A 56,585-nucleotide genomic window follows, 5' to 3' on the forward strand; every position below is an offset into this window, starting at 1 on the left:
TTTGACCGCCGGAGACCTCGATCCGCTGCGCATTGACCCAGCGGTTGTTCGCCGACAACAGGCTGGCGATCATCGGCCCGATATCGTCCGGCAGCCCCACTCGCCCCAGGGCCGTCATCTCGGCGAACACCTTGTTGAGGTCCGGCATGTCGCGCACCGCACCGCCCAGGAAGTCGGTCTCGATCGCGCCGGGTGCCACGGTATTGACCGCGATCCCGCGCGCGCCCAGCTCCTTGGCCAGGTAGACGCTCAGCACCTCGACCGCCCCCTTCACCGCCGAGTAGGCCGCGAACCCCGGGTAGGAAACCCGGGTGAGCCCCGAGGACAGGTTGACGATACGCCCGCCGTTCGCGATCAGCGGCAGCACGGCCTGGGTGAGGAAGAACACGCCCTTGAAGTGGACGCTCACTAGGGCATCGAACTGGGCTTCGGTGGTCTCTTCGATCAAGGCCATGTCACCGTGACCCGCGTTGTTCACCAGGTGGTCGAAGGTGTCGCGCTGCCAGGTCGAGCGCAAGGCCGCCCCCAGGCGTTCGACGAAATCCGCAAACCGCGAAACGCTGCCCACATCGAGCTGCAGGGCCACCGCCTTGCGCCCGATGCGTTCGATCTCGGCAACAACGGCCTGGGCCTCGTCGCTGCGGCTGTGATAGGTGACTACCACGTCGCCACCCTGGCGCGCGATACTCAAGGCAGTGTTGCGGCCAAGCCCACGGCTGGCACCGGTCACAAGCGAGATGGTGGTCATGTTGAAGCTCCTGTCAGAGGGGTAAGAACGAGCCACGATTGTTGCGGCCGAGGGCGTTGCCGTCGTTACCGGAACCTCGACGTTCTTTGCCTATTCCTGCCAGACCCACTTTCAGCCGGGATCCCACCATGAGCGACACCCTTCTCGATGCCGTGAGCCGTTATGCCACCGCCCACGCCGACCCGAACGGCTACGCGCACACGCCCATCGACGGCTTGACGATCATCCGCGCCACCGAGCCCAGCGGCCTGGTTCATGCCATCTCGCGCCCGATGGTTTGCCTGGTCCTGCAGGGCCGCAAGCAGGTCACCATGGGTGCCCGGACCTTCACCTTCGGCGCGGGCGACTCGTTGCTGATCAGCGCGGACGTCCCGACCGTCAGCCAGATCATCAGCGCGACGCCCGAAACGCCCTACTACTCGCTGGTGCTGGAGCTCGAAACCGCGGTGATCGCGGAGCTGAGCGTGCAGATGAAAACCGAGGCGGACAACCAGGCCGAGCCCGTTCGCGTCGAACCGACCGACAGCGATGTCGAACAGGCGGCCCTGCGCCTGGTCGGCCTGCTCGACCGCCCGGAATCGCTGCCGGTGATGCACCCGCTGCTGGTGCGCGAGCTGCACTACTGGCTGCTCAACGGCCGGCTCGGCACAGCCATACGCCGCCTGGGCTGGCCAGAAGGCCATGCGCAGCGGATCGCCCGCTCGGTCGACGTCCTGAGAAACGAATTCGCCCGGCCGCTGCGGGTGGAACAACTGGCCGCCATCGCCGGGATGAGCGCCTCGTCGTTCCATCGGCATTTTCGCGCGGTGACCTCGCTGTCGCCGCTGCAATTCCAGAAACAGCTACGCCTGATCGAAGCCCGGCGCCTGCTGTGGTCGGAGGGCGCCTCTGCGAGCAGCGCAGCGTTCAGTGTCGGCTACGAGAGTGTGCCGCAGTTCACCCGTGAGTACGGCCGGATGTTCGGCCGGCCGCCGGCCCGCGATACCGAGGCCGCCCGCAGCGAGGGATGTGGATAAGCGCGCATCCGCAGCCCCATGCATCCAGCGAATGCACGACACCCGCACGCCACGAAAAACCGGGTGTCGCTAGAATGGCGCCTGACTGACAAGGATTTCGACACCACATGGATCGGTACGGCAGTGCGATGAGCTTCGCGATCAGCCTCTTTATTCCCTTGCTGCTCTGCTTCTGGGTCATCCTGATGGTGGGCATCGGCCACTGGGTGTACAAGGGCGCGCGCAACCTCGGGCGTGCGCACAGCCTGGTAGACGCGCAAATCGTCGACCGACGCCTGATCCGCGCCCGCATTCACTACAGCCGTACCAGCCGGATTGGCACCTGCCCGGTCTATCGCCTGCGCTATGAGTTCGACGCCGTCCCTTACGAGATCGAATACCTGGTCAGCAACAAGCACCAGGTAATGCTCGATGAAGACGCAGGAACCTTCAAACTCTATGTCCCCCACGACCAGCCGGCCGACGCTCGCGTGGAGTACACCCCGCTGCAACCACTGTATGGGCTGATCATGGTGGCCGCCATGGCCTATGGCAGTTGGCACATCGCACCGCTCGCCCTGTTCGGGGCATAGCGATGGAGATTCTGTTCGGCACCCTGCTGTTGCTCTTCAGCGCCGTGACCTGGCTGCTACTGATAGCCCTGGCCTGCGCCGGCTATTACTTCGCGGGAAAGCACATCCTGAAGGGCACGCGCCGCGCCTTCCTGCGGACAGGCACCGCCCAGGTGACGGGGTACGAGATGTTCACGCCAGATCTGGCAGACGGTCATGGCGAGGATGAGCGCCCCCTGTTTCGCCTGCAGCTCGCCTGCGAACGAGACGGTCAGCTCTGCTCACTGACAGTGGGCCCGGTAAGCTGCCAGGAACTGTTCACAGCCCTTGACCAGCCCCTGCATCGCGCGTCCTGCTGGATGACCGAGGACGACTGGCGTGACCTGCTGGAAGGTCGAGAACTCAAGGTGGCGTGCGACTTCCGCCGCAACGAAGCGTTTCTGCTGAACCAGAAGCAACTGGCCAGGGAAACGCTGATCGGCGCCCTCATCGCCCTGACCGTCCTTGCCCTCGCCGCCGTGGCCCAGGCATGAAAAAACCGGCCTAGGCCGGTTTTTTCATGCAACGCAGCGGGATCATTCCCACTCGATGGTCGCTGGCGGCTTGCTCGACACGTCGTAAGTGACGCGGGAGATGCCGTCGATTTCGTTGATGATGCGGCCGCTGACGACTTCCAGCAGTTCGTAGGGCAGGTGCGCCCAGCGAGCGGTCATGAAGTCCACGGTTTCCACGGCGCGCAGGGCGACGACCCAGGCGTAGCGACGGCCGTCGCCGACCACACCGACCGACTTCACCGGCTGGAACACCACGAACGCCTGGCTGGTCTTGTGGTACCAGTCGGCCTTGCGCAGTTCTTCGATGAAGATGTGGTCGGCGCGACGCAGCAGGTCGGCGTACTCCTTCTTCACTTCACCGAGGATGCGCACGCCCAGGCCCGGGCCCGGGAACGGGTGGCGGTAGACCATGTCGTACGGCAGGCCCAGCTCCAGGCCGATCTTGCGGACTTCGTCCTTGAACAGCTCACGCAGCGGCTCGACCAGCTTGAGGTTCATTTCCTCCGGCAGGCCACCGACGTTGTGGTGGGACTTGATCACGTGGGCCTTGCCGCTCTTGGCGCCGGCCGACTCGATGACGTCCGGGTAGATGGTGCCCTGGGCGAGGAACTGGATGTTTTCCAGCTTGCTGGCCTCGGCATCGAATACGTCAATGAAGGTGCGGCCGATGATCTTGCGCTTCTTCTCCGGGTCGGCTTCGCCGGCCAGGTTGGAGAGGAACTGCTCTTCGGCGTTGGCGCGGATCACCTTGACGCCCATGTTCTCGGCGAACATGGCCATCACTTGCTCGCCTTCGTGCAGGCGCAGCAGGCCGTTGTCGACGAACACGCAGGTCAGCTGATCACCGATGGCGCGGTGCAGGAGCGCGGCGACCACGGAGCTGTCGACACCGCCGGACAGGCCGAGCAGCACATTGGCCGAACCAACCTGGGCGCGTACCTGGGCGATGGCGTCTTCGACGATGTTGGCCGGGGTCCACAGCGCCTCGCAGCCAGCGACTTCCAGCACGAAGCGCGAGAGGATGCGACCGCCCTGCTTGGTGTGGGTCACCTCCGGGTGGAACTGCACGCCAAAGTAGTGGCGGGTCTCGTCGCACATGGCGGCGATCGGGCAGCTCGGGGTGCTGGCCAGGATATGGAAGCCTTCCGGCAGGCGGGTGACCTTGTCGCCGTGGCTCATCCACACGTCGAGGCCGAGCACGCCGTCCGGGTCCACGTGGTCCTCGATACCTTCGAGCAGTTGGCTCTTGCCGACCACGTCGACACGGGCGTAGCCGAATTCACGCAGGTCGGAGCCTTCCACCTTGCCGCCCAGTTGCTCGGCCATGGTCTGCATGCCGTAGCAGATGCCCAGCACCGGAACGTTCAGGTCGAACACGGCCTGAGGTGCACGCGGGCTGTTCGCCTCGTGCACGGACTCCGGGCCACCCGCCAGGATGATGCCGCGCGGGGCGAAGGCGAGGATGTCCTCATCGCTCATGTCCCAGGGATGCAGTTCGCAATAGACACCGATTTCGCGCACGCGGCGGGCAATCAGCTGGGTGTACTGGGAACCGAAGTCCAGGATCAGGATGCGGTGGGCGTGAATATCAGGATGGGCCATGGCCGTCTCTCGTAGCGGAACTCACAAATGACTCGGGGCCGCCCTGTGGGTAACAGCGACAGCCCCGCGCTTTCCTATCTCTTCAAAACCGATTTGCCGCGTCGCGAGCGCAGCGCGTCAAACCGTTTTCAACCAACGCGGTAGTTGGGTGCCTCTTTGGTGATCTGCACGTCGTGGACATGGGACTCGGCCATGCCGGCGCCGGTGATGCGCACGAACTCGGGCTTGGTGCGCATTTCCTCGATGGTGGCGCAGCCGGTGTAGCCCATGGAGGCACGCAGGCCGCCCATCAGCTGGTGCACGATGGCCGCCATGGCACCCTTGTACGGCACACGGCCTTCGATGCCTTCCGGCACCAGCTTCTCGGCACCGGCGGAGGAGTCCTGGAAGTAACGGTCGCTCGAGCCCTGGGCTTGCGCCATGGCACCCAGCGAACCCATGCCACGGTAGGCCTTGTAGGAACGGCCCTGGAACAGCTCGACTTCGCCCGGCGCTTCTTCGGTACCGGCCAGCATGGAACCGATCATGACGCAGGAGGCGCCGGCCACGATGGCCTTGGACAGGTCACCGGAGAAGCGGATACCACCGTCGGCGATCAGCGGGATACCGGTACCGGCCAGCGCAGCCGCAACGTTGGCCACGGCGGAGATTTGCGGCACACCGACACCGGCGACGATACGCGTGGTGCAGATGGAGCCCGGGCCGATGCCGACCTTGACTGCATCGGCGCCCGCTTCGGCCAGCGCGCGAGCGGCGTCACCGGTGGCGATGTTGCCGCCGATCACCTGGATGTCCGGGAAGTTCTGTTTGACCCAGCGCACGCGGTCGATCACGCCCTTGGAGTGACCGTGGGCAGTGTCGACGATGATCACGTCGACGCCGGCGTTGGCCAGTGCCGCGACGCGGTCACCGGTATCGGCGCCGGTACCCACTGCTGCACCAACACGCAGACGACCCTGGTCGTCCTTGCTGGCCAGCGGGTAGGCCTTGGCTTTTTCGATGTCCTTGACGGTCATCATGCCCTTGAGGTGGAACGCCTCGTCGACGATCAGCACCTTCTCGATGCGGTGCTTGTGCAGCAGCTCGCGCACGACTTCCTTGGTGGCGCCTTCCTTGACGGTGACCAGACGCTCTTTCGGGGTCATCACGTCGCGGACCTTGGCGTCCAGGCGGTTCTCGAAACGTACGTCGCGGGAGGTGACGATGCCGACCAGGTCGCCATCGGACAACACCGGTACGCCGGAGATGTTGTTCATGCGGGTCAGGTCGAACAGGTCACGCACCGTCGCATCGGCTTCGATGGTGATCGGGTCCTTGACCACGCCGGCCTCGAACTTCTTGACCTTGCGCACTTCGGCAGCCTGCTGCTCGATGGTCATGTTCTTGTGGATGATGCCGATGCCACCTTCCTGCGCCATGGCGATGGCCAGACGCGCCTCGGTAACGGTGTCCATGGCGGCGGAGAGCAACGGAATGTTCAGCTCGATGCCACGGGTCAGGCGAGTCTTGAGGCTGACATCCTTCGGCAGGACTTCGGAAAAACCAGGAATAAGTAGAACGTCGTCGAAGGTAAGGGCTTCTTGACTGATACGCAGCATGGCGGGGGCTCCCAGACGGGAAAATTGGAAGCGCGCCATTATACCCAGCGAACCCCTGCCACTCAATGCAAAGAATGCTCCGGATCGAATGAAATCCGCAGAGCTATCCGATGCCTCGCAGCCCCTATACAATAATAATTCTCAACTACAGCCGCACTAGAGTCGTAAATGCCAACCCCTTGCTCCTTTTCCGGCCTGTTCCGCTGGAACGCTGTCGCGCGCGCCGTCGCCCACGCCACTGTCTTCACCCTTGCCCTGCCCGCTATCACCCATGCCGCCAACGAGGCAGAGCGCAACGAACTCGAGCTCCCAGGCCAGGAAATCACCGCCGAGCGCGAGAGCCCGGACAGCTACCGCGCCAGCACCGCCAGTACTGCGAGCAAAAGTGCGGTTCCCGTGATGCAGGAAGCCCAGGCGGTACAAGTGGTGACCGGCCAGGTCATCGACGACTACCAGGTGCAATCGCTGGACGACGCCATGAAGTTCGTCAGCGGCATGACCCAGAGCAACACCCTGGGCGGCACCCAGGACGGCTTCGTCAAACGCGGGTTCGGTACCAACGCCGACGGTTCGATCCTGCGCGACGGCATCCGCTCGAGCCTGTCACGCAACTTCAGCGCCACCACCGACCGGGTGGAAGTGCTCAAGGGACCGGCATCCCTGCTCTACGGTGCGCTGGAACCCGGCGGCCTGATCAACGTGATCAGCAAACAGCCACAGTACCAATGGCACCGCCAGATCAGCGGCGAGACCAGCAGCGAGGGCGGCGGCAGCGCGATGCTCGATGTCACCGGTCCGCTGGCAGACAGCGGCCTGGCCTTCCGTTTCATCGCCGAGCGCCAGCACGAAGATTACTGGCGCAACTTCGGCCACGAAAGCCACACCCTGGTGGCGCCGTCCTTGAGCTGGATCGGCGACGACCTGCGCGTCACCCTGGCCTACGAGCGCAAGGAATATTCCACCCCGGTGGATCGCGGCACGGTGATCATCAACGGCAAGCCGGCGAAGACCGCCTACAACGCTCGCCTCAATGAAGACTGGGCGAAAGCCGAAGGCACCGATGAACTATTCACCGCCACGGCCGAATACCAGCTCAACCCGGATTGGCTGACCCGCGTGACCTACGGCTGGAACAACGAGCGCTATGACTACGCCGAAGCCCGCCCCAATACGCTCAACGCCACCACTGGCGCGCTCAGCCGCCGCTCTGACGGCAGCGAACACGACAACCAGACCCAGTACCTGGCCTGGGACTGGATCGGCAACGCCAGCCTGTTCGGCCAGCGCCACGACCTGTTGATCGGTGCCGATACCGAGCGGGTCGACAATTTCCGTGGCGACACTTGGCGCGGCCCGGCCGTGGGCGGCTTCAACATCTACCGCCCGGTTTACGGCAACCTCGCCGAGCCCTCGGTACTGAATGCCGCACAAAGCGACCGCAGCGACGAACTGCATTCGCGCTCGCTGTACCTGAAAGACAACTGGCACCTCGATGACCAGTGGATCGTGGTCGCCGGCGGCCGCTACCAGCGCTTCGAGCAGTTGGTCGAACAGGGCCGTGGGGCGGCCCATACCCGCCCCACCGACCGCCACGACACCACCTTCCTGCCGTTCGGCGGCCTGGTGTACCAGCTCAACCAGCAGGTGTCGCTGTACGGCAACTACAGCCGCTCGTTCGTGCCCAACGCCTCCGACGCCAACAGCGGCCAGGCCTTCGCCCCGGAGGAAGGCCGCAGCTACGAGCTGGGCGTCAAACTGGACCTGGGCAGCGCGCTGATGGCCAGCCTGGCCGTCTACGACATCGAGAAGAAAAACGTGGTCGTCACCAACAACGGCGTGTCGGAAGCCGCCGGCAAGGTGGGCTCGCAAGGCGTCGAACTGGATATCACCGGGCGCCTTGCCGAACGCTGGGATGTGCTGGCCACCTATGCCTACACCGACACGGAAATCCTCGATGACCCCGCCAACCGCGGCAACGAACTGGTCAACGCCGCACGCAACGTCGCCAGCCTGTACCTGACCCACCACCTCGCGCTGCCGAGCGCGGCCGGGCAATGGCGGATCGGCGGCGGCGCGCGCTACGTCGGCGAACGCGCGGGCGACAACGCCAACAGCTTCTGGCTGGACAGCTACACCGTCGCCGACGCGTTCATCAGTTGGGAAAGCGACCTGCTCGGCGACAAGACCCGCCTGCAGTTGAACGCCCGCAACCTGTTCGACGAGCAATACCATCCGTCCAGTGGTGGCAATTTACGCGTCGCGGTGGGGGAACCTCGTGAACTGCGACTGTCCGCCAGTGTCGACTTTTAAGAGACCGTTCGCGTTCTTGCACTGGGTCGCCTGACTCGCAGCACGAGGTCATGGCACAGCTCATCGCGAACTGTCTTGGTGTTTTCAGGCTCAAGGATGAGCCCCCTTTTCACGCTACCCGGCTGTGCACCTGAGACAGCGGGAAGCCCAGACGCTCGGCGAATTCGTCGAGAAAGCCCTGGCGAAAGCGCGCCTCGTTCCAGTTGTTGAAAATGAAGCCGAGGTTGGAAAACCCGCAGGGCTGCAGGAACAGGAAGCCGTTGATGTCATCTTCATGCCCGCACTCGGGGCAGGTGAAGTTGTCCGTTACACCCGGCCACCATTCATCCAGGCTTTCGAACAGCGGTTCGCCGATCTCCCGGCGGCACTGCGGGCAACCCGCTTCCTCGAGAAAGCCGTCGGTCGGCGTGTAGATGCAGCGGCGGGTGATGATTTCCAGGCCGTTGACCGGCTGGCCGTACGGCAGGTGCTGCGGGTGCTCGACCACCCGTTTCGCACCCGCGCCGATCGCATAGGCCATGCCCCGGGCACCGACGCCACAGGTGGTGGGCAGGGCTTCGACGATCTCGCGCTTGGCCAGCCAGCGCAGGATCGCCTGGGCCTTGGCCTCATGGGCCGGGAAGGTGGAAATCTGTGGAACCAGGATGCATTGGGTGTTCATGACAACTCAGGACGGGCAGGCAATGCCGGCAGCTTATGGATTGGGCCTGGCAAATCAAGTCGCGCCTGGCCCATCCATCCGGAAAATCCCTGTGCCCTTGCTCAGCGTGCGCCCGGCGAGGCCTCGCAGTCAGCGCATTCCGCTGCCTCGCGGCGGCGCAACCAGCGTACCCGCAGTTCGTCATAGGCCCAGTTGAAGCCCATGGTGTACGGCAGGAAGAACAGGATCAGGCCGATATCGAGAAACAGCGCCTCCAGCAGGCTGATCGACAACCACCAGGCCGCCAGCGGCACCAGCACGACGATCAGGCCGATCTCGAACAGCACGGCATGGCACACCCGTGCCCACAGGCCACGCTGGAAGCCCAGGCGCCGCTGGGCGTTGTCGAACAGCAGGTTGAACAACATGTTCCACAGCATGGCCACCAGGCCGAACATCAGGGTCAGCGCACCCAGTTGCACCAGCGGCTTGTTCATCAGCAACGCCAGGGTCGGTGCGCAGATCACCACGGCGATGGTTTCGAACGCGAGCGCATGACCGACCCGTTCGCGCCAGGAGCGTTGCAGTTGGTTGATGGTCTGGCTCATGGAAAATGACCTCATTGATCGAATGCCTTGGATGGGCGCTATATTCATCGGTAATCTAGCCACCAACAAACCAGCTGCCATCGGCCAAACCGATATGAACATTTCCCCGGAAGCCCTTCAGGCGTTCGCCCAGGCCGCCAGCTGCGGTTCCCTCAGCGCCGCCGCCCGGCGTCTCGGCAAGAGCCAGTCGACGGTCAGCGAAGCCGTGGCGCGCCTTGAGCTCGACCTCGGCGTGGAGCTGTTCCAGCGCGGCCCCCGGCGGTTGGAGCTGACCGAAGCGGGCAGCAGCCTGCTGGCCCACGCCGAAGAGGTGCTAATGGCGAGCGACCGCCTGGTGCGCCACGCCACCCAATTGGCCGGCGGCCAGGAAGCGAAGCTGACCCTGGCGTTGTCCGACGCCTACCAGCCCAAGCAGTACCAGGCACGGCTGGCGGAGCTGGACCAGCGCTACCCCGACCTGGAATTCGAATGCCTGATCGCCGAGCACGCCGATGTGCTCGACCTGGTGAGCCAGAATCGCGCCCACCTCGGCCTGCTGGCCGCGCAACCCGACTACCCGCCGGACATCGCCCATGCCAGCGTGGCCGGCAGCGCCGAGTTCGGCCTGTTCGTCGCCTGCGACCATCCGCTGACTGCCTTGCCCCAGGTCACGCCCGAAGACCTCGCGCGCTGGCGGGTGCTGCGCCTGAGCAGCGTCGCCGCCAGTGAAACACCGTCCGACGACCTGCCGGGCAGCGGCGGCCGCTGCTGGTCCGCCCCCGACTATCTGCTGTTACTGGAGATGGCTGCCCTGGGCTTCGGCTGGAGCGCCCTCCCCCGCGAATTGGTGGCCGGGCACGGCGGCGGCAAGCTGCGCGAACTGCCGATCAACGGCTGGCCCAAGCGAGTGCCGGTGGATGTGGTCTGGTCACGCCAGCACGCCCTCGGGCCGGTGGCCGCCTGGTTGCTGGGCCGCCTGCTCGACCGGCACTGACGGCCCAAGGCGGTTCACGCCGCCCCCACGCTCGGCTTATGATGGCGCCCATGATCAAAGACCCCTTCCAACGCCTGAACCTGGACCGCGAAGTACTCAGCGTCAGCCAGCTCAACAGCCGTGCCCGCCTGTTGCTGGAGGACGTGTTCTCCGGCATCTGGGTCGAGGGGGAAATCTCCAACCTGGCCCGCCCCGCTTCCGGCCATATTTATTTCACCCTCAAGGACAGCCAGGCCCAGGTGCGCTGCGCACTGTTTCGGCAGAACGCCGCACGGGTTCGCCAGGCGCTGCGCGACGGCCTGGCGGTCAAGGTGCGCGGCAAGGTGTCCCTGTTCGAAGGCCGGGGCGACTACCAGCTGATTCTCGACAGCGTCGAACCGGCCGGCGACGGCGCCCTGCGCCTGGCATTCGAGGCCCTCAAGGAAAAGCTCGGCAACGAAGGCCTGTTCGCCACCGAGCGCAAGGTCGCCTTGCCCGCTCACCCTCGACGCATCGGCATCGTCAGCTCGCCCACCGGAGCGGTGATTCGCGACATCATCAGCGTCTTCCGTCGTCGCGCCCCGCAGGTGGCCCTGACCCTGATCCCCACCGCTGTGCAAGGCCGCGATGCAACCGGGCAGATCGTCCGCGCCCTGCAATTGGCCGATCGCCAGGGCTTCGATGCCTTGATCCTGGCCCGCGGTGGCGGCTCGCTGGAGGACCTGTGGTGCTTCAACGAAGAAATGGTCGCCCGCGCCATCGCCGCCTGCGAAACCCCGATCGTCAGCGCCGTGGGGCACGAAACCGATGTATCGATCAGCGACTTCGTGGCCGACGTGCGGGCCCCGACCCCATCTGCCGCCGCCGAGCTGCTGGCCCCCGACAGCAGCGACCTGGTGCACCGCCTGACCAGCCTGCAACGCCGCCTACAACTGACCATCAAGGGCCGCCTGGCCCGCGAGCAGATGCGGGTGGAGGGCCTGAGCCGACGGATTCGCCATCCGGCGGAACGGCTGCGCCAGCACGCCCAGCGCCTGGATGACCTCGACCTGCGCCTGCAACGCGCGCTCGACCGCCACCTGAACGCGCGCCAGGAGCGACTCGCCCGCCTGCAGACGCGCCTGGCGGCCCAGCATCCTGGCCGCAGCCTGGCGCTGTTGCGCCAACGCCTCGACAGCCTGGCCGTGCGCCTGCCACGTGCAATGAACGAGTGCCTGAAGGACCGCCGCCTGCGCCTCCACAGTCAGGTACAGACCCTGAATGCCGTCAGCCCCCTGGCCACCCTCGGCCGGGGCTACAGCATCCTCCTCGACGAGCGCGGACGCGCCATCCGCGATGCCGCCCAGACCCGCCCCGGCCAGCGCCTGAAGGCGCGCCTGGCGGAGGGCGAGTTGGAGGTTCGGGTCGAAGACAACCACCTCCAGCCGGTGACCTTGTCCCTGCTGGATTGACGATCAACCGGGTGGATCGCCGGCGCGGCCACCCACCACAGAGATTATCCATGCGTCGTTTGCTGTTGCTGCTCACCCTCACGCTTGCCCTGCCCGTACAGGCCGAAGGCTTCATCAGCCGCCTGTTGAACAAGCCGGTGCCCGGTGGCGTCGCCGTGGTGGGCCTGGGCACGGGCGACGCCGCTCCCAAGGTAACCTTCAAGGACCGGCCGGTGCTGGTGATTCGCGAGGACGGCCAGCGCTGGATCGCCATCGTCGGCCTGCCACTGACCACCAAGCCCGGCACCGAGACGATCACGGTGAATGCCCGGCAAACCCTGAGCTTCGAGGTCGGCCACAAGACCTACGTGGAACAGCGCATCACCATCAAGAACCAGCAGCAGGTCAACCCCAACGCGGCCAACCTCAAGCGCATCGAGCGGGAGCTCGCCGAACAGACCCGCGCCTACCGCCAGTTCAGCGCCCGCCAGCCCAGCAACCTGCTGTTCGACAAACCGGTCAACGGCCCGCTCTCCAGCCCCTTCGGGCTGCGCCGCTTCTTCAATGGCGAAGAGCGCAACCCGCACTCGGGCCTGGACTTCGCGGCCAACCGCGGCACACCGATCAAGGCGCCCGCGGCCGGCACGGTGATCCTGGTGGGCGACTACTTCTTCAATGGCAAGACGGTGTTCGTCGACCACGGCCAGGGCCTGATCAGCATGTTCTGCCACCTGTCGGAAATCGGTGTGAAGGTCGGCGACGAATTGCCGCGCGGCGGCGTGCTCGGCAAAGTCGGCGCCACCGGCCGCGCGACCGGGCCTCACCTGCACTGGAACGTCAGTCTCAACGACGCACGGGTCGATCCGGCGATCTTCATCGGTGCCTTCAAGCCCTGACGGGCGCAATTGCTTCGCAAGCAGACGCAGCACTAGAATGCGACCCATTATCGAAAAGGCCGCAGTCAGAGCCCCATGCCCAGCGACAACAGCGCCCTGAACAAGGGTATCGACCAGCTGTACCAGGATCATCACGCCTGGCTCAGTAACTGGCTCAATCGCCGCGTCGGCTGTCGAGACCATGCGGCAGACCTTGCCCAGGATGTCTTCATGCGCCTGCTGAAGAGCCGTGAATCCACGATGCTCTCGCAACCGCGCGCCTACCTCAGCAGCATTGCCCGGGGGCTGATGATCGACCAGTACCGGCGCAAGGCACTGGAGCAGGCCTACCTGGAAAGCATCGCGCACCTGGAGCACAACCTGGTGCCCTCCCAGGAAGAGCGCCTGGTGCTGCTCGAAGCCCTGGAACGCCTCGATCAGTTGCTCGACCGCCTGCCTGCACGGGTCCGCCAGGCATTTCTCTACGCCCAGCTCGACGGCCTGACCTGCCCGCAGATCGCGGAAAAACTCGGTGTATCCCGCGCCACTGTCGAACGCGACCTGGCCAAGGCCCTGCACGCCTGCTACCGGCAACGCTATGCCGACGCCTGACGCCCGAGCGGTGGAACAGGCTATCGACTGGCTGGTGCGCCTGCGCTTCAACCACAGCGATGACGCCACACGCCAGGCCTTCGAGCAGTGGCTCGAGATGCGCCCGGAAAACGCACAGGCCTGGTTGCGCGTCACCTCCCTGGGCGACGAGTTCTCCCATTTGCCCCCCGGCCTGGCACAGTCGACGCTCAGCGGAGCCCGGCAACGCATCAGTCGGCGCCAGAGCCTCAAGCTGATGGGCACCTTTCTGGCAGTCGGCAGCCTCGCCTGGGTCGGCCGCGACCAGATGCCAGCCACCGGCCTGCTCGCCGACTACCGCTCCGGCACCGGGGAGCGCCGCGATGTCCGTCTGGAAGACGGCACCCAGGTGCGCCTCAACAGCAACAGTGCGTTCGATGCGAGCTTCGACGCCGACCGCCGGGTGATCGAACTGCAGCGGGGCGACCTGCTGATCGAGCCTGGCAACGATGCAGGGTTCGAAACACCTCGCCCGCTCTGGGTGCGCACGCGCAACGGCGACCTGCTCGCCCACAGCAAGCGCTTCATGGTCCGCGAGGAAGACGGCAAGACCCTGCTGGCCGTCGACCAGGGCTACCTGACGGTGCTGGGCTCCAATCCGCCCCTCGGCATCCAGGGCGGTCAGCAGGCGCAATTGCTCGCGGGCACCCTGCAACCCGACACCCCGACCGGGCTCGACCCCTGGGGCTGGACCGACGGTGTGATCAGCGCCCGGGACATGCGCCTGGATGCCTTCCTCGCCGAACTGGCCCGCCATCGCCCCGGCCTGCTGGTCTGCCGGGACGACGTCATGGACCTGCGCGTGTCCGGCACCTACCAGTTGGCCGATACCGATCAGGTGCTGAGCCTGCTGTCGCTCACCTTGCCCGTGCGCCTGGAATACCGCAGCCGGTATTGGGTGACGGTGAGCGCCAAGGCCTGACCTGCCGGGCCGTATCGGCCCCTACGCGTGCCTCCTGTTTGTCACACGCGCAGCCATAGGGCCGTCATGGGCCATGGATTGCGCAGGCATCTTCATTAAAAGAGAAAATAATTGAGGGGATTTCTCATTCGTATTCGACCTGTAGGGAAAGGCCGGCGAACAGGCCCACGCCCACATTCCCCATCGGAGCATTTACAGGTAATGAGAATTCACCAGAACGCTGCAAGAACCCCCTTGAGTCGCGCCATTCGCGGTGCCCTGCTGGGGTTGAGTGTGGCGGGCAGCCTATTGCCGAGTATCGTCCTGGCCCAGGAAACCAGCACTGTCAGCCAGACCCGCGACTGGAACATCCCGGCAGGCCCGCTGAGCAGCGCACTGGATAGCTTCGCCCGGCAGGCGGGGATCAGCCTGTCGTACGCCTCCACCGACACCGCGAACAAAGCCTCGCCAGGCGTCCAGGGCAATTTCGACACCTATCAGGCCTTGAGCCGCCTGCTGCAAGGCAGTGGCCTGCAAGCCATGCAACAGACCGCCAACAGCTACCTGCTGACGCCCCAGGTCACGACCAATGGCGCACTGGAGCTGGGCGCGACCAGCGTGACCGCCCAGGGCCTGGGTGGCGTGACCGAAGGCAGCCGCTCCTATACCACCGGCGCGGTGAGCATCGGCAAGACGCCGCAATCGCTGCGCCGCACCCCACAGTCGGTGACCGTGCTCACCGAGCAGCGCATGAAGGACCAGAACCTCACCAACCTGAAGCAGATGCTGCAACAGACCCCGGGCGTGGTGGTGGATCAGACCGACAGCGAGCGGGTTACCTACTACTCGCGCGGTTACCAGATCGACGCCCTGCAGTTCGACGGCTCGACCATCAACGTCGACTGGCGCAGCGGCAATTTCATCCAGCCCGACGTCGCCACCCTCGACCATGTGGAAGTGCTGCGCGGTGCCAGCGGCATGCTGCGCGGCTCCGGCAACCCATCCGGCACGGTGAACATGGTGCGCAAGCGCCCGACCCGCGACTTCCACGGCTCGGCCAGCTACACCCTGGGCTCGTGGGACGCCAACCGCTACGTGGCCGACCTCTCCGGCCCGCTGGTGGAAGGTGGCGCCATTCGCGGCCGGATCATCGCCGTGCACGATGACAAGGACTTCTTCCAGGACGCCCGCATGGAGCGCAAGAACGTGCTCTACACCGTGCTGTCCGCTGATCTGAGCGACAGCACTACGCTGACCGGTGGGCTGGAGTACAGCGAGGTAGACGCCACGGGTGCCTGGGGTAACCTGCCAGCCGACTTCGATGGCTCGCCGCTACCCTTTTCCCGAGACACTTTTCTGGGCCCCAACTGGGCACGCTGGGACCGCACCAACACCCATGCTTTCGCCGAACTGGATCATGTCTTCGACAATGGCTGGAACCTCAAGCTGAGCGCCAACCGTAGTCGCCTCGCCTACAAGGATCATGGGTTTCAGCAGACCTCCCTGGCGAGACCAGTCGCGCCCTACTCCAGCCCTTATTTGTGGGATGTCAGTTACAACTACAGTGACGGCGGCGGCAGAACCAACTACAGCAACGTCGGTGCGGTATTGGATGGCGCTTTCAACCTGCTGGGTCGCGAACATCACCTTACCATGGGCGCAGAATGGAATGAGGCAGATGCGATTGGCATCGAGTCGGTATGGGGTTACTCGGCATATGCCGTGGATATCCGCAACTGGAACCCATCTAACGTCAGCAAGACGCCGATAACCCTGGCAGCCAACCCCCAAGCTCATACAATCACCACCCAAAAGGCCGCCTTCGCCACCTGGAATATCTCCCTCGCTGACCCGCTAACCGCCATTCTTGGTGCACGTTTGAACTGGTATGACTTTGACAACCAAGTCAGTGCCATCGGCGACTACAAGGTGACACGCGAGGTGGTGCCGTACGCAGCTCTGATCTACGACCTCACCGAAGAAATCAGCGCCTACACCAGCTACACCGAGATATTCGCTCCGCAAACCAGCTACGACAGCTCCGGCTCGCTGCTCGATCCGATGACCGGCGAAGTCTATGAACTTGGCCTCAAGGGCGAGTTCTACGAGGGGCGTCTGAATAGCTCCATCGCGCTGTTCCGCACCAATCTGGTCGGCAAAGGCCTGCAGGACGCCAGCGCGATCAAAGAGCGCTGCCTGCCCAACAACGCGCTGGGCTCCTGCATGACGGCGTCGGGAAAAAGCCGCAGCGAAGGCGTGGAACTGGAAATTTCCGGCGAAGTGCTGCCGGGCTGGCAGGTGGGCGGGGGGTATACCTACACCACCACTGAATATCTGAAAGATACCGCGGCCCTCCAGGGCAACGTCCTGCGTACTACCGATCCTAAGCACCTGCTGCGTCTGTTCACTACCTACCGTCTGCCTGGCGCCTACTCGGCGTGGACCGTAGGCGGAGGCGTGCAGGCCCAAAGCGATATCTACGCCACCGGCACCTACGGCGGCCGCAGCACAAGAGCTGAACAAGGTGGATACGCGGTCTACAACGCCATGCTCGGCTACCGGTTTGATGAGCACTACTCGCTGCAGCTCAACGCCAATAACCTGTTCGACAAGTACTACTACGAGAAAATTGGCGCTACCGGTGTGAACTACTACTACGGCGAGCCCCGCAACTTCGCCCTGACCCTGCGCGGCGAGTTCTGATCGCCATGCCCTGAATCCCCGTGCGCTGCACGGGGATTTCCCCTTTGCCTCAAGTGCCCGACCGGGGCACCTTTTCCAGCCGGTGGATCGTCTCTATCAGGCAGTACTCCGGAAAACCACTGCCGTCCGTGGACACGACCCGGTCCAGGCGCGTCAGCACCCCCACCGTCGTGCTGAATCCTAGGGTATTGCTGAAGCTCAGGTTGCGGCAGGGTCGCGAGAAGGTCAGCAGGTAGGAACGACCCGGGCCATGCCCTACCACGATGTGCTGCTTGTCCAGGTACTGCCAGCCGTCGATATCGAAGCGCTGCACGGACTCCACCGCCTCCGCCTGGCGATAGCCAAGCCGGGACAGGTGCTCGTCCAGTGGCAGGCCTTCATCCCGCGCAGGGGAATGCCCGCAGGCACTGAGCACTGTGGCCAGGCACAGCGCGCTGCCATATCTCGCCCAGGTCATGAATAAGCCCTCGCCGATGGTTATCTCGCCGCTGAGCATGGCGTCCGCCCCGAATGTAACCAAAGGTGCACGATGGCCTGCTTGTCGACCGTGTTTGTTATGGTACGCACCCCGTCGAGACCGGCCCCGACCGTCCACTCTCGGCGGCAGCTGTCATGAAGCAAGCGAGGATCGCCATGAAAGAACAGTACATCGCCACGGTGGAGTGGCTGGAAAACTACCCTGAGCTGCACACGCTGATCAGCCTCAGCCTGCTGATACTGGGGGCCTGGCTCGCCAACTGGATCGTCAAGCGCATCCTGGTGCGCGGCATCTACCGGGCATTGAAATCGACCAGCGTCGGCCAGGACAAGATCCTCTCCGACTCCCACGTGGTCGCCCGCCTGGCCAATATCGTCCCGGCGCTGATCCTGGCCAGCGGCATCAAGGTGGTGCCGCACCTGCCGGCCGCCGTGGTCACCGTGGTGGAAAACGTCTGCAGCGCCTTCATCATCCTCACCATTGCCCTGGCCATTGGCGGCGTGCTGAACCTGATCAACGCCCTGTACCAGCGCCGCCCGAACGCGCACCTGAAGCCGATCAAGGGCTACATCCAGGTCGTGACCATCGTCATCTACGCGATCGCCGCCATTCTCATGGTCGCCGCCCTGATCGACCGCTCGCCGCTGATCCTGCTCTCCGGCCTGGGCGCCATGGCCGCGGTACTGATGCTGATCTTCCAGGACACCCTGCTATCGCTGGTGGCCAGCGTCCAGATTTCCTCCAGCGACATCATCCGCGTCGGTGACTGGATCGAGATGCCGCAGCTCAATGCCGACGGCGACGTGATCGACATCGCCCTGCACACGGTCAAGGTGCAGAACTGGGACAAGACCATCACCACCATCCCGACCAAACGCTTCATCAGCGACCCTTTCAAGAACTGGCGCGGCATGCAGGAGTCAGGCGGCCGTCGGATCAAGCGCAGCCTGTACCTGGACCAGACCAGTGTGCGCTTCCTCAGCCCGGACGAAATCGCCCACCTGCAGCGCTTCCTGCTGCTCGGCCAGTACCTGAGCAACAAACAGAGCGAATTGCTGAGCTGGAACGCCGAGCTGGCGGAGGCGGCCCAGGAGCCGGCCAACACCCGCCGAGTGACCAATATCGGAACCTTCCGGGCGTACGTGGAGCACTACTTGCGCCAGCATCCGGGGATCAACCAGAACATGACGCAGATCGTACGCCAGCTGCAGCCCACCGCTGATGGCCTGCCCATGGAGCTCTACTGCTTCACCAACACCGTGGCCTGGGTGCCTTATGAAGGCTATCAATCGGACATTTTCGACCACTTGCTGGCGATCCTTCCGGAATTCGGCCTGCGCGTGTTCCAGCACCCGAGCGGCGCCGACATGCGCGAGCTGAAAAACACGACCAGCGCCTGACCTGTCGCCACCGCCTGGGCGCCTGCCATGCGCCCAGGCGGCATCTCCCGCAATATCCAGCAAGCCTGAACGCTAGCAGCGCTATAAAATTGCCACATATCGGCAATCACGCGTTTAATCACCAATTTCAAGACAATGCTTGCCAGCTTTAGCCTCCATGGTTAGGGTTGACCCCATGAACGCTACACATACCCTCATTCTGCTGCGGCAACACGCCAATCTCTGCCTGGTCGCTCAACGACTGCGTAGCTGACGCGCCCCTCCGTCATTGCCGATTCAGCCTGGCCCATCCGCGGCCGCCGCCCCATCAAGGATTTACCATGAGCATGCTCAAAGACCCGTCGAAAAAGTACCGTCCGTTCACCCAGATCCAGATTCCGGATCGCACCTGGCCCGACCAGGTCATCGACAAGGCACCGATCTGGCTGTCCACCGACCTGCGTGACGGCAACCAGTCGCTGATCGAGCCTATGGATGCCGAGAAGAAGATGCGCTTCTTCAAATGCCTGGTTCAGGTTGGCCTGAAGGAAATCGAAGTGGGCTTCCCGTCCGCCTCGCAGACCGATTTCGACTTCGTCCGCGAGCTGATCGAGGGCGGCCACATTCCTGACGACGTCACCATCCAGGTCCTGACCCAGGCCCGTGACGACCTCATCGAGCGCACCTTCGAATCCCTCAAGGGCGCCAAGAAGGCCATCGTCCACTACTACAACGCCTGCGCCCCGAGCTTCCGCAAGATCGTCTTCAACCAGGACAAGGCCGGCGTCAAAGCCATCGCCGTGGCTGCCGGCACCACCATCAAGCGCCTGGCCGACGCCGCGCCGGAAACCCAGTGGGGCTTCGAGTATTCGCCGGAAGTGTTCAGCAGCACTGAAATCGACTTCGCCGTCGAGGTGTGCAACGCCGTGATCGACGTGTTCCAGCCGACCCCGGCGAACCCGCTGATCCTCAACCTGCCGGCGACCATCGAGTGCGCCACGCCGAACAACTACGCCGACCAGATCGAGTGGTTCGGCCGTCACGTCGACAAGCGCGACAGCGTGCTGATCAGCGTGCACACCCATAACGACCGTGGCACCGGCGTCGCCGCCTCCGAACTGGCCGTGATGGCGGGTGCGGATCGCGTCGAGGGCTGCCTGTTCGGCAACGGCGAGCGCACCGGCAACGTCTGCCTGGTGACCCTGGCCCTGAACCTCTACACCCAGGGCGTCGACCCGGAACTGGACTTCTCCGACATCGACGCCGTGCGCAAGGTGGTCGAGGACTGCAACCAGATCCCCGTACACCCGCGCCATCCGTACGTGGGCGACCTGGTCCACACCGCTTTCTCCGGCTCGCACCAGGACGCCATCCGCAAGGGCTTCGCCCAGCAGAAGGCAGACGCCCTCTGGGAAGTGCCGTACCTGCCGATCGACCCGGCCGATATCGGTCGCGACTACGAGGCCGTGATCCGCGTCAACAGCCAGTCCGGCAAGGGCGGCATCACCTTCCTGCTGGAGCAGGAATACGGTATCGCCCTGCCCCGCCGCATGCAGATCGAGTTCAGCCAAGTGGTGCAGAAGGAAACCGACCGCCTCGGCCTGGAAATGACCGCCTCGCAGATCTACAAGCTGCTCGACAGCGAGTACCTGCAGGCGACCGCACCCTATGCCCTCAAAAGCCATCGCCTGCAGGAAGAAAACGGTACCAGCGCGGTCGATGTAGAAGTCATCGAGAACGGTGAGGCGCAGCACTGGCGCGGCATCGGCAAAGGTCCGCTGGAAGCCCTGGTCGCCGGCCTGCCGGTCTCGGTAGAGATCATGGACTATTCCGAACATGCCATCGGTGCCGGCACCAACGCCAAGGCCGCGGCCTACATCGAGCTGCGCGTCAACGGCGGCCGTGCTCTGCATGGTGTGGGGATCGACGAGAACCTGACCACCGCCAGCTTCCGTGCCCTGTTCAGCGCCCTGAACCGCGCCCTCAGCGAGGCCGATGCTCAGGCCGCCTGAGCGTCGTGAGCTGTGAAAAACCCGCCGATTGGCGGGTTTTTCATGGGTGATCCATAGGAATCGACGGGCTTCAGGCCGAACAACCGATCAGCACTGTTGCTGCCAGTGGCTGCGCCCCCAGACACACATGGCATCCAGCACCGGCTTCAGGGTCGCACCGTGCTCGGTGATGCTGTACTCCACCCGCGGCGGCACTTCGGCGAACACCTTGCGATGGACCACACCCGCGCGCTCCAGCTCTCGGAGCTGCTGGGTCAGCATTTTCTCGGTGATGTCCGGCACCAGACGCCTGAGCTCGGAGAAACGCAGCGGGCCATCCATCAGGTGATAAGCCAACAGCGACTTCCACTTGCCGCCAATCACCGCCAGGGTGACTTCGACCGGCGTGTTGTAGACCTTGCTGCCATCGACCAGACGCTGCTCGTCGTTGGCCGGGACTGTCAGTTCACTCATAGGGGTTACTCAGGGGTAAGTGACCCTCGATATCGTACGTACGGGTCCGCTGGATTGCCAGTCATCGACGTCAGGTCAGGTCGAAACCATCCGCATCCCTGTAAGCGGGAAAGCGTTCACGGTAGGCGGCCAGCTCCGCCGCCTTGAGCGTCGCACGGAATACGCCGTCCTCGGCACCAGCGTGCAGCAACGGCTCGCCCTGGAAATCCAGCACCTGGGAATCACCGCTGTAAGCATGCCCCTTGCCGTCCTGCCCCACGCGGTTCACCGCCGCGACGTAGCACAGGTTCTCGATGGCCCGGGCCGGCAACAGGCGCTGCCAATGCAGGCGGCGTGCGGCCGGCCAGTTGGCGGTGTAGAGCAGCAGGTCGGTGTTCAGCGCATCGCGGCTCCAGACCGGAAAGCGCAGGTCGTAGCAGATCAGCGGACGCACCTGCCACCCGTTCAACTCGAGCAGCACCTGCTCCTCCCCCGCCGCGTAGTGCTTGTGTTCACCGGCCATGCGGAACAGGTGGCGCTTGTCGTAATGCGCCAGGCTGCCGTCCGGCCGCGCCCACAGCAGGCGGTTGCGGTACGAGCCGTCCGCCGCCCGGATGATCAGGCTGCCGGTGATCACCGCCTGCAGGCGTGCGGCCTGAGCCTGCAGCCAGTGCACGCTGGGGCCGTCTTCCGGCTCGGCCAGTTCGGCGGAATCCATGGAGAAGCCGGTGCTGAACATCTCGGGCAACACGATCAGATCAGCACCCCGGGCCTGCTCCAGCAAGGCGGCGAAGTGTGCCTGGTTGGCCTGCGGATCGTGCCAGGCCAGCGTGGTCTGGATCAGCGCCAGTTCGAGGTCGGGCAAAGCGGTCAGATCGCGCATAGTTTCTCCGCCGCCTGACGCAGGGTCTCCTCGCGCTTGGCGAAGCAGAAGCGCACCAGGCGCAGGTCCTTGGGCGCCTGCTGGTAGAACACCGACACCGGGATGGTGGCCACGCCATGCTCACGGGTCAGCCACTCCGACATCGCCACATCATCCAGGTCGTCGCGGATGGCCGAATAGTCGGCCAGCTGGAAGTAGGTACCGGCCGCCCGGGTGAAGCGGAAACGCGATTCCGCCAGCAGGTCGCAGAACAGGTCGCGCTTGGCCTGGTAGAAACCGGGAAGCTCGTGCACATACTCGGGGTGCTCGGCCATGTAGTCGGCCAGGGCCCATTGCAGCGGGGTCACGCCGCAGAAGCTGACGTACTGGTGCACCTTGCGCATTTCCGCGGTCAGCGCCGGCGGCGCGACCACGTAGCCGGTTTTCCAGCCCGTGACGTGATAAGTCTTGCCGAAGGAGCTGACCACGAACGCCTGTTGGTACAGCTCGTCATGGGCCAGGATGCTGGCGTGCTGCACACCGTCGAAGACCAGGTGCTCGTACACCTCGTCGCTGATCAGGTAGATGCCGCGCCCACGAATCAGCGCGGCCAGTTGATCCAGCTCGGCGCGGGAAATCAGTGCGCCACTCGGGTTGTGCGGGCTGTTGAGAATGATCAGACGAGTCTTCGCGGTGAGCGCATCGCTCAGACGTTGCCAATCGATGGAGAAATCCGGCAGAGCCAGCGGCACATGCACGCAGCGCCCACCGGCCAGCTCCACCGAGGGCTCGTAGCTGTCGTAGCAGGGATCGAAGACGATGACTTCATCGCCCGGGTGGATCAGCGTCTGGACCGCGCAGAAAATCCCTTGGGTCGCGCCGGGTACGATGGTGACTTCACTGTCCGGGCTGACGGTCCGCCCGTAGCTTCGGGCGATCTTCGCGGCGACCTGCTCGCGCAGCGCCGGCAGACCGGTCATCGGGGCGTACTGGTTATGCCCGGCACTGATGTGCCGGCCGACGGCATCACGCAGGGCCTGGGGGCCGTCGAAGTCCGGGAACCCCTGGGACAGGTTGAGCGCGCCAGTTTCCACGGCGAGCTGGGACATGCGGGTAAAGATCGTAGTGCCGACGTTCGGGAGTTTGCTCTGGATCATCACTGTATTCCGTAGGGCGGGTACAACCCGCCAGATACCGGGTCAGCGGGCCACGCCCGCCCTACGCAACTGCACGCCTGTCGCGGCCCTCGCCGCTACTTGCGCTTGTCCTTGCGCTTCTTCTCGGCCTTCTTGTGGTGGCTCATCAGGCGGCGTTTCTTGTTCACCTGACGGTCGGTGAGGGTGTTCTTCTTGTCTTCATAGGGGTTCTCGCCCCCCTTGTACTCGATGCGGATCGGCGTACCGACCAACTTGAGCACGCGGCGGTAGGTGTTTTCCAGGTAGCGCGAATACGCCCGTGGAACGGCATCGACCTGGTTGCCGTGGATCACGATCAGCGGCGGGTTGGCGCCACCCAGGTGGGCGTAGCGCAGCTTGATGCGACGGCCGTTGACCAGCGGCGGCTGGTGCTCCTGCACCGCGTCCTCGAGGATCTGTGTCAGGCGGCTGGTCGGCCAGCGGGTGATCGCCGACTTGAAGGAGGCCTGCACCGACTTGTACAGATGCCCCACGCCCGTGCCATGCAACGCCGAGATGAAGTGGATATCGGCGAAGTCGACGAAGAACAGCCGGCGTTGCAGCTCGGTCTTCACGTAGTCGCGCTCGCTCGGCTCCATGCCGTCCCACTTGTTCAGCGCGATCACCAGGGCGCGGCCGCTCTCCAGGACGAACCCGAGCAGGTTGAGGTCGTGGTCGACCACCCCTTCCCGGGCATCCATGACGAACACCACGACGTTCGAGTCCTGGATCGCCTGGAGGGTTTTCACCACGGAGAACTTTTCCACGGCCTCGAAGATCTTGCCGCGGCGGCGCACACCGGCGGTGTCGATCAGGGTGTACTTCTCGTCGTCACGCTCGAACGGGATGTAGATGCTGTCGCGGGTGGTGCCCGCCTGGTCATAGACGATGACCCGGTCTTCACCCAGCATGCGGTTGACCAGGGTCGACTTGCCCACGTTGGGGCGGCCGATGATCGCCAGCTTGATGCCGTCCTTTTCGCTCGGCCCGGGGATGCGCTTGGCCTCCTCGCCTTCGGCGACCTCTTCGCTCTCCTCGCCCTCTTCCAGCTCACCGGCGTCCTTGGGGAAATCGCCCAGCACGGCTTCGAGCATCTGGGTGATGCCGCGGCCGTGGGCACCGGCGATCGGCAATGCCTCGCCCATGCCCAGGGGGCTGAATTCAGCGCGGGCCAGATCGGGATCCAGATTGTCGACCTTGTTGACGATCAGGAAGCTGCGCTTGTTGCGCTTGCGCAGGTGCTCGCCAATCATCTGGTCCGAAGCCGACAGGCCGGCCCGGGCGTCCACCAGGAACAGCACGGCATCGGCCTCTTCGATCGCCTGCAGCGACTGCTCGGCCATCTTCGCATCGATGCCTTCTTCATCACCGGAGATCCCGCCGGTATCGATGACGATATAGGTGCGCCCTTGCCACTTGGCCTCGCCGTACTGGCGATCACGGGTGAGGCCCGAGAGGTCGCCGACGATGGCGTCGCGGGTCCTGGTCAAGCGGTTGAACAGGGTGGATTTGCCGACGTTGGGACGGCCCACCAGGGCAATTACGGGAACCATCAGGCTCTCCACTTCGTTAATTCAGAAAATACAAAGGCCGCTGCAGGGGCAGCGGCCGGAATTCACAGCACGAACCGGGCGACTGCACAGCCTCGCTGTGCAGCATAGCCAAGCGCGTCAGCGGCGTTACTTGATGGTCAACGCAACCAGCTTGCCACCGTTACCGAATGCATACAGCCAGTCACCCACGACCACCGGACGGGCGCGCAGGCCGTTACGGTCGATGCGTTCGCGGCCGACGAAACGACCGTCCACCTGGCTGATCAGGTGCAGATACCCTTCCAGGTCGCCGAACGCCACGTAGCTGGAAAACACTTCCGGTGCCGAGAGTTGACGACGCGCCAGAGCTTCGTTGCTCCACAGGGCGGAGGCCGAGCGCTCGTCGATGCCTTCGACGGTGCCGCTGGCCAGGCTCACGTAGACGTTACCGAACCCCTGGGCCACGCCCACCGAGCTGGACGCCTCGCGCTGCCACAGCACCCGGCCACTTTCCATGTCCAGCGCCGCAACGCGGCCCTGGTAGCTGACCACGTACAGGGTGCCACCGGACAGCAGCAGGCCGCCGTCGATGTCCACCACGCGATCCAGCTCGGAACGGCCTTGCGGAATGGCGACACGCTGTTCCCAGATCGGAATGCCACGCTGGGCGTCCAGGGCGATGACCTTGCCCGTGGAGAGACCGGCGATGGCCAGGCGGTTGGTCAGGACCGGGCTACCGGTACCACGCAGGGTCAGGACCGCCGGCGTGTTCTCGAAGATCCAGCGCTGGTCGCCGGTGTCGGCATCCAGGGCGATCAGGCGATCGTCCTGGGTCTGGACCAGCACGATGTCACCGTTGACGGCTGGCGGCGCCAGCACCTCGCTGGTGACCCGGGAACGCCACTTTTCCTCACCGGAGCTGGCGTCCAGGGCAATCACTTCGCCTTTCAGGGTACCCAGCAGCACCAGGCCGTAGCCCGCGCCGACCGCACCGGAAACCGGTGCCTCCAGGTCCTGCTTCCAGATGACCTTGCCGGTCATGCGGTCCAGGGCCATGACCAGGCCTTCGACGTCTGCGGCATAGATCTCATCGCCATCGACCGCTGGGGCCAGCATGTTGAAGGTTTCGCCCTGGCCTTCGCCGATCGAACGGCTCCACTCTTCCTGCAGCACCACTTCTTCTTCGAAGTCAGGCAGCTCGGCGGGTGGAAGTTCCTTCTTACTGTTGCTGCTGCAACCCACGACCAGGACGGCCAGGGCCAGCAGTGCGGCATTCTTCCAACGCATCACGTCACGCTTCCCCTTTCGCCAGGTCGTCGAGCTTCATCTGCAGACCACCCACCGCTGCCTCTTCGGACAATGCCGCCTTGGCCTTGGTGTACGCCGCGTGCGCATCGTCGCTGCGGCCGAGCTGCACCAGCAAATCGCCTTTCAATTCTTCACGGCTGGCCAGGAAGGCCTGGTCGGCATCGCCGTCGAGCAGCTTCAGGGCATCCTCGACCTTGTCCTGGGCAGCCAGGACGCGGGCCAGACGCTGACGCGCCAGCTCGGCCAGGGTGTCATCCGCGGGCTTGTCGACGATGGTGCGCAGTTCGGTCGCCGCGTCATCCAGCTGGCCCGCCTCGATCGCGACTTTCGCGACGAACAGGCTGCCGTACTGGGCGTAGTGCGTACCGCCGAAATCGCTCTTGAGCGTATTGGCCAGTTCAGCGACCTTGGCGGCATCCGGCTGGCCATTCGGCGCCAGCGCGGCTTCCAGCAGCTGCTGATAGACCACCGAAGCGCTCTGGGACTGATTGACCTGGTACTTCTGCCAGCCCTGCCAGCCGAACACCACGATCAGCGCGACAATGGCACCGGCCAGCAACGGCTTGCCGTTGCGCTGCCACCAGTCCTTGATTACCGCCAGCTCTTCATCATCGGTACGCGAAACCACCCCAATACTCCTATTCGCTAAATCGCTTAACAGCCTGTCAGGCCTGCGCAGTGCAGGTCGCCAGATACTCAGTCAGAGCATCCCAGGCGATGCTTTGTTGTTCACCCTGGTCCCGCAGCGGCTTGCAACCTACCACTTGCTGGGCCAATTCGTCTTCCCCGAGAACCAGGGCATACAGCGCACCGCTCTTGTCGGCTTTTTTCAGTTGGCTCTTGAAGCTGCCGGCCCCGGTATTCACCTGCAGGCGCAAGCCAGGCAGTTGATCACGCAGCCGCTCCGCCAGCGCCAGGGCTGCCAGCTCGGCAGGCTCGCCGAAGGCACACAGGTACACATCGACCTGACGTGCAATTTCAGCCGGCACTTTACCTAAGGTTTCGATCAGCAGCACCAACCGTTCGATGCCCATGGCGAAACCGACGCCTGGTGTGGGCTTGCCACCCATCTGCTCGACCAGGCCGTCGTAGCGTCCACCGGCGCAGACGGTGCCCTGGGCACCCAGCTGATCGGTGACCCATTCGAATACGGTCTTGCTGTAGTAATCCAGGCCCCGCACCAGCTTGGGGTTGATCACATAAGGCACGCCGGCGGCATCCAGGCGAGCCTTCAGCCCTTCGAAATGCACACGGGAAGCGTCATCCAGGTAGTCCGCCAGCTTCGGCGCATCGACCAGCAGGGCCTGGGTCTCGGGCACCTTGCTGTCGAGTACGCGCAGCGGGTTACTGGTCAGGCGGCGACGGCTGTCTTCGTCGAGCTGCTCGGCGCGGGCCGACAGGTAGGTCACCAGGGCCTCGCGGTAGACCGCGCGTGCTTCGCTGGTGCCCAGGCTGTTGAGCTCGAGGGTTATGGCATTGCGGATGCCCAGCAGGCCCCACAGGCGCCAGGTCAGGATGATCAGTTCGGCATCGATGTCCGGACCGTCGATGTTGAACGCTTCCACGCCGATCTGGTGGAACTGGCGATAGCGGCCCTTCTGCGGGCGCTCGTGGCGGAACATCGGACCGATGTACCACAGTTTCTGGGTCTGGCCGCCCCCGGCGAGGCCATGCTCGAGCACCGCACGAACGCAGGCCGCGGTCCCTTCCGGACGCAGGGTGAGGGAGTCACCGTTGCGGTCGGCGAAGGTGTACATCTCTTTTTCGACGATGTCCGTCACTTCGCCGATGGAGCGCTTGAAGAGCTCGGTGAACTCGACGATCGGCATGCGGATCTGCCGATAGCCGTAGCCGTCCAGCAGGCTGGCGACCTGACCTTCGAAGTAACGCCAGAGCGGGGTCTGCTCAGGCAGGATGTCGTTCATGCCACGGATGGCTTGCAGGGACTTGCTCAATTCTATTCCTTAGCGGTTCTGGTTCGCGGGCGCATCAGCCACGTACGATGACGGCTGCATCCGCGGCGACCTTCTCGGCCGCCTTCTGGCGAATGAGCTTTTCCAGCTCGTCCACCAGGTTTTCGTTGTTCATTTTCTGGGCCGGCTTGCCGTCGATGTAGATCAGGTTGTTCGGCGTGCCGCCAGTGAGGCCGATGTGGGCCTCCTTCGCTTCGCCCGGCCCGTTGACCACGCAGCCGATCACGGCCACGTCCAGCGGAACCAGCAGGTCTTCGACCCGGGTTTCCAGCTCGTTCATGGTCTTGACCACATCGAAGTTCTGCCGCGAGCAGCTCGGGCAGGCGATGAAGTTGATGCCACGGGAACGCAGGCGCAAGGACTTGAGGATGTCGAAGCCCACCTTGATCTCTTCGACGGGGTCCGCCGCCAGCGAGATGCGGATGGTATCGCCGATACCATCGGCCAGCAGCATACCCAAGCCAACCGCAGACTTCACCGTTCCCGAACGCAGGCCGCCGGCTTCAGTGATACCCAGGTGCAGCGGCTGTTCGATCTGCTTGGCCAGCAGCCGGTAGGCTTCGACGGCCATGAACACATCGGAGGCCTTCACGCTGACCTTGAAATCCGGGAAATTCAGACGATCCAGGTGCTCCACGTGGCGCAGCGCCGACTCGACCAGCGCCTCCGGTGTGGGCTCGCCGTACTTCTTCTGCAGGTCCTTTTCCAGCGAACCGGCGTTGACGCCGATGCGGATCGGAATGTTCTTCTCGCGGGCGGCCTCGACCACCGCACGAACACGGTCTTCCCGGCCGATATTGCCCGGGTTGATGCGCAGGCAATCGACGCCCAGCTGGGCGACACGCAGGGCGATCTGGTAGTCGAAGTGGATATCGGCCACCAGCGGTACCTGAACCTGCTGCTTGATCTTGCCGAAGGCTTCGGCGGCGTCCATGTCCGGCACGGAAACACGCACAATGTCCGCGCCGGCGTCTTGCAGGCGACGGATCTGCGCCACGGTAGCCGCCACATCGTTGGTGTCGGTGTTGGTCATGCTCTGCACCGCGATTGGCGCATCACCGCCAACCGGCACCGAGCCGACCCAGATCTTGCGTGACAGACGTCGCTTGATCGGTGATTCGCAATGCATGTCTTACTGCCCCAGATTCAAGCGTGCGGTTTCGCCACTGATGAACGGCGTGACATCCACCGCCTGCCCGTTGAAGGTCACCTGAGCACCGCGGGCGAAGCCCAGGCGCAGTTCGAGCGGTGCCTTGCCGACCACTTCGATGCTGTCGCCCGCGCGCTTCAGCGCACTGAACACGACCTTGCCGTTGCCATCCTTGACCTGGGTCCAGCAATCGGCGGTGAAATTGACTCGAATGATGCCCTCCCCCGCCGCAGCGACAGGGGCTTCGCTCGGTGCCGGGGCGGGAGCAGGCGCTACCGCGGCCGGGGCTGCCGGAGCGGGTTCGGCAGGCGCAGCCGGTGCTTCTGCCGCGACAGGCGCATCAGTGGACGGCGCGGCAGCAACGGGCTCTTCGACACCCTCCACCTGCGCCGCCTCGGCAGGCACTTCGGGCAGATTCAATTCGGTTTCGTTCTGTGCGGCAGCGACGGCCTGGTCTTCGGGCTCGTCCAGGGTATGAATCTGCGTGGTGCCGTCCGCCCCTTCGACTTCGACATGGGCAATCGGGCCGGATGACGTGTCCGCACGCTGATCGGCCTGTTCCTGCCACCAGTAGAAACCCACCACGGCCAAGGCCAGCAGCAAGGCAAAGCTGACGAAACGCAGAATGCGCTGCGAGTAGCTCACCGGCTCCTCGATGCGGCCCAGGCTCTGTACGTGGCTACCGATCGCATCGCTGCCGGTGAATTGGTCGAATTCCATGACCAGGCGCGCCTGATCGATGTCCAGCAGTTTGGCGTAGGCCCGGATATAGCCGCGTGCGAAGGTATTACCTGGCAGCTTGTCGAACGCGCCGGCCTCGATCTGGCTCAGGCGTTGCGGCGTCAGGTTCAGCTGCGCCGCCACTTCGGCGATGCTCAGGTTCTTGCTTTCGCGGGCCTTGCGCAGAGACTCGCCCGGATTGACACGGGGAGTTGCTACAACTTCAGGATGAGCCGCTTTCATCATTGCTCCGACAGGTATTGCTGATATTCCGGCGTACCGGGATAAAGACGTTTCAATTGCAGACCGAGGCTGGCAGCCCTGTCACGGTCATCGAAAATCGTGGCCAGGCGCGTGCCCAGCAGCAGGCTGCGAGCATTCTGTGCGCTGATCTGGCTGTAACTGTCGTAGTAGTTACGCGCCGGCACGTACTGCTTGTCCTCGTAGGACATGACAGCCATCTCGAGTAGTGCACGTGGCTGGCGGCTGTTCAGGCGTAGCGAACGCTCGAAGTAGGTCTTGGCTTCCTCGCGCTTGTTGAGCATCACCAGGGTCATGCCCAGGTTCTCGAACACGCGGGAGCGCTCGGGGTAGAGGTTATCCTTGGCCGCTTGCCGGTAGCGCTCCTCGGCTTCCTGGTAGCGTTTCTGCTCGTAGAGGAAGCCGCCGTAGTTGTTCAGCAGGCGCGCATCATCGGGGCGCTGGGACAGGGCGCGGCGGAAATGCTGGTCCGCCAGTTCCGACTCCATTTCCATCTGGAATACCATGGCGAGGGCCACGTGCGCATCGGCGCTGGAAGAATCGAGCTCCAGTGCCTTTCTCAACGGCACCTTGGCGCGCTCGCTGGCGCCTTGCTGCAGATACCCGATTCCCAACTGAATGTACGCATCACGTGCATCGTTACGCCCTTTTTCAGTTCTCATCGGATCGACATCACCGGTCGAGACACAACCGGTCAACAGGCTGGCGATTAGCAAGAACAGCGCAGGGCGCAGGGTCATGGGTATCCTCCCTTCAATTTCTGTTAGCGGCGGAACGTGGCGTATCGGCCTCGCTGCTCAGTTCACGTACGGCTATGTAGCGCTCGCTACGGCGGGTGCGGTCCATCACCTGGCCGACAAGCTGCCCACAAGCGGCATCGATGTCTTCGCCGCGCGTGGTGCGCACGGTGACATTGTGCCCGGCTTTGTGCAGCAGATCCTGGAAACGACGTATCGCGTTATTACTGGGGCGCTCATACCCGGAGTGGGGGAACGGATTAAACGGGATCAGGTTGATCTTGCAAGGCACATCACGCAGAAGTGCGATCATCTCCTCAGCATGTTCCGGCTTATCGTTCACATCCTTGAGCAGGGTGTATTCGATGGTCAGCACACGTTTCTCGCCGAGGCGCAAAACGTAGCGCTTGCAGGCCGCCAGCAGCATGTCCAGCGGGTATTTCTTGTTGATCGGCACCAGCTGGTTGCGCAGCGCGTCGTTCGGCGCGTGCAACGACAGGGCCAGCGACACGTCGATGACCTCCGCCAGCTTGTCGATCATGGGCACGACGCCCGAGGTGGACAACGTCACCTTGCGCTTGGAGATGCCATAGCCCAGGTCGTCCATCATGATTTTCATGGCGGCGACGACGTTGTCGAAGTTCAGCAGCGGCTCGCCCATGCCCATCATCACCACGTTGGTGATGGCACGGTCGATTTTGGCCGGCACGGTGCCGAACGACTTGTTGGCGATCCACACCTGGCCGATCACCTCGGCAGCACTCAGGTCACTGTTGAACCCTTGCTTGCCAGTCGAGCAGAAACTGCAATCCAGCGCACAGCCGGCCTGCGAGGAGACACACAGGGTGCCCCGCGAGCCCTGGGGGATGTACACGGTTTCCACACAACTGCCTGACGCCACCCGCACTACCCACTTGCGCGTGCCATCAGTGGAAATGTCTTCGCTGACCACTTCAGGGCCGCGAATGATGGCAGAGGCCTTGAGCTTCTCGCGCAAGGCCTTGCCGACGTTGCTCATGGCATCGAAATCGTCGATGCCGAAGTGGTGAATCCACTTCATGACCTGTCCGGCACGGAAGCGTTTCTCCCCGATGCTCTCGAAGAACTGCTCCATTTCTGCCTGGGTCAGACCCAACAGATTGATTTTGCCGGTAGCGTCACTCATGGCTTCACCCTCGCAACATTCGCCTTAGCGAATACGCGCGCACACTTCGGTGGAAGCGAAGAAGTAAGCGATTTCGCGAGCAGCCGAGGCTTCGGAATCGGAACCGTGTACGGCGTTTTCGTCGATGGAAACGGCGAAGTCAGCACGGATGGTGCCGGCAGCCGCTTCTTTCGGGTTGGTAGCGCCCATCAGCTCACGGTTCTTCAGGATCGCGTCTTCACCTTCCAGAACCTGGACGATGACCGGACCGGAAGTCATGAACGCAACCAGGTCCTTGAAGAAGCCACGCTCGCTGTGCTCGGCGTAGAAGCCGGCAGCTTCGCGCTCGGACAGCTGAACCATTTTCGACGCCACGACGCGCAGACCGGCTTTTTCAAAACGGGTCACGATCTCACCGATCACGTTTTTGGCAACGGCATCCGGCTTGATGATGGAGAAAGTACGTTGAACAGCCATGTGGAACTCCAGAAACAATTGAGTAAAGCGAAAAATTAAACCCGCGAATCATACGCGGGTTCTGGTTAAAAGCGTAGGTGCGCCGCGTGGCGCGCCTCAGTCGGCTTCTTCGATCCAGGCGGCCTGAATGGCCTCCAGGACCTTCTCGCCGCCACGCTGGGGATCGTCGGAAAACTCCGGCAGCGCCAGCACCCAACGGTGCAGATCGACGAAATTCACATAGCGCGGATCCACCTCCGGCTTGCTGTCGGCAAGCTGGATCGCGATTTCAAGGACATCCACCCACTTCAGACCCATGACGACTCCCTGACTCAGTGCGGCGCTTCGGCGGCATGGTTGAGCGAATACTTCGGAATCTCGATCGTCAGGTCTTCGTTACCAACGATGACCTGGCACGCCAGGCGCGATTGCGCTTCCAGGCCCCAGGCCTTGTCCAGCATGTCTTCTTCGAGTTCGTCCGCCTCTTCCAGGGTGTCGAAACCCTCGCGCACGATGCAGTGGCAGGTGGTGCAGGCACAGACACCGCCGCAGGCGCTTTCCATTTCGATGTGGTGGTCATGGGCCACGTCGAGAATGGACACGCCGGGCTCGACCTCCACGACCAGCCCATCCGGGCAAAAAACCGCGTGGGGCAGAAAAATGATCTGCGGCATGCTTATTCCTCGATCTCATTAAGACGACGGCCGGCCAGTGCGGCCTTGACCGTGGCATCCAGGCGACGAGCGGCAAAGGCATCGGTCACCTGGGTCAAACGTTTGGTCTGTTGCTCGATGGCCAGGCCATCGCTTCCCGCCATCAGGTCGCGCAAGTCCTGCATCTGCGCTTCGATAGCCAGACGTTCGTCGGCCTCCAGCAACGCCTGACCATCAGCATCGAGGGCCGCCTGCACGGCTTCCAGCAGGCGCTGCGCATCGACCTGCTGCTCACGCAGCACCCGGGCGACCTTGTCATCACCGGCATTCTGGAAGGAGTCCTGCAGCATACGGGCGATTTCGCCATCGGTCAGCCCATAGGACGGCCTGACCTGGATGCTGGCCTCGACCCCGGAGGCCAGCTCGCGCGCGGCCACGCTGAGCAGACCGTCGGCGTCGACCTGGAAGGTCACGCGGATTTTCGCCGCGCCCGCCACCATCGGCGGGATGCCGCGCAGCTCGAAACGCGCCAGGGAGCGGCAATCGCTGATCAGCTCACGCTCGCCCTGCAGCACATGAACCATCATGGCCGTCTGGCCATCCTTGTAGGTGGTGAATTCCTGGGCACGGGCCACGGGGATGGTGGTGTTACGCGGAATGACTTTTTCCATCAGCCCGCCCATGGTTTCCAGACCCAGCGACAGCGGAATCACGTCCAGCAACAGCAGCTCTTCCCCATCGCCGCGCTTGTTGCCTGCCAGGGCATCGGCCTGGATGGCCGCACCGATCGCCACGACCTGATCCGGATCGATGTCGGTCAGCGGTTCGCGGGCGAACAGCTCACCAACGGCCTGACGCACACGCGGCACACGGGTCGAACCGCCAACCATGACCACGGCCTCGACTTCTTCCAGTTCGATGCCGGCATCACGCACGGCGCGGCGGCATGCCTTGAGGCTGCGACCGACCATGGGTTCGATCAACGCGTCGAACTGTTCACGGCTCAATTGCCCCTGCCAGTCGCCATGACTCACGACCGTGCTGGAGGCAGTGGTCAGCGCTTCCTTGGCCGCACAGGCCATGGCCAGCAACTGGCGCTGCTCGCCGGGCGCCAGGTCCGCGGAAGCGCCCGCCTGCTCGACCACCCAATTGGCGATGGCGTGGTCGAAGTCATCGCCGCCCAGGGCGCTGTCGCCGCCAGTCGCCAGGACTTCGAACACGCCGCCGGTCAGGCGCAGGATGGAAATATCGAATGTACCGCCGCCCAGGTCGTAAATGGCCACCACGCCCTCGGCGTGCTGGTCCAGGCCATAGGCGACTGCAGCAGCTGTCGGCTCGTTGAGCAGGCGCAGCACGGTCAGCCCGGACAGGCGCGCTGCGTCCTTGGTGGACTGGCGCTGGGCGTCATCGAAATACGCCGGCACGGTGATCACGGCACCCACCAGCTCGCCCCCCAGGGCGCTTTCAGCACGCTGACGCAGGACCTTGAGAATATCCGCCGAGACTTCCACCGGGCTCTTGGCCCCCTGGACCGTCTCGATGAACGGCATGTGCGACTCACCCTCGGCGAAGCGATAGGGCAACTGCTCGCCCAGTTGCTTGACGTCCGCCAACCCACGACCCATCAGGCGCTTTACCGACAGCACAGTGTTGAGCGGATCGGACGACGCCGCCGCCTTGGCAGCCGCGCCCACTTCGACGCGATCGGCGTGGTAGCGAACGGCCGACGGCAGGATGACCTGCCCATCGGCATCGGCCAATGGCTCTGACAAGCCGCTGCGCACGGCAGCGACCAGCGAATTGGTGGTACCCAGGTCAATGCCGACCGCCAGCCGACGCTGATGGGGCTGGGGGCTCTGTCCGGGCTCGGCAATCTGCAGTAAGGCCATGGTTATTCAGTGCTTATCTAGGTGCCGGGCGCAGCGTCGACTGCTGCGCGAGCGTTAATCGTCGAGGCGCTCTTCCAACTGGCGGACCTCGTGGGAAAGCTTGTCGAGGAACTGCATCCGTCGCATCAGGCGCTCGGCCTCGGCGCGACGGGCCGTATCATCCCAACAAACGGCGAAGCGCTCGTTCAACTCGTCCTGCGCGACCTTCAGGCGCCGCTTGAAGGCCGCGACACCCGCCAGATCGGCGCTGTCCTGCAGGTCTTCGAGCTCTTCACGCCACTGCATCTGCTGCATGAGGAAGTCCGGATCCTGCACCGTGACCTCCAGCGGCAGCTCCGGGCCACTCAGGGCCAGCAGGTAGCGCGCACGCTGCGGCGCGTTCTTGAGGGTCCGGTAGGCCTCGTTGAGGCTGGCGGACTGTTCGAGCGCTATGCGCTGCTCACGCTCGCTGGCATCGGCAAAACGGTCCGGGTGGACGTTGCGCGCCAGCTCGCGATAACGCGCCGCCAGCTGCTCGAGATCCAGACGGAAGCTCGGCTGCAGGTCGAACAAAGCAAAATGACAAGGACTGCCCACAACGCGCCTCAGATATTGAAGCTCTCGCCGCAGCCGCATTCGCCGCGAACGTTGGGATTGTTGAACTTGAAGCCTTCGTTCAACCCTTCCTTGACGAAATCCAGTTCGGTGCCGTCGAGGTAGACCAGGCTCTTGGGATCGATGATCACCTTGACGCCATGGCTCTCGAACACCTGGTCTTCGCTGGCGGTCTCGTCGACGAACTCCAGCACGTAGGCCAAGCCGGAGCACCCGGTGGTGCGAACGCCCAGGCGAATGCCCTCACCCTTGCCGCGCCCCTCGAGAGAGCGACGAACGTGTTGAGCGGCAGCTTCGGTCATGCTGATAGCCATCGAAACCTCCTCAGATCAGACCTTTCTTCTGCTTGTAGTCGCGCACGGCAGCCTTGATGGCGTCCTCGGCGAGTACGGAGCAGTGGATTTTCACCGGCGGCAGCGCCAGCTCTTCCGCCAACTGGGTGTTCTTGATGGTTTCCGCCTCATCCAGGGTCTTGCCCTTCATCCACTCGGTGGCGAGGGAGCTGGACGCGATTGCGGAGCCGCAGCCGTAGGTCTTGAACTTGGCATCTTCGATCACGCCCTGCTCGTTGACCTTGATCTGCAGACGCATCACGTCGCCGCAAGCCGGAGCACCCACCATGCCGGTACCGACATCCGGGTCTTCCGCATTCATCTTGCCGACGTTGCGCGGGTTTTCGTAGTGGTCAATGACCTTTTCACTGTAAGCCATGCTGGTATTCCTTCCTCATCAGAGAGCCGCTCTGTCGGCGACTACTTAGTGTGCCGCCCACTCGATCTTGGAGATGTCGACGCCGTCTTTGTACATATCCCACAGCGGCGAAAGTTCGCGCAGCTTGGTGACCGCTTCGCGCACTTTTTGCGCGGCGTAGTCGACTTCTTCCTCGGTGGTGAAACGGCCGAAGGTGAAACGGATGGAGCTGTGCGCGAGCTCGTCATTGCGGCCGAGGGCACGCAACACGTAAGACGGCTCGAGCGACGCCGAGGTACAGGCCGAACCGGACGAAACCGCCAAGTCCTTGAGCGCCATGATCAGCGACTCGCCTTCGACGTAGTTGAAGCTCAGGTTGAGGTTGTGCGGTACGCGGGCAGTCATGCTGCCGTTGACGTACAGTTCCTCGAGCCCTTCGAGCTGCTGGTAGAAACGGTCACGCAGCGCCAGCACGCGCTGGTTTTCCTGGGCCATTTCTTCCTTGGCGATGCGGAATGCCTCACCCATGCCGACGATCTGGTGGGTCGCCAGGGTGCCGGAACGCATGCCGCGCTCGTGGCCACCGCCGTGGGTCTGGGCTTCCAGACGAACACGCGGCTTACGGCGCACGTACAGGGCACCAACGCCTTTCGGGCCGTAGGTCTTGTGGGCGGAGAACGACATCAGGTCGACCTTGAGGGTCTGCAGGTCGATTTCCACCTTGCCGGTGGACTGCGCCGCGTCGACGTGGAAGAACACACCTTTGGAGCGGGTCAGCTCGCCGATGGCGGCGATGTCGTTGACCGTACCGATCTCGTTGTTCACGTGCATGATCGACACCAGGATGGTGTCTTCGCGCAGGACAGCCTCGACCATCGCCGGCGTGATGAGACCATCTTCGCCCGGCTCGATGTAGGTGACTTCGAACCCTTCACGCTCCAGTTGGCGCATGGTGTCCAGAACGGCCTTGTGCTCGATCTTGGAGGTGATGAGGTGCTTGCCCTTGCTGCTGTAGAAGTCGGCAATGCCCTTGATCGCCAGGTTGTCGGACTCGGTGGCACCGGAGGTCCAGACGATTTCGCGCGGATCGGCATTGACCAGATCGGCAACCTGACGACGACCGTTCTCCACCGCCTCTTCGGCTTTCCAGCCGAACACGTGGGAGCGGGACGCCGGGTTACCGAAGTTGCCATCGACCAGCAGGCATTCGCTCATTTTCTGCGCAACACGCGGATCAACCGGCGTGGTTGCGGAATAATCGAGGTAAATCGGCAATTTCATTGATCTTCTCCTATCAGGTATCAGGCCAGCAGGCCGGCGCCTTTACGCTCAGTCGACGGTAGACGCTTCAATTTTATCCAGTTGCGGCATCTTGCCATTACAACGGCGCTGATCCTGGCGCTGGGCAACTTCCTGTACCTCACTGCGGGTCACCAGGTCGGCCAGGCTGATACCGCTGAGAAACTCGTGAATCTGTTGGCTCAGGTCGCACCACAAATGATGGGTCAGACAGGTATCGCCCGCGTGACAATCGCCCTGCCCCTGGCAACGGGTGGCATCGACCGACTCGTTGACCGCATCGATCACCTCGGCAACCTGAATGCCCTGCATGTCGCGCGACAGCTGATAGCCGCCGCCCGGCCCGCGCACACTGGAAACCAGGTTGCCACGGCGAAGCTTGGCGAACAGCTGCTCCAGATAAGACAGGGAGATACCCTGACGCTCGGAGATGTCGGCAAGGGAAACCGGTCCGTGCTGCGCATGCAGCGCCAGATCGAGCATGGCAGTAACGGCGTAACGGCCTTTGGTGGTCAGACGCATGGAGGGATTACCACGGGGTCACTGTTTGGCGCGAGTATGCAATTCCCGAGTATTTAAGTCAACTATAAGACCTATTGATTTACTCAGGCTTTAGCCAAAAACGGAGGGCGCGAAGCATAGCAAATCCGCGCCCCGTGCGCATCAGGCAGCCGGTTTGTCGCCCTGCGCCTTGCAGACACCGGCGAAATCTTCCTCACGCAGGGCCGGCAGCTCCTTGGCGCAGTAATCACTGCCAAGCGCCGTCAAGGCCGTGCACATTCCCTCCAGGCGGCCGTCCACGGCCTGCAGGTGGTCGAGCAACTGCCCAATGGCCCGGGCGACCGGGTCCGGCATGTCCTGGCCAACGCCATAGGCGTCGAAGCCCAGCTTTTCCGCCATGGCCTGACGCTTGGCTTCCTGCTCGTCATCGTTCTTGACGATGATCCGCCCCGGGATGCCCACGGCCGTGGCACCGGCCGGCACCGCTTTGGTGACCACAGCGTTGGAGCCGATCTTGGCCCCAGCACCGACGGTGAACGGCCCGAGCACCTTGGCGCCCGCCCCCACCACCACTCCATCTTCCAGGGTCGGATGGCGCTTGCCCTTGTTCCAGCTGGTGCCGCCCAGGGTCACGCCCTGGTAGAGCGTCACGTCATTACCGATTTCAGCGGTTTCACCGATGACGATGCCCATGCCATGGTCGATGAAGAAGCGCCGCCCGATCCTGGCGCCGGGGTGAATCTCGATGCCCGTGGCCCAACGGCCGGTATTCGATACCACGCGCGCCAGCCACTTCCAGCCAGACGCCCACAGGGCATGGGCGATACGGTGCAACCACACAGCATGCAGACCGGGATAGCAGGTCACCACCTCCAGCGTGTTACGCGCCGCTGGATCTCGATGGAATACGCTCTGGATATCTTCTCGCATGCGCTCAAACATCTGACTTCCCCTGCTTGTGGTGCTCACCGCGCGCCGCCTTGACTGTCTCGGTCAAAATGCCGCGCAGAATATTCATTTCCAGCTTGGTGACGGCACTGCGCCCGTATAGACGACGCAAGCGACTCATCAGGTGACGCGGCTTGGCCGGATCGAGAAAACCGATCTCGACCAGGGCCAGCTGCAGGTGCTCGTAGAAGGATTCCAGCTCATCCGCCGTCACCGGCTGCGAGCTGAGAATGGCCGTGGTTTCGACCTTGGCCACCTTGGTAGGCTGGTTCTGCGCCGCCAGCCAGGCCATGCGTACCTCGTAGGCCAGCACCTGCACGGCAGCTGCCAGATTGAGCGAGCTGAAACCCGGGTCCGAGGGAATATGCACGTGAAACTGGCAGCGCTGCAGTTCTTCGTTTGTCAGGCCCGCGTATTCGCGGCCGAAGACCAGCGCGACCTCCCCGCCGGCCTGGGCCTGCTCGCAGGCCGCCACGCCGCATTCACGGGGGTCCAGCAGCGGCCAAGGGATGCGGCGATCGCGGGCACTGGTTCCGAGCACCAGGCTGCAACCCACCAGCGCCTCCTCAAGTGTTCCGACCACCTGGGCCCCGTCGAGGATATCGGTCGCGCCAGAGGCACGTGCCACGGCGTCGCCGCTGGGAAAATCCATGGGATCGACCAGCACCAGCCGCGACAAGCCCATGTTCTTCATGGCCCGCGCCGCGCCCCCGATATTGCCGGGATGACTGGTATTGACCAAGACCACACGAATATTTTGCAGCAACGCCAGTGCTCACACAGAAGCCGAGGGGGAGCAAATCTTACAGAAACCATCGGATTTATGCCACGCGCCGCCGAGGGGACGCTTCATCTGACAGGCTTTTCTGCTAGAATGGCCGGCTTTCTTTAACGACCCAGGTGACCTTCCATGCAGCCTATGCTGAATATCGCGCTGCGCGCAGCCCGTAGCGCCGGTGAAATGATCTTCCGCTCGATCGAACGCTTGGACGTCATCTCGGTCGACGAGAAAGACGCCAAGGACTACGTGACCGAGATCGACCGCTCCGCCGAGCAGTTGATCATCCAGGCCCTGCGCAAGGCGTACCCCAACCACGGCTTCCTCGGCGAGGAAGGTGGTCTGATCGAAGGCACCGGCGAAGGCGCCGACTACCTGTGGATCATCGACCCCCTGGACGGCACCACCAACTTCATCCGCGGCGTTCCTCATTTCGCCGTCAGCCTGGCCTGCAAGTACCGCGGCCGCCTCGAGCACGCGGTCATCATCGACCCGGTTCGCCAGGAAGAATTCACCGCCAGTCGTGGCCGCGGCGCCGCACTCAATGGCCGCCGCCTGCGCGTCAGCGGTCGCAAGGGCCTGGAAGGCGCCCTGCTCGGCACCGGCTTCCCGTTCCGCGACAGCCAACTGGACAACCTGGAAAACTACCTGGGCATGTTCCGCAGCCTGGTCGGCCAGACCGCCGGCGTTCGTCGTGCCGGCGCCGCCAGCCTCGACCTCGCCTACGTCGCCGCCGGTCGCTTCGATGCGTTCTGGGAGTTCGGCCTGTCCGAGTGGGACATGGCAGCCGGCGCCCTGCTGATCCAGGAAGCGGGCGGCCTGGTCAGCGACTTCAGCGGCGGCCACGACTTCCTCGAAAAAGGCCAGATCGTTGCCGGCAACACCAAATGCTTCAAGGCGGTCCTGACCGCCATCCAGCCGCACCTGTCGGCATCCCTGAAGCGCTGATTCAGGCGACAACAAAAAACCGGCCCAAGGGCCGGTTTTTTGTGCCTGTGCAAGGCTCCGAAGAGCCTCACAGCCGCGACGTTACTGGGCGACGTCAGCCAGAACCAGCTGACCGTCACGAACCGGAATACGCGCACCCGGATCACGGTCCATGCGCACCTGGCCGACCTTGCCGTCCAGGTCGTACTTCACGTTATAACCAACGACCTTCTCACTGCTGTCGGTCACGGTGTTGCAGCGCGTCTCCGTGGTCGTGTAGGTGTCGTTGGCCTGCATGTTTTCCTGCACCTTGTTACCGGCGTAGCCGCCACCCACTGCGCCCGCCACCGTGGCGATCTTCTTGCCGGTGCCGCCGCCGATCTGGTTGCCCAGCAGACCACCGGCAATGGCGCCGATCGCGGTACCCGCGATCTGGTGCTGGTCCTTCACCGGACGCTGACGGGTGACGGTGACGTCCTTGCAGACCTCACGCGGGGTCTTGATGGTTTCTTTGACAGGCTCAACGGCAAGGACTTCCGCATACGTCGGGCCACTGACCAAGCTGTACGTCGCAACAGCACCACCGGCCGTCACGCCTACAGCACCCAGCACAGCACCAACCAACATTGACTTGTTCATGCGAATCTCCTGATCACTCTAACGGCGCCTGTGCGCCTTACTCCTTGCCTTGGAAAAGCGAAACGGGCGACAAGTTCCCTTGTCGCCCGTTCGCGTGCATCGATGAGCAGCCCATCACAGTCTCATGGGCGTTCATCGATCTCCTCGGTGGAGACCGCCGGAGGAATCAGATCCTCGGAGGTGAGTTTCAGCCAGATCAACACCGGCGCACTGATGTACACCGACGAGTAGGTACCCACCACCACACCAATCAGCAGCGTGAGGGCGAAACCCGCCAGGCTGTCACCGCCGAACACCAGCAAGGCCACCAGGGCCATGGCCGTGGACGTCGATGTAGCGATGGTGCGGAGCAGGGTCTGGGTCACCGACACATCGATATTCTCGATGATCTCGGCCTTGCGCATTACCCGGAAGTTCTCGCGAATCCGGTCATAGATGATGATGGTGTCGTTCAGCGAGTAGCCGACCATGGCCAGTACCGCCGCCAGGACCGTCAGATCGAACGGGACCTTGAAAAAGGCCAGGATCCCCAGGGTCACGATGATGTCGTGGGCCAGAGAGCCGACCGCACCCACCCCGAACTTCCACTGAAAGCGGAAAGCCAGGTACAGCAGGATGCCGCCGAGCGCCAGCAGCATGGCCAGCCCCCCCTGGTCGCGCAGCTCCTCACCCACCTGCGGTCCGACGAATTCGACACGCTTGACGTCGAAGCGGGTCTCCATGTCGATCTTGCGCAACGATTCAGCCACCTGGGCACCCAGGTCGGGCGAGTCGCCCGCCATGCGCACCAATACGTCTGTGGTGGAGCCGAAACTCTGCACGACAGCATCACGGTACCCGGCCTCGGCCAGCTCGCTCTTGATCAGCTCAAGGTCGGCCGGCTGCTCGTAGGTCAGCTCGATGAGCGTACCGCCGGTGAAATCCAGGCCGAAGTTGAGGCCATTCTTGAACAGGCTACCCAAGCCGATCAGGCTGATAACCACGGTAATGGCGAACGCAATGTTGCGTATCGCCATGAACGGAATGCGGGATGGCAGCTTCATGGCCTTACCTCAAATCCACAGTTTCTTGAAGTTACGGCCACCGAAGATCAGGTTGACCATCCCGCGGGTGAACATGATCGCGGTGAACATCGAGGTGATGATGCCCAGCGACAGGGTCACGGCGAAGCCCTTGATCGGCCCGGTGCCCAGCGCGAACAGGATCGCCCCCACCAGCAGGGTGGTCAGGTTACTGTCGAGAATGGCGGTATATGCACGGTCGAAGCCCTCGTGGATTGCGCGCTGCACCGACAGCCCATTGGCCAGCTCTTCACGAATCCGTGAATAGATCAGCACGTTGGCATCGACCGCCATGCCCAGTGTCAGGACGATACCGGCAATACCCGGCAGGGTCAGCGTGGCCCCGATCACCGACATCAGACCGACCAGCAGCACCAGGTTGAACGCCAGGGCCACGGTGGCCAACACGCCGAAGAAGCGGTAGATGGCGATCATGAACAGCGACACCAGGATCATCGCCCATTCGGTGGACTCGATACCCTTGACGATGTTCTCGGCACCCAGGCTCGGACCGATGGTCCGCTCTTCGGCAAAGTACATCGGCGCCGCCAGACCACCGGCACGCAGCAGCAGCGCCAGCTCGGAGGATTCGCCCTGGCCGTTCAGACCGGTGATGCGGAACTGGCTACCCAGTGGCGACTGGATGGTCGCCAGGCTGATGATCTGTTTTTCTTCCTTGAAGGAGTCGACCTGCACTTCCTGCTCGACACCATCGACCATCTGCTTCACGTAGCGGGTCAGCGGGCGTTGCTCGATGAAGATCACCGCCATGCTGCGACCGACGTTGTTGCGGGTCGCACGGTTCATCAGCTCGCCGCCGTGGCCATCCAGACGGATGTTCACTTGCGGACGACCGTTCTCGTCGAAGCTGGCCTGGGCATCGGTGACCTGGTCACCGGTGATGATCAGTTCGCGCTCGAGCTGTACCGGCGGACGACCTTCCTCACGGAAGCCAAACGACTCGGTGGTGCCGCGCGGTGCGCTGGCATCGGCCTGCAGGCGGAATTCCAGGTTGGCGGTCTTGCCGAGAATACGCTTGGCTTCGGCCGTGTCCTGTACGCCCGGCAGCTCGACCACGATCCGGTTGGCGCCCTGGCGCTGTACCAGCGGCTCGGCGACACCCAGTTCGTTGACCCGGTTACGCACGGTGGTCAGGTTCTGCTTGATCGAGTATTCACGAATCTCGGCGATCTTCGCCGCGGTCAGGGTCACGCGCAGCACTTGTTGGCCGCCACGCTCCTGAGCATTCAGTTCGAAATCGGTGAAATCCTTGCGGATCAGCTGCTGTGCCTTTTCCAGCGAGTCGCTGTCGGCAAAGCCCAGCTGAATCGCCCCGCCCTGCTGCGGCATGCTGCGGTAGCGCACGCGCTCCTTGCGCAGCAGGCTCTTGATCTCCCCCTCGTAGACCTGGCGGCGTACATCCAGCGCCTTGTCCATGTCGACTTCGAGCAGGAAGTGCACACCACCCGACAGGTCCAGGCCCAGCTTCATCGGGCTGGCACCCAGGCTGCGCAACCACTCGGGCGTGGTTTGCGCCAGGTTGAGCGCAACCACGTAGTTGTCGCCGAGCGCCCTGCGCACGATGTCCTTGGCCGGAAGCTGGTCGCTCTGGCGGAGCAGGCGCAGCAGGCCGCTACGGCCCTGATCGCCGACACTCGACGCCTTGACCTCGATACCGGCATCGGCCAGCGCCTTGCTGACGCGGTCCAGATCGGCCTGGGCGATGGTCTGTGCGGAACTCGCGCCACTGACCTGGATGGCCGGATCGTCCGGATAGAGATTGGGTGCGGAATAGATCAGGCTGACGGCCAGCACGGCCACGATCAGCAGGTACTTCCACAGAGGGTATTTGTTGAGCATGAATGACGCCGCCCGCTTATGACGCGGGGCGCCTTGAGCGCCCCGTGAAGTGAAAAAACTGGAACCGACCGGTTAGATGGCTTTCAACGTGCCCTTGGGCAGGGTCGCGGCAATGGCCACTTTCTGAATCTTCAGTTCGACGGTGTCGGACACTTCGATGACCACGAAATCATCGCTAACCTTCGACACCTTGCCGGCGATACCGCCGGAGGTCACGACTTCGTCGCCCTTCTGCAGGTTGCCGATCAGGTTCTTGTGCTCCTTGGCGCGCTTGGCCTGGGGACGCCAGATCATCAGGTAGAAGATGACCAGGAAGCCGACCAGGAACACCCACTCAAAACCGGTGCCAGCTGGACCAGCCGCCGGGGCAGCCGCATCGGCGTATGCAGCAGGGATAAAAAAGCTCATGTAACACTCCTGTTGAAAGATCTTGTAAGTCAGCGATTAATCAATCCAGCGGCGGCGTTGGCAGACCGCGCCGAGCATAGAAGGCATCGACAAAGGCGGCCAATGTACCCTGTTGAATAGCCTCGCGCAAACCAGCCATAAGCCGCTGATAGTGGCGTAAGTTGTGGATTGTATTGAGCATGCTACCCAGCATTTCGCCGCACTTGTCCAAATGATGCAGATAAGCCCGCGAGAAGTGTTTACAGGTGTAACAGTCGCAGGTCGGGTCCAGCGGCGAATCGTCGTGCTTGTGGGTCGCGTTGCGAATCTTCAGCACGCCGGTCTCCACGAACAGGTGACCGTTGCGCGCGTTGCGGGTCGGCATCACGCAGTCGAACATGTCCACGCCGCGGCGCACGCCCTCAACCAAGTCTTCCGGCTTGCCCACGCCCATCAGGTAGCGCGGCTTGTCTGCCGGCATCTGCCCGGGCAGGTAGTCGAGCACGCGGATCATCTCTTCCTTCGGCTCGCCGACCGACAGGCCGCCAATGGCCAAGCCATCGAAGTCCAGCTCATTCAAGCCTTCCAGCGAACGCATGCGCAGCGATTCGTGCATGCCGCCCTGGACGATGCCGAACAGCGCTGCAGTGCTGTCGCCATGGGCCTCCTTGGAACGCTTGGCCCAGCGCAGTGACAGCTCCATGGAGCGCTTGGCCACGTCGAACTCCGCCGGGTACGGCGTGCACTCGTCGAAGATCATCACGATGTCCGAGCCCAGGTCACGCTGGACCTGCATCGACTCTTCCGGCCCCATGAACACCTTGGCGCCATCGACCGGCGAGGCGAAGGTCACGCCCTCCTCCTTGATCTTGCGCATGGCGCCCAGGCTGAAGACCTGGAAACCGCCGGAGTCGGTGAGGATCGGACCCTGCCACTGCATGAAGTCGTGCAGGTCGCCGTGGCGCTTGATCACCTCGGTACCCGGGCGCAGCCACAGGTGGAAGGTATTGCCGAGAATGATCTGCGCACCGATGGCCTCGATGTCGCGCGGCAGCATGCCCTTGACCGTGCCGTAGGTACCCACCGGCATGAAGGCCGGGGTCTCGACCACGCCACGGGGGAAGGTCAGGCGGCCGCGGCGCGCACGGCCATCGGTCGCCAGCAGTTCGAAGGACATGCGGCAGGTGCGTGTCATTGTTGGTCCTCGGGGCCGCGCGGTGCGGGATTGCGGGTGATGAACATGGCATCACCGTAACTGAAGAAGCGATACCCCTCGGCCACGGCGGTCCGGTAGGCCGCCATGGTTTCCGGGTACCCGGCAAATGCCGAAACGAGCATCAGCAGCGTCGATTCCGGCAGATGGAAATTGGTCACCAGGGCGTCGACCACATGGAACGGGCGCCCGGGGTAGATGAAGATGTCGGTGTCGCCGCTGAAGGGTTTCAGCACGCCGTCGCGCGCCGCACTTTCCAGTGAACGCACGCTGGTGGTGCCGACGGCGACGACCCGACCGCCACGCGCGCGGCAGGCAGCCACGGCATCGACCACCTCCTGGCCGACCTCCAGCCACTCGCTGTGCATGTGGTGGTCTTCGATCCGCTCGACACGCACCGGCTGGAAGGTGCCAGCGCCCACGTGCAGGGTCACGAAGGCGGTATCCACACCCTTCTCGGCCAGCGCAGCGAGCAGCGCCTGATCGAAATGCAACCCGGCGGTGGGCGCCGCCACGGCACCGGCGCGCGCCGCGTAGACGGTCTGGTAACGCTCACGGTCCGCCGCGTCGTCTGCGCGGTCTATATAAGGAGGCAACGGCATGTGGCCGACCCGGTCGAGCAGCGGCAGCACCTCTTCGCTGAACCGCAGCTCGAACAGGGCGTCGTGGCGCGCCAGCATCTGCGCTTCACCGCCACCTTCTATATGGATCAGCGAACCGGGCTTGGGCGACTTGCTCGAACGCACGTGGGCCAGCACCCGATGGCTGTCCAGAACCCGCTCCACCAGCACTTCCAGCTTGCCACCCGACGCCTTCTGGCCGAACAACCGTGCGGGGATGACCCGGGTGTTGTTGAACACCATCAGGTCGCCCGGGCGCAAGTACTCCAGCACATCACTGAACTGACGGTGCGCCAGCTCGCCGCTGCCGCCTTCCAGAACCAGCAAACGGCTGGCCCGGCGCTCGGCCAGGGGATGACGGGCGATCAACTGATCAGGGAGTTCGAAGGTAAAGTCGGCGACACGCATGACGGGAGGGAGGTCGTATTGCAGGGCGGCAAAGCTTACCGGAAATTGCCCGGACTGGCCACGCAAGTGCATTGACCTGCCCGGTGGGCATCCCTATACTGCGCCGCCATTGTGCCCCGGTGGCGGAACCGGTAGACGCGGCGGATTCAAAATCCGTTTTCGAAAGAAGTGGGAGTTCGAGTCTCCCCCGGGGCACCATATACAGCCCGCAAGCTCAGTGCTTGCGGGCTTTTTCGTTTCTGAGGCGTAGCTTTGGCGTAATCCTGGCAAGCCGCCGCAAGAAACTGGCCGTAATGGGCAAACCTGAAACTCCAGCGCACTACTTGTGCACAAGTAAGGTTAACGTTTGCGCCTGCCAGAATGCATGGTTTAAGCGCATTCATAATTCCCTTCCATTGCCTTCCAACTCGACTGGCAATTCGCCACGTGAAATGCCGCTTCGGCAACCGCGATTAGCACCGCGACAAAAACCTCGAAAACACCGTGATCCGCGCTCTATCCGGGGCTCGCGCAGGGGTTGGCATTTGTCTGTTAGTTAGCTAGAGTGATTGGACTGTGTTTGCATGGGTCGCTGTGAATCGTGACCTGATGCAGTAGATCCTCCAGATCCGCTACATCCCGCTCGACTTCTATTACTCTTTGCAACCAGTCTCAGTCCTCTATGGTTAGAGGCTGTCATCAACTCTAGTTTCAAGGAAATAAGACATGTCGAATCGTCAGAACGGTACCGTCAAGTGGTTTAACGACGAGAAAGGTTTTGGTTTTATCACTCCAGAAAGCGGTCCGGATCTGTTCGTACACTTCCGCGCGATCGAAGGTAACGGCTTCAAGAGCCTGAAAGAAGGTCAGAAAGTCAGCTTCGTGGCTGTGCAAGGTCAGAAAGGCATGCAAGCCGACCAGGTTCAAGTCGTCGCTTAACCTGCCGCTTCGAAAAAACCCCTGACGGTAACGCCAGGGGTTTTTTTATGCCCGCAGGAAAGTCGCGGTTAGAATGGTCCGCTATATCGTCACAGCGAGCCCATCATGCCCAAACACCAGCTGCGCCCCCAGGGGGATTTCCCCACTGCCGGCCCAATACGCCGCCTGGCGGCCGTCGTCTATGACTTCCTGCTCTGCGTCGCCCTGGTGATGGTGGTGACGCTGATCTACCAGCAAGGCGTGCTGCGCCTGATCTACGGCAGCGAACAACTGATGCTGATGTCGGAAGCGGGCGCCCTGGACCGCGACCCCATCGTGGCCAGCCTGGCACTGCTCAGCCTGTTCGGTTTTTTCGCCAAGTTCTGGACCCACAACGGCCAGACACTGGGCATGCAGGCCTGGGGCCTGCGCATCCAGAACGCCGACGGCAGTGCCATCGACCTGTGGCAGGCGCTGCTGCGCTTCGTGGTCGCCATCGGCTCCTGGCTGTTCGCCGGCCTTGGCTTTCTCTGGATGTTTTGGGACAAGCAGGGCCGCACCTGGCATGACATCTATTCGGACAGCCGCATGGTGCAACTGCCGAAGAACATTCACAAAAAGTGATCACCCACAAAAAAGCCGGCATCTAGCCGGCTTTTTTCCGCGGGTTCAACCCGCCCGGCGCAACAGCCAGGCCCCGGCCAGAGCGCACAACCCCGCCGGTACCAGCACCGCCAGCAGCGGCGAGAAGCCGAACACCAGGCTCGACGGACCCAGCAGGTCCTGGGCGATGCGGAACACGAAGCCCACCAGCACCCCGGTGAACACGCGCTGCCCCAGGGTCACCGAGCGCAGCGGCCCGAAGATGAACGAGATGGCCATCAGCACCAGGGCACCGGTGACCACCGGCTGCAGCACCTTGGTCCAGAACGCCAGCCAGTATTGACCGTTGCTCAGACCCTGCTCGGCCAGGTACTGGATGTAACGCCACAGCCCGGTGATCGACAGGGCTTCCGGCGCCAGCACCACAGTGCCCAGCAGTTGCGGGTTCAGTTCGACATCCCAGCGCTCGGCCGGCGCCTCGATCACTTCGGTGCCGCGCTCACGGAAATGCGTGGTCGCGACATTCTCCAGTTGCCAGTACTCGCCGTCGTACTGGGCACGCCGGGCGAAGCTTGCCGAGAGCATCTTGCGCTCTTCGTCGAAGCGGTAACGGGTCACGCCAAACAGAACGCCATTGGGTTGCACGGCGTTGATGTGCACGAACTCCTTGCCCTGCAGGTGCCACAAGCCGCGCTTGGCGCTTTGCGCCTCGCCGCCACCCTGGGCCATGGCACGGTTGGCCTGGGCGTGGTTTTCACTCCAGGGCGCCAGGTACTCACCAATCAGCACGCCGACCAGCATCAGCACCAGCATGGGCTTCATGACCGCCCAGACGATCCGGCCGATCGACACGCCGGCAGCGCGCATGATGGTCAGCTCACTGCTGCTCGCCAGGCTGCCCAGGCCAATCAGGCAGCCGATCAGGGCCGCCATCGGCAGCATTTCGTACATGCGCCGCGGCAACGTGAGGAAGACGTACCAGGCGGCGTCCAGCAGGCCGTAGTTGCCTTCCACGTCACCCAGTTCATCGATGAAGGCGAACAGCAGCGCCAGCCCGACGATGACGCCGAGCACGCTGAGAATCGCGAAAAACACCTGGGTACCGATGTACCGATCCAACTTAACCACGGGCAACCTCCAGTGTGGCGCGACGGCTTGCCCACTTCAGGCGCAGCGGCTCCCAGTACAACAACACGAACCCGATCACGATGAATATCCCATGCACCCACCACAGGCCGAGGGCCGGCGGGATCCTTCCTTTATCCAGCGCCCCCCGTGCGGCGATCAGCAGCGCCAGGTACGCCATGTACAGCAGAATGGCCGGCAACAACTTGAGGAAGCGCCCCTGGCGCGGGTTGACCCGCGACAGCGGCACCGCCAGCAGGGTCACCACGAACACCAGTAGCGGAATCGACAGACGCCATTGCAGTTCGGCCTGCAGGCGCGGGTCATCGCTGCCGAACAGCTCCCGCGTAGGGATCGCTTCGCGCTCGCTGACCTCGGCGTTGATCGAGGGCTTCGGCAGCAGCACGCCGTAGGTCTCGTACTGGATAGAGCGGTAATCCGCCTGGCCCGGGTTACCGTCGTAGCGGTAGCCGTTCTCCAGGATCAGATAGCGGCTGCCGTCGGCCTGGATTTCCTGGCGCCCGCGCTCGGCCACCAGCACGCTGATTCCGCGTTCCTTGTCGCCCTCGCGGGAAAAGCGCTTCTCGGAAATGAACACGTTCTCCAGGGCCGCCCGGTCTTCGGACAGCCCCTGGGTGTAGGTGACGCGGGTACCGCCCTTCATGGACTGGAAACGCCCGGGCACCAGGGTATCGAATTCGGTCAGGGCGTCCTGCTCATTGAAGATGCGGTCCACCTGCGACACGCCCTGGGGGGTCAGTCCCATGCTCAGCCAGGCCACCAGCAGCGCCACCACGGTGGCCGGGGCCAGGCTATAGACCATCAGGCGTTGCTGGCTCATGCCGGTGGCCGACAACACCGTCATCTCGCTGTCGAGGTACAGGCGTCCATAGGCCAGCAGGAAACCGAGAAACAGCCCCAGCGGCAGGATCAACTGCAGGAAGCCCGGCAGGCGGAAGCCCATGATGAGGAACAGCACGCCCGGATCGAGCACCCCTTGCGCGGCCTGCGCCAGGTACTTGATGAAACGGCCACTCATAATGATCACCAGCAGCACGGCACTCACCGCACTCAAGGTCACCAACACTTCACGAGACAGATAACGGAAGACGATCAAACCAGACACTCCAGGGTTGTCAGGCTCAGCGGGCTAAGCTCACACTAGCTCCACTGCTTGCCGGTTCGTGCGAAGACGAACCACTGAAAAAATATGCGGCATTATCCTGTAATACCGACTCGTTGTCTTGGGGACACCACGCATGGAATTTATTGTTAAAAGCGTTCGCCCGGAAACATTGAAGACCGCCACCCTGGTCATCCCCGTCGGCGAAGGCCGAAAACTGGGGGAAATAGCCAAGTCCATCGACACCGCCAGCGCCGGCGCCATCAGCGCCCTGCTCAAGCGCGGCGACCTCGCTGGCAAGCTCGGCCAGACCCTGCTGGCCCACAACCTGCCGGGCCTCAAGGCCGACCGCGTGCTGCTGGTCGGCTGCGGCAAAGACGCAGAACTGTCTGACCGCCAATGGCGCAAATTGATCACAGCCACCCAGGCTGTATTGAAGAATCTGGCTGGTGCTGATGCCGTGCTCGCCCTCGGCGACATCCAGGTCAAGGCCCGCGACGCCTACGGCAAGGCCCGCCTGCTGGTGGAAAGCCTGGCCGATGGCGGCTATGTATTCGATCGTTTCAAGAGCCAGAAAGCCGAGCCGGGCGCGCTGAAAAAGCTGACCCTGATCGCCGACAAGGCCACCCAGGCCGATGTCGAGCGCGCCAGCCGCCACGCCCAGGCGATCGCCGCCGGCATGGCCTTCACCAAGGACCTGGGCAACCTGCCGCCAAACCTCTGCCACCCCAGCTACCTGGCGGAAGAAGCCAAGGCCCTGGGCAAAGCCCACAAGAACCTGAAGGTCGAGATCCTCGACGAGAAGAAGCTCAAGGAGCTCGGCGCCGGCGCTTTCCTCGCCGTGGCCCAGGGCAGCGACCAGCCGCCACGGATGATCGTGCTCAACTACCAGGGCGGCAAGAAGACCGAGAAACCCTACGCGCTGGTCGGCAAAGGCATCACCTTCGACACCGGCGGCATCAGCATCAAGCCGGCTGCCGGCATGGACGAGATGAAGTACGACATGTGCGGTGCCGCCAGCGTGTTCGGCACCCTCAAGGCCGTGCTCGAACTGCAGCTGCCGATCAACCTGGTGTGTCTGCTGGCCTGCGCCGAGAACATGCCGAGCGGCGGCGCCACCCGCCCGGGTGACATCGTCACCACCATGAGCGGCCAGACCGTGGAAATCCTCAACACCGACGCCGAAGGCCGCCTGGTGCTGTGCGACACCCTGACCTACGCCGAGCGCTTCAAGCCGCAGGCGGTGATCGACATCGCCACCCTGACCGGCGCCTGCATCGTGGCCCTGGGCAGCAACGTTTCGGGCCTGATGGGTAACAACGACGAACTGGTGCAGGAAATCCTCGGGGCCGGCCTGACCGCCGACGACCGCGCCTGGCAACTGCCGCTGTACGACGAGTACCAGGAGCAGCTGGACAGCCCGTTCGCCGACATCGCCAACATCGGCGGGCCGAAGGCCGGCACCATCACCGCTGGCTGCTTCCTGTCGCGCTTCGCCAAGAGCTACCGCTGGGCGCACCTGGACATCGCCGGCACGGCGTGGATCAGCGGCGGCAAGGACAAAGGCGCCACCGGTCGCCCGGTGCCTATGCTGACCCAGTACCTGCTGAACCGCGCCAACGCCTGAACCGTCGGTTCAGCGCGCTGGGCACCCGCCATGCCGCCTCGCGCGGCATGGCCGTCTGATCAATGCGATGAACAAACAGGGCTTCGCCCGTGTCTCTAGCGGTGTAAACTCCGCGCCCTCGCCCGCCTGGCCACCCCGGCGGGCGATTGCGCTGAGCCGGCCGGATGCCGGTTCGCGAGATTCTGTAGCCTGATCGCCTCTCAACGAGACCGTTATGCGCGTCGAATTCTACGTACTGTCCACCGCTACCTCGGCCGACCGCCTGCGGGCCGCCTGCCAACTGGCGATGAAAGCCTGGCGCGCCGGTCTGCCGGTCTTCGTGCGGGGCACCGATGACGAACAGTGCCGGGCGGTCGACGAGCTGATGTGGCGCTTCAAGGCCGAAGCTTTCGTGCCCCACAGCCTGCACCAGGATGACCCGCACGCCCCGGTGGCCATTGGCGTGAACGAGGAGCCGGCCGCGACCCAGGGCGTCCTGATCAACCTGGCCAGCAGCCTGTCACCGCATGTCGAGCGCTTCAGCCGGGTGATCGAGATCGTCAACCAGGAACCGGACCTGCTGACCGCCTGCCGGGAGAATTTCCGCACCTACCGCCAGCGCGGCTATGATCCCAAACGAGTTGAACTCTAGAACCGCACCATGGACACCCCGAAACCGCCGCAACGACCTGCCCACCTGCTGGACGACCTGGAGTCGATCCGCGAGCTGCTGGGCGACCAACACGACGAGCCGCCACTGCTGGTCGACTCGATCGACCTGGACAGCATTCCGGTCCTCTCGGATATCGTCTCCCCGCTGCCGCCCACTGCCACGCCGATCCCGCCGAGCCAGGCCAGCAGCCTGCGTGAAACCGTGCAGCAGAGCGTCAGCCAGAACAGCGACGTGAACCGCCTGGACGGCGAACTGCGTGCCGCCGCGCAACTGATCCTGCAGGATGTCATCGACGATTTCGTGCCGCAGATCGAAGCCGAACTGAAACGCCGCCTCGAAGCCCGCCTGACTCGCCTGCTCCCGCCCCGCCGCCCCTGAGTCGAACGGGCGCGCCCCGCCCGCTCCCCGGACAGCGCAGCGCCCCATCAGTCATATGGCCTTACGCCGCAAGGGCCTTCCCCGCTATACTTCTCGGCTTTTCCGATCAGCCGTCAAAAGGGTCCCGCCGCGCATGGACAAGACCTACCAGCCGCACGCCATTGAAACCGCCCTGTACCAGAACTGGGAGGCGAACAACTATTTCGCCCCGCAGGGCTCGGGCGAGCCCTACACCATCATGATCCCGCCGCCGAACGTCACCGGCAGCCTGCACATGGGTCACGGGTTCAACAACTCGATCATGGATGCGCTGATCCGTTTCCGCCGCATGCAAGGCCGCAACACCCTGTGGCAGCCAGGTACCGACCACGCGGGCATCGCCACGCAGATGGTCGTCGAGCGCCAGCTGGCCGCCGACGGCATCGGCCGCCACGACCTGGGCCGCGAAAAATTCCTGGAGAAAGTCTGGGAATGGAAAGAGCAGTCCGGCGGCACCATCACCCGTCAGATCCGTCGCCTGGGCAGCTCCGTGGACTGGTCGCGCGAGCGTTTCACCATGGACGACGGCCTGTCCGAAGCGGTCAAGGAAGCCTTCGTCCGCCTGCATGACGACGGCCTGATCTACCGCGGCAAGCGCCTGGTCAACTGGGACACCAAGTTCCACACCGCCATCTCCGACCTCGAAGTGGAAAACCACGACGAGAAAGGCAGCCTGTGGAACCTGCGCTACCCCCTGGCCGACGGCAACACCACCGCCGACGGCAAGGACTACCTGATCGTCGCCACCACCCGCCCGGAAACCATGCTCGGCGACGCCGCCGTGGCCGTGCACCCGGAAGACGAGCGCTACAAGGCACTGATCGGCACCTTCGTCGAGCTGCCACTGGTTGGCCGCCGCATTCCGATCATCGCCGACGACTACTGCGACCCCGAGTTCGGCACCGGTTGCGTGAAGATCACCCCGGCCCACGACTTCAACGACTACGAAGTCGGCAAGCGCCACAACCTGCCGCTGCTCAACATCTTCGACAAGAACGCTGCCGTGCTGGCCAAGGCCCAGGTGTTCAACATCGACGGCAGCGTCAACGGTGAGATCGACGGCAGCCTGCCGGCCGAATACGCCGGCCTGGACCGTTTCGAGGCGCGCAAGCAGATCGTCGCCGCCTTCGAGGCCGCCGGCCTGCTGGAGAAAATCGACGACCACGCGCTGAAAGTGCCGAAGGGCGACCGCTCGGGCACCGTCATCGAGCCGTGGCTGACCGACCAGTGGTACGTCTCCACCAAGCCGCTGGCCGAGAAGGCCATCGCCGTGGTCGAGAATGGCGACATCCAGTTCGTGCCCAAGCAGTACGAAAACATGTACTTCAGCTGGATGCGCGACATCCAGGACTGGTGCATCAGCCGTCAGCTCTGGTGGGGCCACCGCATTCCGGCCTGGTACGACGAGTCGGGCAACGTATACGTCGGTCGTGACGAGGCAGAAGTGCGCGCCAAGCACAACCTCGGCGACGCCACCCTGCGCCAGGACGACGACGTGCTCGATACCTGGTTCAGCTCCGGCCTGTGGACCTTCTCCACCCTGGGCTGGCCGCAGCAGACCGACTTCCTCAAGACCTTCCACCCCACCGACGTGCTGGTCACCGGCTTCGACATCATCTTCTTCTGGGTCGCCCGGATGATCATGCTGTCCACCCACCTGACCGGGCAGATTCCGTTCAAGACCGTGTACGTGCACGGCCTGGTGCGCGACGGCCAGGGGCAGAAGATGTCCAAGTCCAAGGGCAACGTGCTCGACCCGCTGGACATCGTCGACGGCATCAGCCTCGACGCCCTGCTGGAGAAGCGCACCACCGGCCTGATGCAGCCCAAGCTGGCCGAGAAGATCGCCAAGCAGACCAAGGCCGAATTCCCGGAAGGCATCGCCGCCTACGGCACCGACGCCCTGCGCTTCACCAACCTGGCGCTGGCCTCCACCGGTCGTGACATCAAGTTCGACATGGGCCGCGTCGAGGGCTACCGCAACTTCTGCAACAAGATCTGGAACGCCGCCAACTTCGTCATCGAGAACACCGATGGCCAGGACACCGGCGTCAATGGCGAGCCGGTGGAGCTGTCCTCGGTGGACCGCTGGATCATCTCCGCCCTGCAGCGCACCGAAGCCGAAGTGACCCGTCACCTCGATGCCTTCCGCTTCGACCTGGCCGCCCAGACCTTGTACGAGTTCATCTGGGACGAGTACTGCGCCTGGTACCTGGAGCTGGTCAAGCCGGTGCTGTGGGACGAGAACGCGCCGATCGAGCGCCAGCGCGGCACCCGCCGCACCCTGGTGCGCGTGCTGGAAGTGGCCCTGCGCCTGGCCCACCCGTTCATGCCGTTCATCACCGAAGAAATCTGGCAGCGCATCAAGGGCCAGGCTGGCGTCGCCGGCGACACCATCATGCTGCAGACCTGGCCGGTGGCCAATGAAAGCCGCATCGATGCCGCTGCCGAAGGCGACATCGAGTGGGTCAAGCAGCTGATGCTGGGCCTGCGCCAGATCCGTGGCGAGATGAAAATCTCCATGGCCAAGCGCATCGACATCATCCTGGCCAACGCCAGCGACGAAGACCGCCGCCGCCTGGCCGACAACGCGCCGCTGCTGAACAAGCTGGCCAAGCTGGAGTCGGTGCGCGTACTGGCCGCCGGTGAAGAAGCACCGATGTCCGCCACCGCCCTGGTCGGCGAAATGGAAGTGCTGGTGCCGATGGCCGGGCTGATCGACAAGGACGCCGAACTGGCGCGCCTGGACAAGGAAATCGCCCGCCTGGACGGCGAGGTCAAGCGGGTGGGCGGCAAGCTGTCCAACGAAGGCTTCGTGGCCAAGGCCCCGGCTGACGTGCTCGAGAAAGAGCGCGCCAAGCTGGCCGAAGCCGAACAGGCCCTGGGCAAGATGGTCGAGCAGCGCGGCAAGATCGCCGCACTCTGATCCTTCTGCAC

The 56,585-nt window shown here is 63.6% G+C and carries 55 protein-coding genes and 1 tRNA gene; 20 read left to right on the forward strand and 36 right to left on the reverse strand.

The annotated features are described in order from the left end of the window. Positions 1-748 (reverse strand): SDR family oxidoreductase (locus tag N5C28_RS19105; protein ID WP_279824765.1); only part of this gene is annotated, 748 nt, incomplete at its 3' end. A 128-nt stretch (positions 749-876) separates the two neighbouring features. Between N5C28_RS19105 and N5C28_RS19110 the strand changes: the two genes are divergently transcribed. The 3 genes from N5C28_RS19110 (at position 877) to N5C28_RS19120 (ending at position 2,848) form a co-directional block, all read left to right on the forward strand. Continuing rightward, entirely contained in the window at positions 877-1,764 is an 888-nt protein-coding gene (locus N5C28_RS19110; RefSeq protein WP_279824767.1) for an AraC family transcriptional regulator, read from the forward strand. 107 nt (positions 1,765-1,871) lie between these two features. Then, a complete protein-coding gene (locus tag N5C28_RS19115; protein WP_279824769.1) occupies positions 1,872-2,336 on the forward strand; it encodes a hypothetical protein in 465 nt (154 codons plus the stop codon). 2 nt (positions 2,337-2,338) lie between these two features. Next, entirely contained in the window at positions 2,339-2,848 is a 510-nt protein-coding gene (locus N5C28_RS19120; RefSeq protein ID WP_279824771.1) for a hypothetical protein, read from the forward strand. A gap of 42 nt (positions 2,849-2,890) precedes the next feature. Here the strand turns inward: N5C28_RS19120 and guaA are convergent, their stop codons facing one another. Beyond that, positions 2,891-4,471, reverse strand: a complete 1,581-nt coding sequence (gene guaA, locus N5C28_RS19125; protein ID WP_279824772.1) for a glutamine-hydrolyzing GMP synthase — start codon at positions 4,469-4,471, stop codon at positions 2,891-2,893. Between the two features lie 128 nt (positions 4,472-4,599). Further along, complete coding sequence (gene guaB, locus N5C28_RS19130; RefSeq protein ID WP_279824773.1) at positions 4,600-6,069, reverse strand: IMP dehydrogenase; 1,470 nt, start codon at positions 6,067-6,069, stop codon at positions 4,600-4,602. Positions 6,070-6,237: 168 nt separating this feature from the next. Between guaB and N5C28_RS19135 the strand changes: the two genes are divergently transcribed. Beyond that, positions 6,238-8,379, forward strand: a complete 2,142-nt coding sequence (locus tag N5C28_RS19135; protein ID WP_279824775.1) for a TonB-dependent siderophore receptor — start codon at positions 6,238-6,240, stop codon at positions 8,377-8,379. Between the two features lie 109 nt (positions 8,380-8,488). Here N5C28_RS19135 and N5C28_RS19140 read toward each other — a convergent pair whose 3' ends face one another. After that, positions 8,489-9,040, reverse strand: coding sequence for a sugar ABC transporter ATPase (locus N5C28_RS19140; RefSeq protein WP_279824776.1), 552 nt, complete (start codon positions 9,038-9,040; stop codon positions 8,489-8,491). Between the two features lie 101 nt (positions 9,041-9,141). Next, complete coding sequence (locus tag N5C28_RS19145) at positions 9,142-9,627, reverse strand: multidrug/biocide efflux PACE transporter (protein ID WP_279824778.1); 486 nt, start codon at positions 9,625-9,627, stop codon at positions 9,142-9,144. A 94-nt stretch (positions 9,628-9,721) separates the two neighbouring features. Here N5C28_RS19145 and N5C28_RS19150 point away from each other — a divergent pair, with 94 nt between their 5' ends. The 6 genes from N5C28_RS19150 (at position 9,722) to N5C28_RS19175 (ending at position 17,118) form a co-directional block, all read left to right on the forward strand. After that, entirely contained in the window at positions 9,722-10,600 is an 879-nt protein-coding gene (locus tag N5C28_RS19150; RefSeq protein ID WP_279824779.1) for a LysR family transcriptional regulator, read from the forward strand. A 50-nt stretch (positions 10,601-10,650) separates the two neighbouring features. Next, on the forward strand, positions 10,651-12,030 hold the full coding sequence (gene xseA / locus N5C28_RS19155) for an exodeoxyribonuclease VII large subunit (RefSeq protein ID WP_279824780.1): 1,380 nt from the start codon (positions 10,651-10,653) through the stop codon (positions 12,028-12,030). Between the two features lie 50 nt (positions 12,031-12,080). Next, complete coding sequence (locus N5C28_RS19160; protein ID WP_279824782.1) at positions 12,081-12,905, forward strand: peptidoglycan DD-metalloendopeptidase family protein; 825 nt, start codon at positions 12,081-12,083, stop codon at positions 12,903-12,905. 75 nt (positions 12,906-12,980) lie between these two features. Next, positions 12,981-13,496, forward strand: a complete 516-nt coding sequence (locus tag N5C28_RS19165) for a sigma-70 family RNA polymerase sigma factor (protein WP_279824783.1) — start codon at positions 12,981-12,983, stop codon at positions 13,494-13,496. Further along, the gene (locus N5C28_RS19170) at positions 13,483-14,436 is read left to right on the forward strand and encodes a FecR domain-containing protein (protein WP_279824784.1); all 954 of its coding nucleotides are present in this window, start codon (positions 13,483-13,485) and stop codon (positions 14,434-14,436) included. The genes N5C28_RS19165 and N5C28_RS19170 overlap by 14 nt, the downstream gene beginning before the upstream one ends. 234 nt (positions 14,437-14,670) lie before the next feature. Then, positions 14,671-17,118 (forward strand): TonB-dependent siderophore receptor, encoded by a 2,448-nt coding sequence (locus tag N5C28_RS19175; RefSeq protein ID WP_279824785.1) that lies wholly within the window; start codon positions 14,671-14,673, stop codon positions 17,116-17,118. Positions 17,119-17,167: 49 nt separating this feature from the next. Here N5C28_RS19175 and N5C28_RS19180 read toward each other — a convergent pair whose 3' ends face one another. Beyond that, positions 17,168-17,575, reverse strand: coding sequence for a DUF6491 family protein (locus N5C28_RS19180; RefSeq protein WP_279824787.1), 408 nt, complete (start codon positions 17,573-17,575; stop codon positions 17,168-17,170). Between the two features lie 176 nt (positions 17,576-17,751). Between N5C28_RS19180 and N5C28_RS19185 the strand changes: the two genes are divergently transcribed. Both N5C28_RS19185 and leuA read left to right on the forward strand, forming a co-directional pair. Beyond that, positions 17,752-18,996, forward strand: a complete 1,245-nt coding sequence (locus N5C28_RS19185; RefSeq protein WP_279824788.1) for a mechanosensitive ion channel family protein — start codon at positions 17,752-17,754, stop codon at positions 18,994-18,996. 320 nt (positions 18,997-19,316) lie between these two features. Next, positions 19,317-20,987 (forward strand): 2-isopropylmalate synthase, encoded by a 1,671-nt coding sequence (gene leuA / locus N5C28_RS19190; protein ID WP_279824789.1) that lies wholly within the window; start codon positions 19,317-19,319, stop codon positions 20,985-20,987. An 87-nt stretch (positions 20,988-21,074) separates the two neighbouring features. Here leuA and N5C28_RS19195 read toward each other — a convergent pair whose 3' ends face one another. The 22 genes from N5C28_RS19195 to trmJ form a co-directional block, all read right to left on the reverse strand. Continuing rightward, complete coding sequence (locus N5C28_RS19195; RefSeq protein ID WP_279824790.1) at positions 21,075-21,440, reverse strand: helix-turn-helix domain-containing protein; 366 nt, start codon at positions 21,438-21,440, stop codon at positions 21,075-21,077. Between the two features lie 70 nt (positions 21,441-21,510). After that, a complete protein-coding gene (locus N5C28_RS19200) occupies positions 21,511-22,302 on the reverse strand; it encodes an amidohydrolase (protein WP_279824792.1) in 792 nt (263 codons plus the stop codon). Continuing rightward, entirely contained in the window at positions 22,290-23,438 is a 1,149-nt protein-coding gene (locus N5C28_RS19205) for a pyridoxal phosphate-dependent aminotransferase (RefSeq protein WP_279824794.1), read from the reverse strand. The genes N5C28_RS19200 and N5C28_RS19205 overlap by 13 nt, the downstream gene beginning before the upstream one ends. Before the next feature lie 95 nt (positions 23,439-23,533). Further along, positions 23,534-25,009: a ribosome biogenesis GTPase Der gene (gene der, locus N5C28_RS19210; RefSeq protein WP_279824795.1), complete on the reverse strand. Its 1,476-nt coding sequence runs from the start codon at positions 25,007-25,009 to the stop codon at positions 23,534-23,536. A 126-nt stretch (positions 25,010-25,135) separates the two neighbouring features. Further along, positions 25,136-26,275: an outer membrane protein assembly factor BamB gene (gene bamB / locus N5C28_RS19215; RefSeq protein ID WP_279824796.1), complete on the reverse strand. Its 1,140-nt coding sequence runs from the start codon at positions 26,273-26,275 to the stop codon at positions 25,136-25,138. A 4-nt stretch (positions 26,276-26,279) separates the two neighbouring features. Next, entirely contained in the window at positions 26,280-26,924 is a 645-nt protein-coding gene (locus tag N5C28_RS19220; protein ID WP_279824798.1) for a tetratricopeptide repeat protein, read from the reverse strand. Positions 26,925-26,961: 37 nt separating this feature from the next. Continuing rightward, positions 26,962-28,251, reverse strand: a complete 1,290-nt coding sequence (gene hisS, locus N5C28_RS19225; RefSeq protein ID WP_279824799.1) for a histidine--tRNA ligase — start codon at positions 28,249-28,251, stop codon at positions 26,962-26,964. A gap of 34 nt (positions 28,252-28,285) precedes the next feature. Further along, entirely contained in the window at positions 28,286-29,398 is a 1,113-nt protein-coding gene (gene ispG, locus N5C28_RS19230; RefSeq protein ID WP_279824800.1) for a flavodoxin-dependent (E)-4-hydroxy-3-methylbut-2-enyl-diphosphate synthase, read from the reverse strand. 3 nt (positions 29,399-29,401) lie between these two features. Beyond that, positions 29,402-30,382 carry a helix-turn-helix domain-containing protein gene (locus tag N5C28_RS19235; protein ID WP_279824802.1) on the reverse strand — a complete coding sequence of 327 codons (981 nt, stop codon included), beginning with the start codon at positions 30,380-30,382 and terminating at the stop codon, positions 29,402-29,404. Beyond that, on the reverse strand, positions 30,382-31,140 hold the full coding sequence (gene pilW / locus N5C28_RS19240; RefSeq protein ID WP_279824804.1) for a type IV pilus biogenesis/stability protein PilW: 759 nt from the start codon (positions 31,138-31,140) through the stop codon (positions 30,382-30,384). The genes N5C28_RS19235 and pilW overlap by 1 nt, the downstream gene beginning before the upstream one ends. A 13-nt stretch (positions 31,141-31,153) precedes the next feature. Continuing rightward, entirely contained in the window at positions 31,154-32,302 is a 1,149-nt protein-coding gene (gene rlmN, locus N5C28_RS19245; RefSeq protein WP_279824805.1) for a 23S rRNA (adenine(2503)-C(2))-methyltransferase RlmN, read from the reverse strand. Between the two features lie 24 nt (positions 32,303-32,326). Continuing rightward, positions 32,327-32,758, reverse strand: coding sequence for a nucleoside-diphosphate kinase (ndk, locus tag N5C28_RS19250; protein ID WP_279824807.1), 432 nt, complete (start codon positions 32,756-32,758; stop codon positions 32,327-32,329). 96 nt (positions 32,759-32,854) lie between these two features. After that, complete coding sequence (iscX, locus tag N5C28_RS19255) at positions 32,855-33,055, reverse strand: Fe-S cluster assembly protein IscX (protein WP_279824808.1); 201 nt, start codon at positions 33,053-33,055, stop codon at positions 32,855-32,857. Positions 33,056-33,069: 14 nt separating this feature from the next. After that, positions 33,070-33,411, reverse strand: coding sequence for an ISC system 2Fe-2S type ferredoxin (gene fdx / locus N5C28_RS19260; RefSeq protein ID WP_279824809.1), 342 nt, complete (start codon positions 33,409-33,411; stop codon positions 33,070-33,072). A 2-nt stretch (positions 33,412-33,413) separates the two neighbouring features. After that, positions 33,414-35,279: a Fe-S protein assembly chaperone HscA gene (hscA, locus tag N5C28_RS19265; RefSeq protein ID WP_279824810.1), complete on the reverse strand. Its 1,866-nt coding sequence runs from the start codon at positions 35,277-35,279 to the stop codon at positions 33,414-33,416. Positions 35,280-35,333: 54 nt separating this feature from the next. Further along, on the reverse strand, positions 35,334-35,855 hold the full coding sequence (gene hscB / locus N5C28_RS19270) for a co-chaperone HscB (protein ID WP_279824811.1): 522 nt from the start codon (positions 35,853-35,855) through the stop codon (positions 35,334-35,336). An 8-nt stretch (positions 35,856-35,863) separates the two neighbouring features. Further along, positions 35,864-36,187 carry an iron-sulfur cluster assembly protein IscA gene (gene iscA, locus N5C28_RS19275; RefSeq protein ID WP_160344046.1) on the reverse strand — a complete coding sequence of 108 codons (324 nt, stop codon included), beginning with the start codon at positions 36,185-36,187 and terminating at the stop codon, positions 35,864-35,866. Between the two features lie 10 nt (positions 36,188-36,197). Further along, positions 36,198-36,584 (reverse strand): Fe-S cluster assembly scaffold IscU, encoded by a 387-nt coding sequence (iscU, locus tag N5C28_RS19280; RefSeq protein ID WP_003248539.1) that lies wholly within the window; start codon positions 36,582-36,584, stop codon positions 36,198-36,200. A gap of 45 nt (positions 36,585-36,629) precedes the next feature. Then, entirely contained in the window at positions 36,630-37,844 is a 1,215-nt protein-coding gene (locus N5C28_RS19285) for an IscS subfamily cysteine desulfurase (protein WP_279824813.1), read from the reverse strand. Positions 37,845-37,892: 48 nt separating this feature from the next. Beyond that, the gene (gene iscR, locus N5C28_RS19290; RefSeq protein ID WP_279824814.1) at positions 37,893-38,384 is read right to left on the reverse strand and encodes a Fe-S cluster assembly transcriptional regulator IscR; all 492 of its coding nucleotides are present in this window, start codon (positions 38,382-38,384) and stop codon (positions 37,893-37,895) included. A 141-nt stretch (positions 38,385-38,525) separates the two neighbouring features. Next, on the reverse strand, positions 38,526-39,305 hold the full coding sequence (cysE, locus tag N5C28_RS19295) for a serine O-acetyltransferase (RefSeq protein ID WP_279824815.1): 780 nt from the start codon (positions 39,303-39,305) through the stop codon (positions 38,526-38,528). Continuing rightward, entirely contained in the window at positions 39,298-40,077 is a 780-nt protein-coding gene (trmJ, locus tag N5C28_RS19300; protein WP_279824816.1) for a tRNA (cytosine(32)/uridine(32)-2'-O)-methyltransferase TrmJ, read from the reverse strand. Before trmJ ends, cysE begins: the two co-directional genes overlap by 8 nt. Before the next feature lie 144 nt (positions 40,078-40,221). Here trmJ and suhB point away from each other — a divergent pair, with 144 nt between their 5' ends. Further along, a complete protein-coding gene (gene suhB / locus N5C28_RS19305) occupies positions 40,222-41,037 on the forward strand; it encodes an inositol-phosphate phosphatase (RefSeq protein WP_279824817.1) in 816 nt (271 codons plus the stop codon). An 81-nt stretch (positions 41,038-41,118) separates the two neighbouring features. Here the strand turns inward: suhB and N5C28_RS19310 are convergent, their stop codons facing one another. The 6 genes from N5C28_RS19310 to queA all read right to left on the reverse strand — a co-directional run bounded on the left by N5C28_RS19310 (position 41,119) and on the right by queA (position 47,204). Beyond that, positions 41,119-41,655 carry a glycine zipper 2TM domain-containing protein gene (locus N5C28_RS19310; protein WP_279824818.1) on the reverse strand — a complete coding sequence of 179 codons (537 nt, stop codon included), beginning with the start codon at positions 41,653-41,655 and terminating at the stop codon, positions 41,119-41,121. A 122-nt stretch (positions 41,656-41,777) separates the two neighbouring features. Beyond that, on the reverse strand, positions 41,778-42,692 hold the full coding sequence (gene secF / locus N5C28_RS19315) for a protein translocase subunit SecF (RefSeq protein WP_279824942.1): 915 nt from the start codon (positions 42,690-42,692) through the stop codon (positions 41,778-41,780). Positions 42,693-42,707: 15 nt separating this feature from the next. Next, a complete protein-coding gene (gene secD / locus N5C28_RS19320; RefSeq protein WP_279824819.1) occupies positions 42,708-44,576 on the reverse strand; it encodes a protein translocase subunit SecD in 1,869 nt (622 codons plus the stop codon). A gap of 72 nt (positions 44,577-44,648) precedes the next feature. Then, positions 44,649-44,984, reverse strand: coding sequence for a preprotein translocase subunit YajC (gene yajC / locus N5C28_RS19325; RefSeq protein ID WP_279824820.1), 336 nt, complete (start codon positions 44,982-44,984; stop codon positions 44,649-44,651). 40 nt (positions 44,985-45,024) lie between these two features. Beyond that, positions 45,025-46,140: a tRNA guanosine(34) transglycosylase Tgt gene (gene tgt / locus N5C28_RS19330; RefSeq protein ID WP_279824943.1), complete on the reverse strand. Its 1,116-nt coding sequence runs from the start codon at positions 46,138-46,140 to the stop codon at positions 45,025-45,027. 14 nt (positions 46,141-46,154) lie between these two features. After that, the gene (queA, locus tag N5C28_RS19335) at positions 46,155-47,204 is read right to left on the reverse strand and encodes a tRNA preQ1(34) S-adenosylmethionine ribosyltransferase-isomerase QueA (protein ID WP_279824821.1); all 1,050 of its coding nucleotides are present in this window, start codon (positions 47,202-47,204) and stop codon (positions 46,155-46,157) included. A gap of 113 nt (positions 47,205-47,317) precedes the next feature. Here queA and N5C28_RS19340 point away from each other — a divergent pair. From N5C28_RS19340 to N5C28_RS19350, 3 genes are all read left to right on the forward strand, one after another. Beyond that, positions 47,318-47,402: transfer RNA gene (locus N5C28_RS19340), tRNA-Leu, on the forward strand. Between the two features lie 507 nt (positions 47,403-47,909). Then, complete coding sequence (locus tag N5C28_RS19345; RefSeq protein ID WP_279824822.1) at positions 47,910-48,122, forward strand: cold-shock protein; 213 nt, start codon at positions 47,910-47,912, stop codon at positions 48,120-48,122. Positions 48,123-48,227: 105 nt separating this feature from the next. Then, entirely contained in the window at positions 48,228-48,725 is a 498-nt protein-coding gene (locus tag N5C28_RS19350) for an RDD family protein (RefSeq protein WP_279824823.1), read from the forward strand. Positions 48,726-48,770: 45 nt separating this feature from the next. Here the strand turns inward: N5C28_RS19350 and lptG are convergent, their stop codons facing one another. Both lptG and lptF read right to left on the reverse strand, forming a co-directional pair. Continuing rightward, positions 48,771-49,832, reverse strand: coding sequence for an LPS export ABC transporter permease LptG (gene lptG / locus N5C28_RS19355; RefSeq protein ID WP_279824824.1), 1,062 nt, complete (start codon positions 49,830-49,832; stop codon positions 48,771-48,773). Continuing rightward, a complete protein-coding gene (gene lptF, locus N5C28_RS19360; protein WP_279824825.1) occupies positions 49,825-50,946 on the reverse strand; it encodes an LPS export ABC transporter permease LptF in 1,122 nt (373 codons plus the stop codon). Before lptF ends, lptG begins: the two co-directional genes overlap by 8 nt. Before the next feature lie 142 nt (positions 50,947-51,088). Here lptF and N5C28_RS19365 point away from each other — a divergent pair, with 142 nt between their 5' ends. The 4 genes from N5C28_RS19365 (at position 51,089) to N5C28_RS19380 (ending at position 56,574) form a co-directional block, all read left to right on the forward strand. Next, the gene (locus N5C28_RS19365) at positions 51,089-52,579 is read left to right on the forward strand and encodes a leucyl aminopeptidase (protein WP_279824826.1); all 1,491 of its coding nucleotides are present in this window, start codon (positions 51,089-51,091) and stop codon (positions 52,577-52,579) included. A gap of 214 nt (positions 52,580-52,793) precedes the next feature. After that, entirely contained in the window at positions 52,794-53,210 is a 417-nt protein-coding gene (locus N5C28_RS19370; RefSeq protein WP_279824827.1) for a DNA polymerase III subunit chi, read from the forward strand. 9 nt (positions 53,211-53,219) lie between these two features. Continuing rightward, positions 53,220-53,609 carry a DNA polymerase III subunit chi gene (locus N5C28_RS19375; protein WP_279824828.1) on the forward strand — a complete coding sequence of 130 codons (390 nt, stop codon included), beginning with the start codon at positions 53,220-53,222 and terminating at the stop codon, positions 53,607-53,609. A gap of 133 nt (positions 53,610-53,742) precedes the next feature. After that, complete coding sequence (locus N5C28_RS19380) at positions 53,743-56,574, forward strand: valine--tRNA ligase (protein WP_279824829.1); 2,832 nt, start codon at positions 53,743-53,745, stop codon at positions 56,572-56,574. The last annotated feature ends 11 nt before the right edge of the window (positions 56,575-56,585 follow it).

The organism is Pseudomonas sp. GD03944 (assembly GCF_029839275.1).
GTDB lineage: Bacteria > Pseudomonadota > Gammaproteobacteria > Pseudomonadales > Pseudomonadaceae > Aquipseudomonas.

Excerpts from the sequence above, each read along its gene's own strand:
- N5C28_RS19110 (WP_279824767.1), top strand. The coding sequence starts at position 877 with ATGAGCGACACCCTTCTCGATGCCGTGAGCCGTTATGCCACCGCCCAC.
- N5C28_RS19115 (WP_279824769.1), top strand. The coding sequence starts at position 1,872 with ATGGATCGGTACGGCAGTGCGATGAGCTTCGCGATCAGCCTCTTTATT.
- N5C28_RS19120 (WP_279824771.1), top strand. The coding sequence starts at position 2,339 with ATGGAGATTCTGTTCGGCACCCTGCTGTTGCTCTTCAGCGCCGTGACC.
- guaA (WP_279824772.1), bottom strand. The coding sequence starts at position 4,471 with ATGGCCCATCCTGATATTCACGCCCACCGCATCCTGATCCTGGACTTC.
- guaB (WP_279824773.1), bottom strand. The coding sequence starts at position 6,069 with ATGCTGCGTATCAGTCAAGAAGCCCTTACCTTCGACGACGTTCTACTT.
- N5C28_RS19135 (WP_279824775.1), top strand. The coding sequence starts at position 6,238 with ATGCCAACCCCTTGCTCCTTTTCCGGCCTGTTCCGCTGGAACGCTGTC.
- N5C28_RS19140 (WP_279824776.1), bottom strand. The coding sequence starts at position 9,040 with ATGAACACCCAATGCATCCTGGTTCCACAGATTTCCACCTTCCCGGCC.
- N5C28_RS19145 (WP_279824778.1), bottom strand. The coding sequence starts at position 9,627 with ATGAGCCAGACCATCAACCAACTGCAACGCTCCTGGCGCGAACGGGTC.
- N5C28_RS19150 (WP_279824779.1), top strand. The coding sequence starts at position 9,722 with ATGAACATTTCCCCGGAAGCCCTTCAGGCGTTCGCCCAGGCCGCCAGC.
- xseA (WP_279824780.1), top strand. The coding sequence starts at position 10,651 with ATGATCAAAGACCCCTTCCAACGCCTGAACCTGGACCGCGAAGTACTC.
- N5C28_RS19160 (WP_279824782.1), top strand. The coding sequence starts at position 12,081 with ATGCGTCGTTTGCTGTTGCTGCTCACCCTCACGCTTGCCCTGCCCGTA.
- N5C28_RS19165 (WP_279824783.1), top strand. The coding sequence starts at position 12,981 with ATGCCCAGCGACAACAGCGCCCTGAACAAGGGTATCGACCAGCTGTAC.
- N5C28_RS19170 (WP_279824784.1), top strand. The coding sequence starts at position 13,483 with ATGCCGACGCCTGACGCCCGAGCGGTGGAACAGGCTATCGACTGGCTG.
- N5C28_RS19180 (WP_279824787.1), bottom strand. The coding sequence starts at position 17,575 with ATGACCTGGGCGAGATATGGCAGCGCGCTGTGCCTGGCCACAGTGCTC.
- N5C28_RS19185 (WP_279824788.1), top strand. The coding sequence starts at position 17,752 with ATGAAAGAACAGTACATCGCCACGGTGGAGTGGCTGGAAAACTACCCT.
- leuA (WP_279824789.1), top strand. The coding sequence starts at position 19,317 with ATGAGCATGCTCAAAGACCCGTCGAAAAAGTACCGTCCGTTCACCCAG.
- N5C28_RS19195 (WP_279824790.1), bottom strand. The coding sequence starts at position 21,440 with ATGAGTGAACTGACAGTCCCGGCCAACGACGAGCAGCGTCTGGTCGAT.
- N5C28_RS19200 (WP_279824792.1), bottom strand. The coding sequence starts at position 22,302 with ATGCGCGATCTGACCGCTTTGCCCGACCTCGAACTGGCGCTGATCCAG.
- N5C28_RS19205 (WP_279824794.1), bottom strand. The coding sequence starts at position 23,438 with ATGATCCAGAGCAAACTCCCGAACGTCGGCACTACGATCTTTACCCGC.
- der (WP_279824795.1), bottom strand. The coding sequence starts at position 25,009 with ATGGTTCCCGTAATTGCCCTGGTGGGCCGTCCCAACGTCGGCAAATCC.
- bamB (WP_279824796.1), bottom strand. The coding sequence starts at position 26,275 with ATGCGTTGGAAGAATGCCGCACTGCTGGCCCTGGCCGTCCTGGTCGTG.
- ispG (WP_279824800.1), bottom strand. The coding sequence starts at position 29,398 with ATGCATTGCGAATCACCGATCAAGCGACGTCTGTCACGCAAGATCTGG.
- N5C28_RS19235 (WP_279824802.1), bottom strand. The coding sequence starts at position 30,382 with ATGAAAGCGGCTCATCCTGAAGTTGTAGCAACTCCCCGTGTCAATCCG.
- pilW (WP_279824804.1), bottom strand. The coding sequence starts at position 31,140 with ATGACCCTGCGCCCTGCGCTGTTCTTGCTAATCGCCAGCCTGTTGACC.
- rlmN (WP_279824805.1), bottom strand. The coding sequence starts at position 32,302 with ATGAGTGACGCTACCGGCAAAATCAATCTGTTGGGTCTGACCCAGGCA.
- ndk (WP_279824807.1), bottom strand. The coding sequence starts at position 32,758 with ATGGCTGTTCAACGTACTTTCTCCATCATCAAGCCGGATGCCGTTGCC.
- iscX (WP_279824808.1), bottom strand. The coding sequence starts at position 33,055 with ATGGGTCTGAAGTGGGTGGATGTCCTTGAAATCGCGATCCAGCTTGCC.
- fdx (WP_279824809.1), bottom strand. The coding sequence starts at position 33,411 with ATGCCGCAGATCATTTTTCTGCCCCACGCGGTTTTTTGCCCGGATGGG.
- hscA (WP_279824810.1), bottom strand. The coding sequence starts at position 35,279 with ATGGCCTTACTGCAGATTGCCGAGCCCGGACAGAGCCCCCAGCCCCAT.
- iscA (WP_160344046.1), bottom strand. The coding sequence starts at position 36,187 with ATGGCTATCAGCATGACCGAAGCTGCCGCTCAACACGTTCGTCGCTCT.
- iscU (WP_003248539.1), bottom strand. The coding sequence starts at position 36,584 with ATGGCTTACAGTGAAAAGGTCATTGACCACTACGAAAACCCGCGCAAC.
- N5C28_RS19285 (WP_279824813.1), bottom strand. The coding sequence starts at position 37,844 with ATGAAATTGCCGATTTACCTCGATTATTCCGCAACCACGCCGGTTGAT.
- iscR (WP_279824814.1), bottom strand. The coding sequence starts at position 38,384 with ATGCGTCTGACCACCAAAGGCCGTTACGCCGTTACTGCCATGCTCGAT.
- cysE (WP_279824815.1), bottom strand. The coding sequence starts at position 39,305 with ATGTTTGAGCGCATGCGAGAAGATATCCAGAGCGTATTCCATCGAGAT.
- suhB (WP_279824817.1), top strand. The coding sequence starts at position 40,222 with ATGCAGCCTATGCTGAATATCGCGCTGCGCGCAGCCCGTAGCGCCGGT.
- N5C28_RS19310 (WP_279824818.1), bottom strand. The coding sequence starts at position 41,655 with ATGAACAAGTCAATGTTGGTTGGTGCTGTGCTGGGTGCTGTAGGCGTG.
- secD (WP_279824819.1), bottom strand. The coding sequence starts at position 44,576 with ATGCTCAACAAATACCCTCTGTGGAAGTACCTGCTGATCGTGGCCGTG.
- yajC (WP_279824820.1), bottom strand. The coding sequence starts at position 44,984 with ATGAGCTTTTTTATCCCTGCTGCATACGCCGATGCGGCTGCCCCGGCG.
- tgt (WP_279824943.1), bottom strand. The coding sequence starts at position 46,140 with ATGTCCTTCGAACTGCTGGCGACCGATGGCCGTGCGCGCCGCGGCCGC.
- queA (WP_279824821.1), bottom strand. The coding sequence starts at position 47,204 with ATGCGTGTCGCCGACTTTACCTTCGAACTCCCTGATCAGTTGATCGCC.
- N5C28_RS19345 (WP_279824822.1), top strand. The coding sequence starts at position 47,910 with ATGTCGAATCGTCAGAACGGTACCGTCAAGTGGTTTAACGACGAGAAA.
- N5C28_RS19350 (WP_279824823.1), top strand. The coding sequence starts at position 48,228 with ATGCCCAAACACCAGCTGCGCCCCCAGGGGGATTTCCCCACTGCCGGC.
- N5C28_RS19365 (WP_279824826.1), top strand. The coding sequence starts at position 51,089 with ATGGAATTTATTGTTAAAAGCGTTCGCCCGGAAACATTGAAGACCGCC.
- N5C28_RS19370 (WP_279824827.1), top strand. The coding sequence starts at position 52,794 with ATGCGCGTCGAATTCTACGTACTGTCCACCGCTACCTCGGCCGACCGC.
- N5C28_RS19375 (WP_279824828.1), top strand. The coding sequence starts at position 53,220 with ATGGACACCCCGAAACCGCCGCAACGACCTGCCCACCTGCTGGACGAC.
- N5C28_RS19380 (WP_279824829.1), top strand. The coding sequence starts at position 53,743 with ATGGACAAGACCTACCAGCCGCACGCCATTGAAACCGCCCTGTACCAG.